The 57,671-nt window shown below is 44.9% G+C and carries 41 protein-coding genes and 1 pseudogene (1 of these 42 running past the window's edge); 8 read left to right on the forward strand and 34 right to left on the reverse strand.

Annotation, left to right across the window (positions count from 1 at the left end; genetic code table 11):
* The first annotated feature begins 541 nt into the window (after window positions 1-541).
* Entirely contained in the window at window positions 542-1,501 is a 960-nt protein-coding gene (locus L2755_RS03625) for a LysR family transcriptional regulator (protein WP_248979393.1), read from the forward strand.
* A gap of 82 nt (window positions 1,502-1,583) precedes the next feature.
* Here the strand turns inward: L2755_RS03625 and L2755_RS03630 are convergent, their stop codons facing one another.
* From L2755_RS03630 to nfsA, 8 genes and pseudogenes are all read right to left on the reverse strand, one after another.
* A complete protein-coding gene (locus L2755_RS03630; RefSeq protein WP_248979394.1) occupies window positions 1,584-3,956 on the reverse strand; it encodes an OmcA/MtrC family decaheme c-type cytochrome in 2,373 nt (790 codons plus the stop codon).
* Window positions 3,957-4,516: 560 nt separating this feature from the next.
* Window positions 4,517-4,660: pseudogene (locus tag L2755_RS03635) on the reverse strand (transposase); the annotation flags it as partial.
* Between the two features lie 78 nt (window positions 4,661-4,738).
* Entirely contained in the window at window positions 4,739-4,882 is a 144-nt protein-coding gene (locus L2755_RS03640) for a hypothetical protein (RefSeq protein ID WP_248979395.1), read from the reverse strand.
* A gap of 509 nt (window positions 4,883-5,391) precedes the next feature.
* The gene (locus L2755_RS03645; protein ID WP_248979396.1) at window positions 5,392-6,420 is read right to left on the reverse strand and encodes a rhomboid family intramembrane serine protease; all 1,029 of its coding nucleotides are present in this window, start codon (window positions 6,418-6,420) and stop codon (window positions 5,392-5,394) included.
* 722 nt (window positions 6,421-7,142) lie between these two features.
* Window positions 7,143-9,302 (reverse strand): peptidase domain-containing ABC transporter, encoded by a 2,160-nt coding sequence (locus L2755_RS03650; protein ID WP_248979397.1) that lies wholly within the window; start codon window positions 9,300-9,302, stop codon window positions 7,143-7,145.
* The gene (locus tag L2755_RS03655; protein ID WP_248979398.1) at window positions 9,302-10,549 is read right to left on the reverse strand and encodes an HlyD family secretion protein; all 1,248 of its coding nucleotides are present in this window, start codon (window positions 10,547-10,549) and stop codon (window positions 9,302-9,304) included. Before L2755_RS03655 ends, L2755_RS03650 begins: the two co-directional genes overlap by 1 nt.
* Window positions 10,550-10,927: 378 nt before the next feature.
* Entirely contained in the window at window positions 10,928-11,269 is a 342-nt protein-coding gene (locus L2755_RS03660; protein WP_248979399.1) for a zinc ribbon domain-containing protein YjdM, read from the reverse strand.
* Between the two features lie 264 nt (window positions 11,270-11,533).
* Window positions 11,534-12,256 carry an oxygen-insensitive NADPH nitroreductase gene (gene nfsA, locus L2755_RS03665; protein ID WP_248979400.1) on the reverse strand — a complete coding sequence of 241 codons (723 nt, stop codon included), beginning with the start codon at window positions 12,254-12,256 and terminating at the stop codon, window positions 11,534-11,536.
* Window positions 12,257-12,450: 194 nt separating this feature from the next.
* Here nfsA and L2755_RS03670 point away from each other — a divergent pair, with 194 nt between their 5' ends.
* Complete coding sequence (locus L2755_RS03670; RefSeq protein ID WP_248979401.1) at window positions 12,451-13,449, forward strand: helix-turn-helix domain-containing protein; 999 nt, start codon at window positions 12,451-12,453, stop codon at window positions 13,447-13,449.
* A gap of 151 nt (window positions 13,450-13,600) precedes the next feature.
* Window positions 13,601-14,605: a lipid A deacylase LpxR family protein gene (locus tag L2755_RS03675; protein WP_248979402.1), complete on the forward strand. Its 1,005-nt coding sequence runs from the start codon at window positions 13,601-13,603 to the stop codon at window positions 14,603-14,605.
* A 76-nt stretch (window positions 14,606-14,681) separates the two neighbouring features.
* On the opposite strand, the gene L2755_RS03680 is transcribed toward L2755_RS03675, so the two are convergent.
* On the reverse strand, window positions 14,682-16,904 hold the full coding sequence (locus L2755_RS03680) for a cation:dicarboxylate symporter family transporter (RefSeq protein ID WP_248979403.1): 2,223 nt from the start codon (window positions 16,902-16,904) through the stop codon (window positions 14,682-14,684).
* Between the two features lie 16 nt (window positions 16,905-16,920).
* On the reverse strand, window positions 16,921-18,105 hold the full coding sequence (gene bshA / locus L2755_RS03685; RefSeq protein WP_248979404.1) for an N-acetyl-alpha-D-glucosaminyl L-malate synthase BshA: 1,185 nt from the start codon (window positions 18,103-18,105) through the stop codon (window positions 16,921-16,923).
* 310 nt (window positions 18,106-18,415) lie between these two features.
* On the opposite strand from bshA, the gene L2755_RS03690 reads away from it, so the two are divergent.
* Together L2755_RS03690 and L2755_RS03695 are read left to right on the forward strand one after the other, a co-directional pair.
* Window positions 18,416-20,575 carry an LruC domain-containing protein gene (locus L2755_RS03690; protein WP_248979405.1) on the forward strand — a complete coding sequence of 720 codons (2,160 nt, stop codon included), beginning with the start codon at window positions 18,416-18,418 and terminating at the stop codon, window positions 20,573-20,575.
* A gap of 11 nt (window positions 20,576-20,586) precedes the next feature.
* Window positions 20,587-21,096 carry a hypothetical protein gene (locus L2755_RS03695; RefSeq protein WP_248979406.1) on the forward strand — a complete coding sequence of 170 codons (510 nt, stop codon included), beginning with the start codon at window positions 20,587-20,589 and terminating at the stop codon, window positions 21,094-21,096.
* 135 nt (window positions 21,097-21,231) lie between these two features.
* Here the strand turns inward: L2755_RS03695 and L2755_RS03700 are convergent, their stop codons facing one another.
* The 7 genes from L2755_RS03700 to purE all read right to left on the reverse strand — a co-directional run bounded on the left by L2755_RS03700 (window position 21,232) and on the right by purE (window position 30,175).
* A complete protein-coding gene (locus L2755_RS03700; RefSeq protein ID WP_248979407.1) occupies window positions 21,232-21,816 on the reverse strand; it encodes a lipid-binding SYLF domain-containing protein in 585 nt (194 codons plus the stop codon).
* Between the two features lie 532 nt (window positions 21,817-22,348).
* Window positions 22,349-23,413 carry a DUF2955 domain-containing protein gene (locus tag L2755_RS03705; RefSeq protein WP_248979408.1) on the reverse strand — a complete coding sequence of 355 codons (1,065 nt, stop codon included), beginning with the start codon at window positions 23,411-23,413 and terminating at the stop codon, window positions 22,349-22,351.
* Window positions 23,403-24,548 carry an HlyD family secretion protein gene (locus tag L2755_RS03710; RefSeq protein ID WP_248979409.1) on the reverse strand — a complete coding sequence of 382 codons (1,146 nt, stop codon included), beginning with the start codon at window positions 24,546-24,548 and terminating at the stop codon, window positions 23,403-23,405. The genes L2755_RS03705 and L2755_RS03710 overlap by 11 nt, the downstream gene beginning before the upstream one ends.
* A gap of 257 nt (window positions 24,549-24,805) precedes the next feature.
* Window positions 24,806-28,087: a S41 family peptidase gene (locus L2755_RS03715; protein ID WP_248979410.1), complete on the reverse strand. Its 3,282-nt coding sequence runs from the start codon at window positions 28,085-28,087 to the stop codon at window positions 24,806-24,808.
* A 207-nt stretch (window positions 28,088-28,294) separates the two neighbouring features.
* The gene (locus L2755_RS03720) at window positions 28,295-28,921 is read right to left on the reverse strand and encodes a hypothetical protein (protein ID WP_248979411.1); all 627 of its coding nucleotides are present in this window, start codon (window positions 28,919-28,921) and stop codon (window positions 28,295-28,297) included.
* Window positions 28,914-29,468 carry a sigma-70 family RNA polymerase sigma factor gene (locus L2755_RS03725; protein ID WP_248979484.1) on the reverse strand — a complete coding sequence of 185 codons (555 nt, stop codon included), beginning with the start codon at window positions 29,466-29,468 and terminating at the stop codon, window positions 28,914-28,916. The genes L2755_RS03720 and L2755_RS03725 overlap by 8 nt, the downstream gene beginning before the upstream one ends.
* 200 nt (window positions 29,469-29,668) lie before the next feature.
* Entirely contained in the window at window positions 29,669-30,175 is a 507-nt protein-coding gene (gene purE, locus L2755_RS03730; RefSeq protein WP_248979412.1) for a 5-(carboxyamino)imidazole ribonucleotide mutase, read from the reverse strand.
* Window positions 30,176-30,623: 448 nt separating this feature from the next.
* On the opposite strand from purE, the gene L2755_RS03735 reads away from it, so the two are divergent.
* On the forward strand, window positions 30,624-31,838 hold the full coding sequence (locus L2755_RS03735) for a diguanylate cyclase domain-containing protein (RefSeq protein ID WP_248979485.1): 1,215 nt from the start codon (window positions 30,624-30,626) through the stop codon (window positions 31,836-31,838).
* Here L2755_RS03735 and L2755_RS03740 read toward each other — a convergent pair.
* The 5 genes from L2755_RS03740 to L2755_RS03760 all read right to left on the reverse strand — a co-directional run bounded on the left by L2755_RS03740 (window position 31,835) and on the right by L2755_RS03760 (window position 37,889).
* Window positions 31,835-31,975, reverse strand: a complete 141-nt coding sequence (locus L2755_RS03740; RefSeq protein ID WP_248979413.1) for a hypothetical protein — start codon at window positions 31,973-31,975, stop codon at window positions 31,835-31,837. The genes L2755_RS03735 and L2755_RS03740 overlap by 4 nt on opposite strands.
* A gap of 160 nt (window positions 31,976-32,135) precedes the next feature.
* The gene (locus L2755_RS03745) at window positions 32,136-32,753 is read right to left on the reverse strand and encodes a transglycosylase SLT domain-containing protein (RefSeq protein ID WP_248979414.1); all 618 of its coding nucleotides are present in this window, start codon (window positions 32,751-32,753) and stop codon (window positions 32,136-32,138) included.
* A 123-nt stretch (window positions 32,754-32,876) separates the two neighbouring features.
* The gene (locus tag L2755_RS03750; protein ID WP_248979415.1) at window positions 32,877-33,305 is read right to left on the reverse strand and encodes a hypothetical protein; all 429 of its coding nucleotides are present in this window, start codon (window positions 33,303-33,305) and stop codon (window positions 32,877-32,879) included.
* A 3-nt stretch (window positions 33,306-33,308) separates the two neighbouring features.
* Window positions 33,309-34,874, reverse strand: a complete 1,566-nt coding sequence (gene gshA / locus L2755_RS03755) for a glutamate--cysteine ligase (RefSeq protein ID WP_248979416.1) — start codon at window positions 34,872-34,874, stop codon at window positions 33,309-33,311.
* A 177-nt stretch (window positions 34,875-35,051) separates the two neighbouring features.
* Window positions 35,052-37,889, reverse strand: a complete 2,838-nt coding sequence (locus L2755_RS03760; protein ID WP_248979417.1) for a M16 family metallopeptidase — start codon at window positions 37,887-37,889, stop codon at window positions 35,052-35,054.
* A gap of 479 nt (window positions 37,890-38,368) precedes the next feature.
* Here L2755_RS03760 and L2755_RS03765 point away from each other — a divergent pair, with 479 nt between their 5' ends.
* The gene (locus L2755_RS03765) at window positions 38,369-39,619 is read left to right on the forward strand and encodes a dicarboxylate/amino acid:cation symporter (protein WP_283102713.1); all 1,251 of its coding nucleotides are present in this window, start codon (window positions 38,369-38,371) and stop codon (window positions 39,617-39,619) included.
* A 95-nt stretch (window positions 39,620-39,714) separates the two neighbouring features.
* Window positions 39,715-39,903 carry a hypothetical protein gene (locus L2755_RS03770; RefSeq protein WP_248979418.1) on the forward strand — a complete coding sequence of 63 codons (189 nt, stop codon included), beginning with the start codon at window positions 39,715-39,717 and terminating at the stop codon, window positions 39,901-39,903.
* A 58-nt stretch (window positions 39,904-39,961) separates the two neighbouring features.
* On the opposite strand, the gene L2755_RS03775 is transcribed toward L2755_RS03770, so the two are convergent.
* From L2755_RS03775 to L2755_RS03830, 12 genes are all read right to left on the reverse strand, one after another.
* The gene (locus tag L2755_RS03775) at window positions 39,962-45,250 is read right to left on the reverse strand and encodes a hypothetical protein (protein ID WP_283102714.1); all 5,289 of its coding nucleotides are present in this window, start codon (window positions 45,248-45,250) and stop codon (window positions 39,962-39,964) included.
* 42 nt (window positions 45,251-45,292) lie between these two features.
* Complete coding sequence (locus tag L2755_RS03780; RefSeq protein ID WP_248979419.1) at window positions 45,293-46,606, reverse strand: HlyD family type I secretion periplasmic adaptor subunit; 1,314 nt, start codon at window positions 46,604-46,606, stop codon at window positions 45,293-45,295.
* Between the two features lie 10 nt (window positions 46,607-46,616).
* Window positions 46,617-48,329 carry a type I secretion system permease/ATPase gene (locus L2755_RS03785; protein WP_248979420.1) on the reverse strand — a complete coding sequence of 571 codons (1,713 nt, stop codon included), beginning with the start codon at window positions 48,327-48,329 and terminating at the stop codon, window positions 46,617-46,619.
* A gap of 173 nt (window positions 48,330-48,502) precedes the next feature.
* Window positions 48,503-49,633, reverse strand: a complete 1,131-nt coding sequence (locus L2755_RS03790) for a sodium ion-translocating decarboxylase subunit beta (RefSeq protein ID WP_248979421.1) — start codon at window positions 49,631-49,633, stop codon at window positions 48,503-48,505.
* An 8-nt stretch (window positions 49,634-49,641) separates the two neighbouring features.
* The gene (gene oadA / locus L2755_RS03795) at window positions 49,642-51,441 is read right to left on the reverse strand and encodes a sodium-extruding oxaloacetate decarboxylase subunit alpha (protein ID WP_248979422.1); all 1,800 of its coding nucleotides are present in this window, start codon (window positions 51,439-51,441) and stop codon (window positions 49,642-49,644) included.
* A 17-nt stretch (window positions 51,442-51,458) separates the two neighbouring features.
* On the reverse strand, window positions 51,459-51,704 hold the full coding sequence (locus L2755_RS03800; RefSeq protein WP_248979423.1) for an OadG family protein: 246 nt from the start codon (window positions 51,702-51,704) through the stop codon (window positions 51,459-51,461).
* A gap of 486 nt (window positions 51,705-52,190) precedes the next feature.
* The gene (locus L2755_RS03805; RefSeq protein ID WP_248979424.1) at window positions 52,191-53,444 is read right to left on the reverse strand and encodes a BatD family protein; all 1,254 of its coding nucleotides are present in this window, start codon (window positions 53,442-53,444) and stop codon (window positions 52,191-52,193) included.
* Complete coding sequence (locus tag L2755_RS03810) at window positions 53,437-55,023, reverse strand: vWA domain-containing protein (protein ID WP_248979425.1); 1,587 nt, start codon at window positions 55,021-55,023, stop codon at window positions 53,437-53,439. The genes L2755_RS03805 and L2755_RS03810 overlap by 8 nt, the downstream gene beginning before the upstream one ends.
* Entirely contained in the window at window positions 55,013-56,014 is a 1,002-nt protein-coding gene (locus tag L2755_RS03815; protein ID WP_248979426.1) for a VWA domain-containing protein, read from the reverse strand. Before L2755_RS03815 ends, L2755_RS03810 begins: the two co-directional genes overlap by 11 nt.
* Window positions 55,998-56,471, reverse strand: a complete 474-nt coding sequence (locus L2755_RS03820) for a DUF4381 domain-containing protein (protein ID WP_248979427.1) — start codon at window positions 56,469-56,471, stop codon at window positions 55,998-56,000. Before L2755_RS03820 ends, L2755_RS03815 begins: the two co-directional genes overlap by 17 nt.
* Entirely contained in the window at window positions 56,468-57,406 is a 939-nt protein-coding gene (locus L2755_RS03825; protein WP_248979428.1) for a DUF58 domain-containing protein, read from the reverse strand. Before L2755_RS03825 ends, L2755_RS03820 begins: the two co-directional genes overlap by 4 nt.
* Window positions 57,407-57,424: 18 nt before the next feature.
* Window positions 57,425-57,671, reverse strand: the end of a protein-coding gene (locus L2755_RS03830; protein ID WP_248979429.1) for an AAA family ATPase. Its footprint extends 731 nt past the window's final position; the window shows 247 of its 978 coding nt (coding positions 732-978); the start codon falls outside the window, past its right edge; the stop codon is at window positions 57,425-57,427.

Raw genomic sequence — 57,671 nt, forward strand, 5'->3', positions numbered from 1 at the left:
AGTGAACTACTGTTGCGCTGATCCCCTGCAATTTAATAAAGTCCAATTTTATGTACTTTATGGCTTCTAATTTCACTCTGCTAATAAAAGTCTAGAAATATGGACTTTATTAAATTGCAGGGGATCAGCGCAACAGTAGTTCACTCCCCACCAGCAAACAACTAGGACACAATTAGGAGTCAAATAAAATATTAAAAGACCTACTAGTACGACGCACCATACTTTTACGTACGAAAGAGCGTAAGCGTGAGGCTGCAATCACAATGGTTGTAGACCTACAGGATCACCCATTCTAACGTGTTCAAAGATACGGGAATCGACACAAGTGAGGGAATGCCTGAACTCGTTAAGAAGCGATACAGTGTGATACTGGCCGAGTTTCAGACTAGGCTATCGTTACGACCCAGACACTGATTTCTCTTCCATAAAAATAGGTTAACGATGTAGACAAGCACCCTTTCGGGGGCTAAAACCAACACGAATCACACTAAACTTTGCCTATACCTTGTACATTATCCAAGACCGATACAAGGATACAGTCATGGCGAACAATACCAGCGAAAAGCTATCAAACATTGATATAATTACTCTCATTATATTCACAAAAGTATACCAAGAACGGAGCATAACCAAAGCTGCTGTAGCCACGAAACTGCATGCATCCAAAGTAAGTCGACACATTACTTCACTGCGAACATACTTCAACGATGAACTGTTCTACAGGCGCAAAGCAGGACTAGTCCCGACCGACCTAGCCCACAGAATATATAAAGAAATCACCCCAGCCGTTAACACTATTACGAGTAGCCTATCCTCTGATAACAACGGGCTGTATAAAGCCAAACTGACAGTACACGTATGCCCGCGCTTGATGGGAGTCATCCCCACTGCAATCGTTAACAAGAGTGCGGAGCTGGGCATTGAGAGCGATTGGTTTATATTCCGCAGCAAGACAGCCAAATCGGAAGAGATGATGGAGAACGGGGAAGTCGACATCATGTTCTCGCTTGATGAAATATTCACAGATGGCATTGAGTCCGAACGAATTGGTGCAGAGAACTCACTTCACCTTGCAGCGGTTCCGTCACACCCCATATGGGACGAAGAAGTCGTCACTCTGGAAACCATCGCTAGCTTTGGTTTTATGTACATGGCCTCTGATGGGTTTAACGAGCGCATAGATCCATTACAGTCATACTGCCGCAAGCACTCTATAGAGATAAAAGAAACATTAGAGGTAAACAACCTCGATGAATGGGCGGCGAATATCAGCACAGGCCGATACCTTGGGTTTGTGGGAACTAAGAGCCTCATAAGTTATGTTTCAGGCCGCAGCAACATTAGGGTAGAGGCATTGCCAGAGGGAGCAATGGATGCATTACATAACTCGCTAATGCAGCCAGCGTACTACCTAAACTATATGGCTTCCGAATGGGATGAGAGCTACAACAAAGCAATAAAGGCACTAAGGATTATCTACGCCGAAGTCACTGCCGACTAGGCAAGAAAAAGCCCCTGTGATGATTCAGGGGCTAAAAGTTTGCACGGGGGTACTGTCAGGGACGAACCCGCACACTTTTTCTTTAGAACTTGTGGAACTTATCTACACCGAAAGATTTACCTTTGGCATGACACACACCACAGCTTTCAACTGACATGTCTTTCGTGCCACTAATAGACTCTGGCAACAAGTTACCCTCGCTATCGAACTCGGCCACATACGCGCCGTTGGTCTTGAAGTGTGCAATAGCCGCCTTGTCAGAGTGAGCGTGACAACTACGACATGCTTCAGCGACAGGCGAGATATAGCCTACTGCTGGCACATCATCTTCTAGCTTCTGGCCTACCAAGTGAGGAGCAATCCAGGTGTCGGTAACTTGAGTGGCAATCTTACCTGAGAACAGGCCGCCATCAGCACCGAACAATGGAGCCTCTTCTTTGTGACACACTGAGCAGTCTGTCTTAGAAGCTGAATAGCCCTTTAACTCGTCCTCAGATGTTAAGTAAACACCGCTAGGATCTTGCGAATCCCAGTGACCGCTGTGATAACGGTGAGTCACTGTTGATAAGTCACGACTGTACACTTCGTATTTAGTTGTCTCAGGCGTATCTTCTCCTGGTGCAAACTTAGTGACTCGGCCATGGTAAGTGCCGGTGTTGGTCTCATTGTGACAAGCTGAACAACTGCCGAAGTCATCAACGCCATGTACATGTGCCAACTTAGGAATGGTTAAGCTGCCGTGACAAGCATTACATTTAGCTTCAGAAACGTTCATACGACTTTCATCAGCGAAGCGGGGAAGGATTGGGTTGTCGCCGTTGTCAGTGGCCATGTTCCAATACTTAGGAGTCATTTTAGCCGCTACTGCGTAATCAAGGCCTGAATGCCCTGCATCCTTACACTCTGCTAATACCGCATTGCCTACAGTGTCTTTAGCAACACATACCGCAATGTCAGAACTAACCCACACAGTCTTGTTGCCAAGGTCTGCGAACTCAGCTTTAAAGTCTTCCATAACCATGTCTTCAGTGATGGTCATAGTGAAAGATGAGTCTGTAGCATCGAACTCTTGATCAAAGACGCGAACGTTATGATGAAACTCAGGGATGATACGATGAATAACACCTTTACCAATCACTACGCCGATAGGCATATGGTGTTCTTCGGGGATAGATTTCAGAACTTCAGCAAGAGTCTCAGTCGTTAGAGGTTCACCGTCAAGATTAACAACAACCTTAACCGCTAGCTCTACGCCGTCAAACTTAACGCTTGTTACGTCCAGAGATACAAGGTCTGTACCTTCATCACGCAATCCAACAGAGTGAGCACCTTCAGCGCCTAAGCTTCCACTGGTGTGACAACCTAAGCAAGCGTCATCACCACTTGGCACTATGCCTGCGTGGTTCTCCCCGGTAGCAAGGTTAACTGTAAGGTGGCAGCTAACACACGCTCCCTCATTTACGATCTCTTTCCACACATCGTTATCATGACAAGATGTACAGTCGTTTAGCTCATTAGGGAACCCAATAGCGCCAAACAATTCGTGAGCGTCACCCGTAAGCGGTGCGCCTAGGTATTGCTCTGCTTTGTGGCCAGCGTGTAATCTGTGGATCATCTGGTCGAAGTTGAGATTCCAGCCGTTCTCTGGATTGACTTCTTCGCCAGCTATAGACGGGTTGTGACAGGATACACAGGCTTCAACGGTTTGATAGTTGTGGTGCGCACTAAGCTCATCGATTTGAGCGTTACCCTCAGCATACCCATCAGCCGACCCATGACACTTGATGCAAGACTCTGTACTGATAAGAGCCTTAGTAGGAGTAGCCGCTTCACCCGTTGCAGGGATAAATTCTACTGACTTGGAGATCATCTTGTCAGCGATGTCTGCACCCGCTGCGGTTTTCATGTTGTAAGAGCGAACGATTACGCGGTTAACCGCGTTGACGTCGGCGCCCTCTACGATAATCGGAGCCACACCCTCATGCTCCCAAGTTCCGACGTATACGCCAGTCTCAGTTTCAACAAGAGTACAAGCCTGCTCTTCTTCACCACCACGGTTAATCACCATACCTGTGTCTGTACAGTACAGATAACCACCAGCATCGTTCAGCCAAGCGTGGTTCATCCATTCGCCGTTCGCATCTTCCGACGACGCAAGCAGTGATATTTTATCTAGCCCTGAGATAGCTAGGCCATCTTTGTTAACGGCTTTGAACTTTATTGCGAATGCACTGCCGGAAGTAATAGAGATATCTTGGGGAAGAAGTTCTATAAGTAGGTCAGAAGCCTGCTCAATTGTGGTTGTATAGTCGATAGGGGAAGTACCATCTTGCCCGTTCTGGCCGTTCTCGCCATCAGTGCCATTAGTGCCATCTTTGCCATCGCTACCACTACAGCCAGCTAGCACGAATGCCACAGCTCCAGCGACAAGACAGCGTTTAAAATTGTTCATCATTTTTATAGCTCCGAGTTTGTTTTTGTAAGTACTCGCCGCCAGTTATAAAAGTTTTTTTCGGTATCAACAAATTTAAAAGCTGGGTTCTTGAAGCCCACATCACTCCTCGAAATATAGAAACGCCGTTCCTATAAAATGCATTTTGTGACTAGAACGAGATCTCGAAACCAAGCTGCTCGATCCGCTGCTTTAGCCATAGGAAATCTTGCTTCTAATTCTTCGTGCTATACACCAGCGATATGCTTTGTTCGCCAACTAGGCCATACATATTACGGGCTTCAACAGCGGAGATCCTAACCCCATGCACGCCTTTAGTTTAAATAAATCAGGCCACCCACAATAAATCAACAACATAACGGTGCTAAGGCTAACTCTATACTCTTCAAATAGAAAACTTAGCCATTACTGAAGCAATGCCACCTTCAATCTACTTATAAATGTTAAACAGGGGGAATTCTAGCGTGAAACAGAATTTCTGGCTGGGGGTGTTAACTCAAGATTTTGAAGGGCTGCAGGATTCAATTAATTAGTGCAACCAACAGTAAGCTAGCTAAATCAAGCTATCTGCCATCTTCTAAATACCGACGACACTTAGCAAAATGACAGCGACATTTTTGTAGATGTTCGCAGTAATTTGTAAGCTCTTGAGTGGCGCCAACTGGCCAATGAAATATCGAACCAAACTCAGAGATGAGTTTTATCCACTAGCTATAGATAATCTGGTAACGTAAAGTTAACCCCTTTGGGCTGGCTAAACCGTTCACCTTCAATCTATCGCGACCTCACAACATTGATCCAAGAGTCACACCGATTGCAAAACCAATAAAAAGACCAGAAATAAATAGTTTCTTGTTCTTTAACTCCCCATTCCAGCTATTCTTCGAACTATCAGCGCTCCAACTGTTTTCTTTCTTTATTTTATTCATAACCCCTCCAAACTCAGCAATAACTAAAGTTTAGTCAGAAGATGCAATGCTCGCAATTAGCTGTGGATGGCTCTATTTAACTAGCTATTACATACAACCTACTTTTTTATAAAAAAGTAATAAACCCCGACGCCCCCTCCAACCACAATGGTAAGGTAAACATCAATCATGTATGGCGCATTAAAGTAAACTAGCCCTGTACCAAATAAAACAACAAATGCTGATAGCAAGAATTTGTAAATCACCGTCTCCCCCTTATGTAATAATAAAACAGCACGCCTACTCCCCCCCAATACCTATAAGATAAATCAGGACACCCACAACTCCGGTCAACCAGGCTTTACGCACACATCTTGAGACTGTGTGGTACTACGGCGTATCTTCAATGCTAATTTGAGTGTTTCTGGGACGCGGCATAACACCTCATACTTAGGTAAAACCTAAAGTTTAGTAAGAGGGATGCAATGTTCGCAATTAGCTGTGGATAGCTCTATTTTACCACTAGACGCTCACTTTACTGTGCTAATAACGCCACTATTATTGGTAGTCGTGTTATTTTGTTGAAATCTAAGATTGTCCCTGTTTTTGAATATGACAGCTAAAAAAGCTCCTGTAAAAAAACCTGATAAGTGAGCAAAACTACTTACAATGGGTAACAAAATAATCGACAATAGTATGTTGAGCATCGTAAAGTTTATGCCAGTGTATATCCAGACTGAAGGGATGTTTCTATTTTGAAGAAACAAAGCCACCGTAAAGTACCCCATTAATGAGTAGACACCTCCTGAAGCCCCTACATAACCATCTGCACCACTTAAAATAATGCTATTTGATAAGTAAGCCATTACGGCTCCTACAATTGCACCAATAATAAATATACTGACTCCATTGTTTGAAGATAAAACCCGAAAGCAAGGTGCAAACATCATAAGGAGCGCTGTATTCGTCATCCAATGCGCAACACTTGAATGAAACATAGAGGCTGATAGAAGTCTCCAATATTGCCCTTGATCAATTAAATCGTACACCCCACCAAAATGCACAATTACCTCTTGGAAACTATCATAATAAAGTGTTGCCAAATATTGCAACGCACCGAAAAAAAGCATTACTAAACAATAAAAGTATGCTCCTTTTTTTTCTAGATATACTCTTTGAATAAATTCATATTTATCGCGAAGTAAAGACAAATTTCGCATCGACGCTATATATTCAATCACATAGTATATAGTTACAACACTGCTGGCTATCGTCATGTCTATCAACCTATTACTAGGAAAATAAAAATATAAAACACTATGTATGCAAGTTGACAGAGAAAGATAAGCTATTAGAAAAACACTCTTGGATTTATTGGATTTAAATGCTAGACCTTTGTATTCTGAACTTTCTATTACGGGAATAAAAATATTGCTATTGTGTTCAGTTACTTCCAAACTCTGATGAACGTGCCACTTTAGTATTTTGGATCTAACAACCTCCTCTCCTTCAAACTCTTTATTATTATATTTACATTTAGTTATATTGTTATTTTTCATGATTTTCACACACCAGACAATTAAATATAAATCGCACACTATCAAGGCAATTGTAAATGCCAATACAAAATGCACATGGGTTCCTATAACGTAATTTACTCAATGAGAAATTTAGGTAATCCTTGTAACTGTTAGACATTTTACAACATCATCCTGCTCTGACATTTTCATTGTTAGTTTTTGCATGGTTTCTTTCTTTAAACTGATTATCATTATGCCTACCGAATTAACTTGAGTATATAAATCAGCCCTAAAATCGAGCGTTTTTAACGGGTATGCTAAATCAGCCACACCCTTCCATTAAACTGATGAAGTATTTTATTTTGTCAATAAAAACTCATCGAAAAAATCTTTTTACTCTTGAGACAAATAATACATTCCCATAGCAATTGGAAATCCAAACCCAAATGTAACAGGGCCTCCCATTGCTCCAATGGCTAATATTAGAGTCGCCCCCTCATTCCAAGAAAGACCCCCGCCATTAACTTTACTCAATTTCATTCTTTGTTAGTTCTTGCATAATATCTTCCTTAATTTAAACTGTTTAACGTTATGTTTGCCTAAGTGTTTAGTGACTCAATATGAGTACCCAAACCTTAAGCTGCTGAGCAAGGGCGCGGTTTCCCGCTAAAGTTGCCGTGCCCTTGCTTTTAACTGATGAAATACTTCGTTATTTTTGAACTACTTACTTCACCTATTAAAATTCTTTTTCCTTCGTGGCGCTACTGCGCCGTTCCAACTAATTTCTGCATCTCTTCCTGCGTGTACACCTTGCCCTGATGCATAACCAATACTCGCTGTGCTTGCTTAATCGTTTCGGGTCGATGAGCTATAATGACTCGCGTCATCGCAAGATGTTTTATTTGCTCACTGATTTTCGCTTCGTTATCTATGTCTAAATGACTTGTCGCTTCATCCATAAACAGCAAACTTGGCTGCTGATACAACGCCCTTGCAAGTAGAAGTCGTTGTATTTGCCCGCCTGAAAACTGACTACCCATGTCACCGACCAACGTGTTATACCCCATGGTCATCTTATTAATATCGGTTTCTATCGCAGCCATTTGCGCGCACTGCTGCATACGTAAATAGTTAGGCTCTGGCTCAAAGAAGGTTAAGTTGTCGGCGATTGAACCCGACAGTAACGTGTCATCTTGCATAACTGCTGCGATTTGCTGCCGATACTGGGTTAAGCCTATTTGGGTAATGTCTTGGCCATCTAATAAAATACGACCTTGAGTTGGCGTTAATAGCCCGAGCATCAGCTTGACTAAGGTGGTTTTACCACAGCCCGACTCACCCACTATTGCTACTGACTCATGTGCATTAATAGTCAGTGATACGTCGTCAATCACGTTTGGTTCATTATCGCCATAACAAAAACTGACGCTCTCTAGGGTGAGCTGGCCAGTCACTTTATTCAGCGGCATACTGCCGTCACGATTAGCTTCTTGCTCATGCAGTGCAATATCCGAAATACGGTCTAGGTGTAGGCGCAACATACGAAACAAAATAAGCTGCTCTATTAAACTGGCGAAACGCTCCGTTAGTTGATTCTTGTACGCGATAAATGCGAGCACCATACCAATGGTTAAATCCCCCGTCATAACGATAGTGGCCGCTAAATAAATAACAATGATGTTCTCAAGACCAAATAAAAGCTTATTAAACGCATCAAAGCTAATATTGAGTTTTCCTAAACGGATATCAGCGTTAATGACTTCGCTATAGCGGTTTTGCCACACACTTTGCCTTTGAGGCTCACAGGTAAACAGTTTGATGGTCTGAATGCCGCGAATATTTTCAAGGAAATTAGTCTGCTCTTTTGCGCTTGCTTGAATCGACTCTTCGGTTGCACGGTGCAGTGGACGATAAAGTGCCAAACGTAGCAACGCATAAATGAGTATTGCAGCAACAACGACTAATGTAAGCTTAACGCTGTACATCAGCATCATCACCAAAACAGCAATCGACATAACGCCATCAACCACCGTTTCAACAAGTCCGGTAGTGAGTCGCTCACGTACTTGCGCAAGAGAGCCAAAACGAGACACTAAATCGCCGATATGACGCTTTTCAAAATAACTCATGGGCAATCGGAGTAGGTGCCGCAGCAGGTTAACGCCCATCTGCATATTAAGTAGGCTCGACACCCTAAGTACCAACCAGCTACGCACTCCTGTAGTAATGACGTTAATCATCGCAAGCAGACCAAAGCCTAACGCTAGTACGATTAACAAGGGTTTATCCTGGCTAATCAGCACTTCATCAACCACCCATTGCATATAGTAGGGGGTAACAAGTGCAAAAACTTGAAGTAAAATGGACAGTACGAACAAAGAGGTTAAGGTCTTACCGAGCCCCGTCATTTTGCTCCACAGCTGGGATAGGCGCATTTGTTGGCGCTCGTCTTGTTTCTCAAACCCCTTTGTTGGAGTTAGCTCTAATGCTATCCCTGTAAAATGCTCGGTAAACTCTGTAAGTGTGAGCTTTCTTTTCCCCAATCCTGGGTCATTTATACTTACTCCTGATTTTGTAACGCCGGTGAGTACAACAAAGTGATTCATGTCCCAATGTAATACACAAGGCAAAGCCAGTTTACCAATCTCTTCAATAGGACATTTCAATGCTCGACTCGCAAGCCCCATACTGTCACTTAAGCCAATAATTTGCTGTAAGTTCATCCCCTTGAGATCAGCACTATAACGCTTCCTCAGTGCTGCCATATCCAGCTTATGACCATGATAGCTAGCAATCATAGCGACACTGGCAAGACCACACTCTGCCATTTCAGCCTGCAAGATAAGCGGCACACGTTTATTGCCTGAAAACTCCAATAGCTCAATCGGATTAGCCGGTTGGTTTAATCCTGCATTAACCATTAGCCCACTCTCCCTTGCAAGCTGTAGATAGGCTCAAGCAACCAATCAAGCAGACTACGTCTGTCGAGTACAATATCAGCTTCAAGTAACATGCCGCTTTTGAGTGGGAACTTATCGCCATAGGCCAACATATCTTGTTTTGATAACGTCGTCCTTATGCGATAAACGGGTTCTGATAGTGTTACTGGCACTCTTGCTTCGCCATCGAGTAGCAAGGCTTTATCCACCCGAGAAACATAACTTTCGAGGAAACCAAAGCGTTGATAAGGGAAGGCGTCAAAGCGCAGCCTAGCTTCATCTCCCGATTTAACAAATCCAGCACTGCGTGTTGGCAGTAATAGCTCTGCGACCAGTTGCGCCCCTTGTGGAATTAAACTCATTAATGGACGGCTATTGACAACAAACTCACCCTCTACAATTTGTATCGAGGCAACCGTACCCGCCTCACTCGCTCGAATAACATAGCGATAATTATTTTCAGTCTCATCGATTTGACGCTGAAGCTCTGAGCGCCTCCTTGCAAGGTCGCCCTCTTTAAGCACGTATTGGCTAGGTAAGACGTCAAGCTCTGCTGATGCCGAATTAAGTTGGCTTTGGATTTGTATTTGGTTGGAGGCTAAGTTTTCTATTTCTTGCCTAACTGAAATGAGCTTCTCTTGCTGGGAGTGGTAATCTAACGTAGATAAGAAACCGTCTTTATATAGCTTTTTATGCTGAACTTGTTGCGCCATCTGTAAGGCTAACTTTTCAATTAACAGCGCTTCGAGCTTAGTCAACACCGCGAGCGATGCACGACTATTCGTCATGGATATTTTTAAGCGAGAGATCTCTTTTAATTCCATGGCACTATTAACGCTCTGCTCAGTTTTAAGCAGGGTGAGTTGTTGTTTTAACTCATCAATGAGTGACTCACTTAACTCTTCACCAGAGAGCATGCTGCGTCTTAATACGATTGTCGCTAGAGGTGAGCCTTTAGCGACAATATCACCTTCAGTAACATGCAATATTTCGACGTTACCACTGCGGTTAGCATAAGTTTTAATTAAGCCCTTATCAGGCACTAAATAACCACGAACGGTTTCTTTACGAGCGTAATGAGAAGAAGAGAGAAAGAATATAATAGCGACAACAATAGCCAGTAAAACAGTGGCCGATACATTGATACTAATAGGTTGTGCCAGTGACACGTCACCATGTAACTTTTGCTTTTGCGCCTCAACGGCCTGTTGACGAAATAATGCTGACATAGAATTTCCATATTCTCAATATGCATACCGAATACTATCGGCAATGAGTGACTAACGACTACATGATACTAATGTTTTAAACTGCGACCTTTGTCACGTAAGCATAAACCATAACCACAACTATTGCGCAACACAAAGCCATAAAACGACTTACAGTCCCTCAAAAAATCATTGGCCATCACGCCACGCATTGTTAACGAATAGAGTCAGGCGTGTCTAAGCGATTCAGCTATATTATCTGGCTTGAGAACCTCTTTCTCTTTATGGAGAAGTGGCTATAGATGCCCACCCAACGGGTTTCTTTTGGGGCATAAAAAAACATCTGCTCTAGGCAGATGTTTTTATTGTTTGCAGTAACCAGTGCGACTTGAAAGTCGATTAGTTTTGCTTTTTTACAAACTTAGATTTAAGCATCATATAGCCGTGGCCATCGACCTTACAATCGATGTCGTGGTCGCCGTCTACGAAACGTTTGATAACCGCTTTGGTGCCAACTTTAAGCACTAGTGATGATCCTTTCACTTTAAGGTCTTTGATTAGCGTCACTTTATCTTCTTCTGCTAATAAATTGCCGACAGCATCTTTTAAGATAATCACATCTGGATCGACGATAACTTCGCTAGGATTCCATTCATGAGCACATTCAGGACAAACGAGCTGTGAACCGTCTTCGTATACGTATGTTGATTCACATTTTGGGCATGGTGGGATAGCGCTCATGGTATTTTCTCTTTAATAAATAATTTGTTGAGTCATGCTTGATCGAGCATTTCTTAAAATGATCATCGATACAACTCGCTTTTCAAAGACTCATTATAATCAAAAAATCAGATATCATCTAGATTGAGGATCTTGTCCTGTGAACAAGGCTAGATTGTTGATCAGCTTTTCATGAATTAGCATCCGTTTTCAGCACACTATTTTGTCTATTCACTACGCCTTATTTGCGCTAACGATCATGAGTCAGCGCTTTACGTTCACTGCTCACTTAAGGCTAAAGCCTTGGCCGTTAAGATACTCCTTCATAAAGGGGCGTGATTCTTTGCTTAGCGCGGCTTTAACATGCTCAGACCAAGAGGTTTGTTTGGTATTGCTGCTACGAGCAGCATAATACTCTCGAATATGTTGGTCATATTCAGCCAATGCGGATCTATCGAGTTGTTGATACTGGTCTTGATGCACCACAATACTCAGTGGCAGATGTGGTTTTGACTGCGGTTCTCTTGCTGGGTAGCCTATACATATACCAAATAGTGGTAGTACATGCTCTGGTAAACCTAACAACGCGGTAACTTGCTGTGGGTTATTGCGAATACCGCCAATAAATACCCCTCCTAAACCTAACGACTGCGCTGCGAGCAACGCATTTTGTCCCATCAATGCAGTATCAATTGCACCGATTAAGGTTTGCTCGGTAAAACCGAGTTGCGCTTCAGGATGGATCTGTTGATGGCGATTAAAGTCAGCGCAAAATACCAAGAACTCAGCAGCGGATGCAACATAGCCCTGGCCTCCGGCATATTCAGCCAGCTGTTGCCGCAGCGCTGGCTTTGATACTCGAATAATGCTGGTGCATTGAATAAAGCTCGAGGTAGAGGCTGCTAACGCGCAATTTAAAATCTGTTCAAGCTTGTCAGCTTCGATGGCCTGCTCGGTAAAATGACGCACTGAACGGTGGCGCATTATTGTTGCTATTGTCGAATTCATATCTACTTCACCTATTGCATTGAGTGCCACCAGCCTACCTTTCAAACCTAACTGTAACTCAGCATATTTCAGGGTGATTACGCAAAATTCAACGATAGTGCCTAAGCATTAAATGAGTCAATTTGCCTAAGCCAGATGATTGCGATAATAATAGCAGAGCTACCCAGCCAGCAACGCGATGGAGGATTGTAATCATGAGTAAAGTGACACCGCTGGTTCCTTTAATCAAATCTCAATATGCAATTGCTTTTATCGATATACTGAAACAGATCGACGATGATATCTATCCCACCATTGCAAAAGCACAGTTACCTGAAAATATCTTGGATATTGAGCATGACTATGTGCCGCAACTCCCGCTAATCAACCTGTTGAATATTATTGGAGAAAAAGCAGGGCCAGATAAATATAGCCAGTTAATATGGCAGGCTTGCCGACAAGTATTTATTCCAAGCTACATAGATAAAATAAAGCATGCAAAAACCTTAGAGCAAGCACTCGATGAGTTCTGTGTATTTTTCAATAGAGAATCAACTCACTCAACGGTAAAGCTACGGCACTTGTTTGGGCGCCACTGGTTGATACGAGAACATCGCTTTAGCAAAGAGCTTTTAGCGGATTTTAGAGAACATTTTATTCTCACTTTTATGATTGAACTGGTCCGTGGATTAACACAAAGACAATGGTCACCAAAAGAGATTGTATTGACTACCGATAGTATTGATAAACTAAAACAAAGCTTACTTATCGATGACTCTCAATTCTATGTCAACCGCAGTGTCACAGGCATATCGTTGTCGAGTGAAGAGCTTGCGCACCCTATCAAACTCAAACTGGGTTGGCATAAAACTCAAACTGAGCAACCGTTAAAGCCAACCCTATTTGCCGATTCATTAAAACAAGCCTTAAAGCCATATTTGGGTTTGGGGAGACTCCCCATTGAGTCTGCTGCAAGCATTTTGGGTATTGAGGTAAGAACCTTACAACGTCGTTTAAAAGTAGAAAACGCAAGCTACTCTAATATCGTAGAAAACATTCTCTTTAACCAAGCCTGTGAGATGATGACTGACAGAAATATTCCCATCAGCCGTATTGCCTCATCCTTAGGCTATTCAGACTTACCTCACTTTTCACGTGCATTTAAGCGTATAACAGGGCTTTCTCCTCGAGCTTATCGGCGTCAACACAGCTAAACATTTGGCTAAGCCGTTACCCTTTTGCCCGCGGCCACAGCATATTGATTCTGATATACAAGCTATGGCTTTATCTATATGCTGAAAGCGTTAGTTTTATGTATATTCTCGCCTGAAATCATGCATTGAACTTTACAACGAGGAGTCTCTTTTGACCTTCTTTCACGCTAAACACATTGCATTGAATAAAAGCTCTGTAGTGACTGTACTGATATGTGCCTCCCTCTCTATTCCCGCTCAGGCTGATCAATGGTATTTAGGCCTCGATAATGACGTAGTCATTGGTGATGACGGCGACTTCTCCAATGGCATTGTTATTGGATGGCAGACTGCCGACACCGATTTTTCTCAACCATTTTGGCCGTTAAGCTGGCAAAAAAATTTACTCTTGCCGCAACAAAGTGGACACAAGCAATGGGGTGCAAAAGTATACCAACGCATGTGGACGCCCACTGAAATTAAACATGATTATGCTCAACCTAACGAACGTCCCTATGCTGGCCTGTTAGAGCTTGAAAGTTTTACCGCTGTTTATAGCAGCCAGCTGGCGCAAAAAAACTGGTTTGCTGTGGGCGTCATGGGCCCAGCTTCTGGTGCACAAGCAACACAGGAAATAGTACACAAAATCACCTCATCCACGCCTCCGCAGGGCTGGCAATATCAAATGGAGAGTCAACTCACGCTGCAGTTGGCCTACGAAGCAGATTACCTATTAACGCGACAACCAGCCTTTAAAGACAGTCGCTGGGAGCTTAGTGGTCATAGCTATTCGCAGTTGGGTAATTTCCGCTCAGAAACCAATGTAGGGATGACATTGCGCTGGGGGGATGATTTAAGTCAGTCTTTTGGGCAGTTAAGCAGCCATCAAGGTCATTACGGGCAGTATAGTACTGCAGCAAAAGAGAGCGGCAGCTGGACTGTTTTTGCACGGGCTCAGGCGGGATACCGCTTTAATGACCTCAGCATAGAGGGTGATCTACCCTATGACTCATATGTGCAGCTAAAGCATCAGCAAGCACAAGCCAGTGCCGGCGTTATATGGGCATTTCCAAGCTGGTCTCTTAGTTGGCGCTTTGATTTTTATAGTAAAGAGTATGAGTCAGACTCTCAAGACTGGCATGGTTACGGGGTACTGAGTTACAGCTGGATTATGTAATTTTATAAAAAACGCCTTTTACCTGTTTGGCCTTACAGAGAAACGACGTCGCCTTTAAACAGATGACTTATCGGCTTCAATCAACCCAATGCAGCACATCTTTTATCACTGACCAGCGGGGGGTTTTAGGTTTAGCGTTTTCACCTAAGATCCAGTAACCGTATAGAGTGTCAACATAACCCGATGACTTTTGGATCGCTAACCAGCTATTGAGGAATGTTTGCAACGAGGCATTATCGATGGCAACCGCATAGGATGCTGGGAATGACTTTATCTCTTCTCGATTATAGAGCGTGGTGTATTCTGGATACAAGATAGTCCAGGTCTTACCCGCTTCAAGGCTGATCATTAACCCGTCCCATGTTTTACCATCATCTTCAAAGAACAAACGGTCAGATTGAATCGTTTCAAATTCAAAATTTGGAAACTTCTTTTCAAGGTGAGGCATTATCGAATAGGCACCTACAGAGGCTATTTTGATTGTGCCAGCTTCGTGCATCATTTTGTCAGTTTTGAATTCATCGGCGCGATGATCTTTCACCACAAATGAGTAGTGAAGATCGAGCACTGGGGTGGTAAACCCAACGTGCTCAATACGCTTGGTCGTCATTTGTAACCCTGAAATGGCAATATCAAACTGCCCTTTATTGATAGCGCCCAATACGTTTGCAAAAGTGTAGGGGACAAACGCAATTTTGACCTCCATCTCTGCTGCCAGCTTCTTCATTAGCTCAACATCAAAACCGACCAGTTGATTTTGCGCATTGTAAAAAGAGAACGGCACCTGAATAGGGTTATAACCGATCCTTAATATGCCACTTTCTCTTATCGCTTTTAAGTCTCTAGGCCCCGTCGCTTGCGCCAGTTCATCCCACTTAAAAGCGGTGACTTGATCGGGAACCTTCTCGGCAGCACTCATCTGCGCGACCACTTCATCCATGTTGTATTCAGTATTCACGATGCTACTGAGCAGCCAGCTAGACGCTAATAAGCTAACACCGACGACCACTGGCGTTAATGCGCTGTACATGATCAATCTTGTCATGCTGACTTTAGCGATCCCCACCAGCATAGCGGTGCCACCAACGGCGAGAATAAATATATTCATCGCCGCTAGTAAAGAGGTAAATCGGCTGGTAAACAAGCTAGAGACCATATAAAGCTGAAATAGATCCGATGATAACTCAAGTGAATCGAGTAACATTGGAATGGTGAGATACACGCTGCCAAATAGACTAATTAGGCCATTTATCGACATAGGAAGATAGGTTAGAAAATCAATCTCCTTACCTGAAAACCACGCCGCAAACAGCACGAAAACAATGGTTAATAACTTACCCAGATTAGGGAAGCTAAAGACCACCGGGATAATAATATTGGCGTAGTCATCGGTTTGTTGATTGCCAATATTGTATTTATGAAACAACTCTTTAGTACGCTGAATGAGCAGTGGGATAACGATAAATATATTACCGGCGGCGAAGGCGGTAATCATGGCATCTTTAGCTATGCCAGTAATGTCTCGATACGAGAACGGCGTAATAGTGGCAAGAATCGCCGGTAACACCCAGTAGGTCAAAATGATGGTCATCACTACGTGCGCTACAAAATACACCTGCAGCTTTTGAAACTCCTCAAAATCCATGGTGCCTGCCGTGGCTGCTGTCATGGCGAAAATACCTATCGGCATCAGCTTTACAATGCTTTGAGTCACCTTATTAAATGACTCACCAAGCAGTTGCATTGGCCGCATCAAGGATTCTTTATTGTCGATGGAGATCAGCGCTATACCGGTTGCAACACAGAACAATACAATCGCTGGGATATAGCTGTTTGATAGCGAGAAAAACGGATTTGACGGAATATATATATCTAACAGGTTAATCGAGTTTGGATCTTGTAGCGCGGTTAAACTAAAAAACTCACCCGCCTGCCAGTCAGGAAAGGTGTATTTAATCAGAAACATCGTCAGCAAACCGAACATCCAGATCACCAACATCAGCTTACCCACTTTAACGCCCAGCGACTTTGCTTGAACCATGGTTAAGCTGCCTAAACTGGAGATAAGCGAAACAATAATATAGGGAATAATGGTCATTTGAAGCAGTTTAATAAACGCATCACCAATAACGGACATCCACGCAAGCATCTCACCAAAGAACAGCCCTGCAGCAATACCAGCGGCAAAAGACAATAACACCAACGTCGACATGCTCATCTTTTTGTTCGGTTTTTCAATAAGCTCTTGTCCGAGTTCGCTATCGTCCTGACCGTCGGCAACCGTCGTTTTATCAACCATAATCAAACCTGTCCTTTTATTTGCTGTTTACTTGCAGATCTATTGCCAAATCCCTTGGATATACGATGTCATCTTCGGCGATGGCATCGTAATAGCAGTCCACGTATTGGGCTATTTTTTGTGCTGGGCTAAACAATGCTCTTGCTCGGCGACGACCCGCTTGCCCCATCTGTTGCTGCTTATCTTGATCGCTCAAGATACCTGCCATTGCTTTTGCCATCCCTAATGCATCATCAGGATCAAACATAAAACCGCATACCCCCTCCTCGACTACCTCTGGGACCCCATCAACATTACTGCTAACTGTCGGTACCTCACAGGCCATCGCTTCAAGCAATACCATACTAAATGACTCCGTGTAGCTTGGTTGGATCACGCAGTCAGCATTGGGGAGATATGTCTCTACATGCGTAACAGCTCCCATAAAAGTGACATGCTGCAAAATATCGAGTTTTTCACACTGCTGTTTAATCTTATCGATATAAGGCCCGCTTCCCAGTAACACTAAACGCGCATTGACCTTTCTAAGCAGCAAGTAAAACGCCCTTACGACGGTATCGGTATTTTTAAGCGCTCTAAAATTAGAGACATGCATCACCACTTTTTCGTCATCCATTGCCATTTGTCGGCGGATATTGATGTCAGCATTTGCTGGAGTAAAAACACTTAAATCGATGAAGTTATGGATCACTTCTATGGTTTTGTCTTTTTCAAAATGGCTATAGATATAGTTACGTTGATAGGCTGAAACCGTGGTCACTTTAGTGCTCTTTTGAATACTAAATTTATTTAACGGATAAAGCGGTTTATCTTGGCCAACAAGAGTGACATCGGTACCGTGAATAGTGGTGACGGTAGAAAATTTGTGGATGCTTATCTCACCGGCGAGATAGGCACATAACGAATGCGGTATGGAATAGTGAGCATGAACAACATCCAATTGATACTGCTCTGCAACTTCGACAATCTTTGCTGTTAAAGCAAAGGTATATAAAGGGTCTGAAAAAAGTGGATAGTTTATCGCCTCTACGGAATGGAAAAATAGCCGCTGTGAATCTTCAATCAGCTTGAAGGGTCTAACACTGGAAATGAAATGAACTTCATGGCCAAGCTTTGCTAAGCCGAGGCCCAACTCTGTTGCAACTAAACCCGAACCACCAATACTGGGGTGGCACACTATACCAATGCGCAGTTTCGACATAGATCCACTACCACCAGAGACAATAGTTAATAAAATGTTTTTACCGATAAAACTTAGCACTGATATAAGAGTTAAGCCAAGTCGTATGAAAAATATACAACCCATTACTCAGCCGTTAACCATCTTAACCAATAGAGATTGCTCCCACCCCTGCCGATTCAGCTAGTAATTTCGATTTGCAAAATGCTAATCATCACTCTATAAACACCACCTTAAACAGCCAACAAACTGATTTACAACCACTTAAAATATTGGCGCAGCTTATGCAATATTCAGTTTACTTTGATACCGTGACAGTGAGAGATGCATTATGGAAATATTCAAATCTATTTCATTTAGCTGCAGTTCACCTTTAATCCTGAGCCTGCTTATATCAGCAAATGTTAATGCGTCTGAACCTTTTAGCGCTTGTCCAACCGAAGCATTTGTCATTCAGAAGCAATCCAATACACCAAAGACCTTTGGCGTAAACCTAGCAACAGGTAGCTACGTTGTGTTGTCCAATGATATGGGCACAGGCAATGCTTTTAATGGTGTCGGCTTTAACTACCACGACAACTACATTTATGGCTGGGACTATTCAAACGCAACGCTTGGCCGGGCAGGCAACGACTATCAAATATCGGCTTTGACGGTAACAAAAGATGCATCTGCTGCAGCTGCAGGTAACTTTTATGTGGGTGATGTCGCTATTGCTGAAAACATTTGGTACGGCTACCGTAAGGGTAAGGGGTTATTTAAAATTCCACTCGATAACCCAGCAAGCTACAACATGACAATCGTTCCAGGCAGTAAAGAAAATGCCAATTACAACATAACAGATTTAGCCTTTCATCCCACCGATGGCCACATCTACTCTATCAGCAATGGCTCTGCCGGTAAGCTGCTCAGAATAGACGCTACAACCGGTGAAGCAACAGATTTAGGGACGGTTATCACCTCTAGCAGCAGTAATTTCATCTTTGGTGCACAGTTCTTTGATCCCGATGGCAACCTATATGTCAGTAACAACAGCAACGGTAATATCTATAAAGTTAATGTCAATGACGCTTCCCCAAGTGTTGTGCTATTTGCTTACGGACCGGCATCATCAAGTAATGACGGCGCAAGATGCGCTTTAGCTGAGGTCGTCGTTGGAGATTCAGTCGACTTTGGTGATGCACCGGATTCTTACGGCACCTTATTAGCATCAAACGGTGCTCGACATGCCATGAGCGACGACCTGTACCTTGGGGCGTCAGTTGATAATGAATCAGATGGCTATGTCTCGCCATTATCAGATGACGTCAATGATGGTTCAGATGATGAAGACGGTGTGGTAATGCCTACCGGCTTTGAGCTTGGTGAAACCGCGATTTTACTGGTGACCGCTACAGGCGGTGATGGCTACCTTAATGCATGGTTTGATTGGAACCAAAATGGCAGTTTTGACCTAGACGAACAGATCATTCTCGGTGAACCACTCGACAACGGGTTAAATAGCATCACTATTGAAGTCCCTAGCTGGGCAAAAGAGGGGCCAACTTGGTCACGCTTTCGTTTAAGTACTCAGCAAGATATTACTGCGACTGGGGGCGTTGGAGATGGCGAAGTTGAAGACTATGCCGTGACGTTGACTGAAACAGGCGTGACCATCAACTATTACCCTTCATCATCAACCTATACCACGCTTGCTTATGAGGATCTTTATCCTGACCAAGGTGACTTTGATATGAACGACGTGGTTGTGCAACTGCGTATTACCGAGTATGTCAAAAACAACAAGGTCAGACGTATTGGTTTTGATGCACAGTTAGCGGCAATGGGCGCAGCCTATCACAATGGTTTTGCTGTTCACCTCCCCGGTGTGAGTAGCAACAAAATCAAAGAATCTTCTATTAGTTGGACTATTGACGATATAGCCCAAGCAGAGTCACCGCTAGAGACAGGGCAAACTAACGCTGTATTTATCTTTACCCAAGATCTGTCCGATTTCGTGACACTTGAGCAAGGCTGCAAATATCTAAGAACCGAAACTGGTTGTGAAAGCGCCTTTAGAACAACATGGTCATTTGAGATCCCATTCGAAACCCCGGTATCAGAAAGCCTCATACCCGCTTTCCCCTATGACCCATTTATCTTTGCCACCCCGAACACCGATCATGGGTCAGCGGCAAAAAACGCCGTGGGCTCAAACCCAGGACGTCAATTGGAGATCCATCTGAAAAACCAAGCACCGACAGATAAGTTCTCCAGCAATTACTTTGGCTACAGAGAGGACGCTTCCAACCCAAGTGCCGGCCAGTACTTTCAAAATGAAAATGGTATGGCTTGGGCGATTGAAGTCCCGCTCGACTGGAAACATCCAAAAGAGAATGAACGCTTAGATAATGCCTATACCGAGTTTGTCGATTTTGCCGCCGACAGTAGCGGTGCCACCAACCCAACGTGGTATGAAAATGCTAACCAAGCACTTATCTTTAACGATTAAAGGAGAATGCCATGAAAACTCAAATTGAAAAATTCATCAATGTACCTTGTGGTCTTATCGCATTTTCATTATTGGCATTAACAGCCTGTGGTGGTGGAGGAGGAGACAGTGATGATACAAGCCCAACGCCAATACCAACGGTTACCGTGACACCTGATCCGGATCCAGAGCCAGATGCCGCGGCGGATCCAACCTCATTAGATGACCTCGTTGTCGATGCTGACAACGCTTTGCAATCATCTTACATGCTGAAAATCACTGTCGATATGAGCAGTCAAAGCAGAGGTTACTTCTCTCTATGTGACGACTACACAACGCAGGGTGGAGCGTACGCAGTGAACTTCGACTCCTGTTTATTCAGGGGGCCTTTAAATGAGGGGAAACTGAGTAAGGATTTAAAAATTGCCAATCATGAAAGCCAGTTAATCGCAGTCATCTGGTTTTATGAAGGTCAAAACCCACAGTATTTAGAGTGGAGCTTTATGACCGACAACGAAGAGCAAACATTAACAATGAACTAAACCCTACAGGCAACACTGGCCTTTTCAGCGAGGTGTTGGACAGCTTTATTTTGAATCTATTGACCTGGAATAATAGCAGCTTCATTAAAGCAAAAATGCCAGGTTATTAACCTGGCATCCTAATACTAAATTGGCTTATTTTTCATTCTCGATAAAGTCATCGGAAAAATCTGTTTCCCAATATTTATAACCCTGAACCGTCGCCTGGGCTGCAGCGCCCATTAAGTTAACTTGGTAAGTTTTTACACCTGAAACATCAACCGATTGGTTTGCCGATGCTTGCTCGCCACTATCTTCGTACTTTGCACTGGCCTCAGCCTGCGCTTGGCCTTCATAGCCAGACTCTTTGTAACGAGTCAAGGCATCTCTATCCATGAAAGCTTGAACAAAGGCCAGTTGCTTCCAACCAATGCCGGCACCAACGCCGCCGGTGGCAAATCGGTAATAAGAGTTTTTGCTTCCCTCATGCAGGACACAAATTCCACCACCCGTTGATAGTGCAAACAGATAGGTATTACTGCCGGTACAAACAACATAACCCACTGACTCAGCTACAGCTGACTTTGCTGCTGGATGCTCCTTATAGATCTCTTGCAATGCCGCTTGAGTCTCTTCCCGAGCATTCATCTTCTTCGAGTCGGGAGAATCACCCGTTGCGCAGCCTACCAGTAGCACTGGAACTAGCATTGCAGCAAACTTAAGCTTATTCAGTTGGAACATAGTTTTATCCTTTTGCTAAAACAACAGTGGGTACAGATCAGCACCCACTGATATAAAATGACATCCGCTAAAATCATTGGCTATATAAGCTATAGCACAAGAATCAAGCTATTGATTTGACTATATCCCCATCCTACTTGAAGGTGCTCGTTTCAGAGGCGTTGTGCTAGTTCAATTCTAGGCGCGTTAATGTAGAAATGGTTATTCCCTTTTAAGTTAGTGCAACAACGAAGTGGGCTTGCACAACGCCTTCGTTGATGGGTTTTAATGGGCTTTACTCTGTGTTACTGATTTTACCAAGGGAACGACCATTAGTGGCAATCAATGCCTTGATTAAAGCCCATTAAACTCCCACTGAATCCTGCACCTTCAGATAGGATGGGGATACATCATTATTTTGCTGAACCAATGTTGAATCACTTTTATCTAACATCGGTAATGTCACTACAGCAACAATGCTAAAACTCAATGAAAATATGGCTGGTAAAGCGATGTGAGGAAAGGAAAACCCTGTAGGCAGGGCTATTTGTGGTTAGAGCGAGTTTCTCTTCTTTAAAAACTTCCAATCTCTTGACTCTAAATAGAAAGAAGCAAATACCATATACACACCAACAAAGAAAAGCTGCAATATTCTAAGGTAAAAATTGACCGCTACATCTTTGTCTGTAGAAGATACTGTCGAGCCCACTACAACCAAGAGTGCAGATAAAATGCCCGCAAACAAAGGAGCCTTGGCGGGGTCGGCGTATATTTTTTGGCCGAAGATCAGCGCGGCAAGCATCGCCATACCTATGTAGAATGGCAGTTCCGGTACTATGGTTAAAAGGTTATAAAAAACAATCGCCAGCACGCCACCAATACCATTAGTGATCAGTAAAAACAGACTGACTTTAATGCTCTTTGCCCCTGCTGCCTGCAATGACAAAATCGCAATAAAGATCATGGTCAGTAACGCCCCAGAAATCTCCAAGAAGTAGAAAAAACAGATGACAGGAAATGCTAGGATCAGCGCTCGAAATGCTTCATGAGTTCGCTCATCATGACTTTGCTCGGCCCCAGCCAACAGCTCTCTCTCTGGAGAAAGGTCAGGCAGTAAAACGTGCAGTAACGCAAAGATGCTAACGGCAACCACCCCAGAAAAACTCAGTCCCACACCGACCATTAGTGATGCGCCTGGCTGCAATAGTCCCAAGTAAGGTAATAATAGCGTCGCAATGATAAGAATCGTCGCGAAGAAGTTCCATTTAGGGCTACTAAAGAGGTAATAGCCCCAAAGCATCATCATCGCCAATGAGGGCAGCAATACCAGAGGATATTGCGTTGGACCAAAACTCACCATCCAAGCAATGGCGATGGTACAAATCATCGAGATGAGTAGCTCGTAGACCGTTTGCACTGTCGGCTCTTGTCTATCAACTAAAAACTTGGCCACAAAAACTGGCACGATAAACGCGAGCGGCCAAGCCCAGAGAGAAGAGACTGCCACCGCAAGACCAATCCCTAAGGTAAACCTAAGGACTCTACGGGTATAAATCGCCTCATCAAGTACCTCCTTATTGGCAGCTATCAGCTCCTGCTCACGGATGCTATCTGACATATGAGAACCAACTGACGATTCGGATCCAAGCGCGGCCGAATAAGTTAATCAAAGCGCTGTCTTTAGCATAAACAATCACATCCGCTTGGCCACCAACGCGCCTGAGGCCAACCGCTTCCTCTTTTGATAATACGATGGTGACGGGGAATCGTTGTGATTGCCTCAGCCAACCCGTTTGACCTGAGATTTGTGCCAGCTTGCCTGTTTGCTCACTCTGTCCCCAATCAATACCGTAATCAATACTGCCAACAGTCGCTTTAAACACTTGCCCTGGCGCATAATCCAATGCGAATTCCACTTCATCACCAGCAGTAATATTACCCAAGCTATTTTCTCTAAAGTAGGCTTCAATCCAAACATCTTCCGAAGAGATGAAGGTCATTATTGGCTGCCCAGCATTAGCATATATTCCCTCTTTTAACCTAAAGTTAGAGGCGACCCCATCGGTGGGCGCTGTAATCGATGTACGTTGTAAATTGAGTTGTGCTTTTTCTAAGCCAAGCAGCGCCGATTGAATATTGGTATTATTTTCACCTTCTGAGCCTAAGCGCTCTTTCGCTTTCGCTAAGTCAGCCTTAGCACTAGCGACACCGGCCTCAGCTTTAGTTAATTCAGCGCGGGCATTATCGGCATCAGCTTGCGACATGACTTGCTTTTCCACCATGGAGAAAATTCGCTTTGACTGAACTTGCGCATTTTTATAATTCGCCACCGCGTTGGTGACCTTGGCTTGTGCCGCCGCAACGTTTGCCGTTTGCGCGCCGACATTTTGCCCCGCTTTTTTCAAAGATTGTTCAGCTTGTTTTAGTGCAATCTCATAATCGGTAGGGTCAATTTTTGCCAGTACATCGCCCGCCTGAATGAAAGTATTCGGTGTGGCTAAAATCTCTATAATTTCGCCTGAAACCTGAGGGCTAATGGGAACGACATAACCGCGGATACGGCCTAAATCCGTTGACGGAATAAAACGATCGGCAATCAAATGAAATACAAACAGAACGCTAACAATCATTAAGATGAGATTGGTGGCTTGGCGAATTTTATTGCTTTTTCTATCCGCTGCCGGACGACTTTCGGCCTGAGAGCTTTCGCTCGCTAATACTTGCTCTTCAGTCGTAGCCTTTGGTTCCGTCATATTCATCCCTATGCATAATCGGTATTAATGCGCCCAAAAAAGAGCAACTAACACGTGCTTATTTTTAACCAGTTTAGTGTTAAAAATGCATAAAACTCAAACTCTTTATTAAATAAACACACGATGACGCTTACAGGTTTGCAGGATGTACAGGCTAGGGGGAGTAGACTTGAAATAAAATGAGCGTTATCAACCTGGGAACTGCTTGGCCAATAACGCTCGAAACACTTAGAGATGATAGATATTTAGCACAATAATTATTGCGCCTTTTTTACGTCCTCAGCCATGCCTTTGGCTGGTAAAGCGCTTGGCTTAAAATCAACTACGGGCTGCTTTTTTAGCGCTTGCTGTAAGTAATCCATCGCCTTTTCAAGTTGGGCATCTTTGCCCATAAAGGTGGCATATGGCAGGTTGTCGACTTCGATATCAGGGCTCACGCCACGACCTTCGATGATCCAACTACCATCCATTGCATATTGCGGGTACTCGGCAACGCGCGCCATGCCTTTATCTGTTAACGAATTTCGCCCAGACAACCACACTCCAGCCCCTGTAGTCTGCTTGCCAATAAGTGGCGCAATACCTAGCGCTTTAACACCGGCAGAGAAAGTTTCACCATCTGAATATGTCAGTTGATCGGTTAACACGACTAACTGACCTTTAAAGGTTTGCTGCATGTTGCCTGAAGGGGTGCCGTGGGTTGGCGCCCAAAATGCCCATGTGCGTCTGAGTAGTTTTTCAATAATCCAGCTATCGATATTGCCACCTCGGTTACGGCGAACATCGATGATCAAGCCATCTTTGTCATAGTTGGCGTAGAACTCACGCGCAAAGCTAGCAATATCGCCACTGCCCATAGCGTAAAGATGTAAGTATCCAATTTTGCCGTCGCTAGCGTCATTGACGGTGCCACTGTTATGGGTCACCCAATCTTGATATCGCAATTTGGCGTTAGCGGATGCAGTAACGGGTTTAACTACTGTTTGGTGTGTTTTATTGCCACGCTTAAGCGATAACAGCACCTGCTTTGCGCTTTGATTACGAATAAGACGGGTAACATCGGCAATGTTGTTTAGTGTTTTACCATTGATAGCGAGGATAATATCGCCCACTTTGGCGTCTACACCCATCTGATTTAACGGCGCTGCGAGTGACGGTAACTCTGGATCGCCCTGGTAGATATGATCAATAACAACCCCCGCTTTAGTCTGTTCTAAACGGGCGCCTAAACTCGCCGATTTGGCCTTGTTAGGATCTTTGGAAAAATCACCACCGCGAACTTGAGAGTGCAGCGAGTTCAGCTCTCCCATCATCATCTTAAAGATATCGTTGAGCTCATGACGGTCCGTTAAACGGTCCACCAAAGGTTGGTACTTAAGTTTGGCTTGTTGCCAATCAACACCGCGCATTTTTTTGTCATAGAATGAGTCACGATGCATTAACCAGGCATCTTCAAATATTTGCTGCCACTCTGCTGTAGGCTGAATCGCCAGCTGCCAGTTTTGTGTCTGCACCTTGGCGTGAGCTAGCTCTTTTGGCAACTTGTCACCCGCATCAACAATCAACATCTCCTTACCTTGCTTTGATTGTTTACGCAGAAATAGCTTTTTACCGTCATCTGATAATGTGTATGAACCGATATCTTTAGCAAAGGTGTCGACCTTAGGGCTTAAGGCATCAAACTTAACCACTTTTAATGATGACTTTCGGCTAGCGACATCTCTGTTAAGCACATACAGCTTATCTTCAGCTAACTGCAGAGATGAGTAGTTTCCCGCAGGCACCGGCACTTGCCATAACCTTGCTGATAAACCCTCCCAATCAACCCGGGTTTCAACCTTGTCATCACTCTCTTTTTTAGGCGCGCTCAATAACTCATTGGGCTTTTGAAATGCAAAACGCGCCTCGTTATTAAGCGCAATAGCAAAAATCTGGGTGCGCTTATTAAACATCGGCCCTAAATTCCTATCCCCCCAAGGCGAACTCGGCGTAGACACAAATTTACGATTTGAAAGGAAGTAGAGCCAATCTCCGTCTTTACTAAAACTCGGTGAGAACGACTCATATTTATCGGTCGTGAGCGGCTGAGCCCTGTTCTTTTTCAGCGAATAAAGCACCACTTGGGTGCGGGCATGATCAATTTCGGCTTTGGTTAACGCGATAAACTTGCTGTCGCTAGACCAAACAATATCAGCATATGGACCTAAGCCTTCACCTTGGGTAATGACTTTTTTGTTGCTTGCCTTTTTTAAATCTAACAACCAAACATTGCCATCGTAATCATCATGGGCTAAATAACGCCCATCGGGTGATAAGTGCAGATCCATCCGCAGTGCTTTGCCGTTTTTAGTTAACTGTTTACGTTTATCGCGACCCGTCGCGTCAAACTGCCAGATCTCCTGCTCGCCGCTAATATCACTAATACCGTAAACCCACTTGCCGTCTTTACTCATCACCGCGTTACGTACTCGACTATCTCCTGGCAACGCTATTTCGACTAGCCTTTGACCATCGGTTGCCGCGACAGCAACATGGCTGCGAGCCGTGATAACCACTTTATCAGCTTGGGGCGTAAATCGAGTCGATGTGGCGTACTTCATTGGATCGGTAAGCCAATGTTCACGCTTATGGGCAAAATCAGAGGTGAGATCGATATCAACTGTAATCTCTTTATTGGCAGCGATATCAAATAGCTTAATATCGGCGCCCTGTTGGAATACGATGCGACCTTCATTGAGTTTCGCGCTTCTTACCTGCCACTCTTTATAATGCGAATGCTGCTGCAGATCTTTGCCATCGACAGTCATAGACCAGATATTGTCGTTACCATCGCTATCGCTGATGAAATACAAGCGAGACTGCCACAGCATAGGCTGCCTAAGCGAACCATCATGTGTTGTCGCCAGTTGCTCAGCTTCTTGTTTAGCCGCTAATTTGAAACGCCATAGCTCTCCTTTAGCGCCGCCACGATAAACTTTGGCATTGTCGCCTGTAGTTTGCAGGCCAAAACGGGTGAAGTACACATACTCATTTTGCTCGTCAATGACACCTTCTATCGCATCCGCGAGCGGTAAATCAGTGGTCACTAGGCTCGTTGGCTCAACGGTGCGCAATACCCAATAATTAGCGGGGCCAAACGCGTTATCAGTGGCATAGAGCACTTTTCCGTCGCTAGTCCAGCCTTGCACTCTGACTCGAGAATTTTCAAAACTCACTCGCTTTGCTTGTCCGCCATCAATATTAATTACGTAGACTTCAGATGAACCTTCGTAATTTGCAACATACGCAACAGACTTGCCATCGGGTGAAATTGTCGCGCCTAACTCTTCGGCAGGTAAACTGGTTAAGCGTCTCGCCTTTGACTCAGCAAGATCTTTAATCCACAGATCACCCTCTGCAGTAAACACTAAGGTTTGCTGATTTAATGCAGGCGAACGAAAGTACCCAGCTTTATCGGTAGAATCAGAGGCAAACGTAGGGGCGGTACTGATGATGCCAAGGGCTAACATGCAACAGGCAAGTGAGTGACGCAGTTTCATCGATGAGGCCATCCTATTGTTATTTTTGTTAAATGAAAACAGTGCAAGCCAATCAAAATAGCAAATTTTCAGCTACGCATCAGCAAAATAGCCGCAAAGAATTATTAGCAAATGTGTTTCACTGATATGTGGATACTATTGGGATTAGTTTAATGGCTGAGGACGGCTAAATGCCTACTTACAAAAGCAGGCATTTTATCCTTGGTATTAGTTAGCGCCGCGTTCTTTACGCAACGTTTCGAGTTGCGCCATTAATTCATTGAAACGTTGACGAAGCTGAGTATTGGTCGACAGAATCGGGCCATGATCATTTTTTATTTGCTGTAACTGACGCTCGGCCTGGGCATAATCATCGTGATTTATAAATGCTGAGACCTTATCTAGCTTAGTCAGCACCTGCTGCTCCACTGACATGACAACTTTATCATCACTAAAGCCATCCGTCTGTTGCTTTAGGACAGTGCTCATTGGCGTACCATCAGCAGGCATTTCATTATCTAGCCCTTTTTCCGGGGATGCCGACCTCATCATTGCAGGTGCAGGGCTATCTTGCGGGGTCATCATTAATGTTGGCATTGCTTCATCAATCAAATTCCCCGTCTCTATTGGTGGGTTAATGACAAATAGCGTGACTACCATTAGCACTGAAGCGGCGGATGATAAAGGCCAGCGATGCTTGCGCCAAAACGATTGGCTTTGCAATTTAGGCTTTGCGTTTGCAACGGCCAAATTTAAGATCCTTTGATCGAGTGCTTGAGGAGGCTGCTCTTGCTCTATATGTTGATAAAGGGCGTGCACCTCTTTACGAATACTCTCATCACTGTCTTTAATCATACTCCACCTCCTGCCACTTTAAATCGACACAGGCTTTCAGGCCTTTTTGCGCATAGCGGAGTCGACTCTTAGTGGCTTCAAGCGTGGCGCCAGCAATGTCGGCAATAGTAGCCGCAGTAAAACCCATCTCAATGTTGAGTAGAAATGCTTCTTTCTGTACCTGAGGCAATTCTTGCACGCAGTTTTTTAGCAGCAGAGCTTTCTTCTGTAGTTGCAGCTGTTGCTCTGGTGTTTCGCTTGCACTGGCCACCATTGCGTCAGGTTGTTGCTCAGGCTCATAGACTTCACTAAAACTACTCTCTGGCTTTTTGGCGCGGACATGATCAATGATGAGGTTATGCGCAATACGATATAACCAGGTGGTAAATTTAGCTTTAGCCTCATAGGCCGAGGCCGCCTTAATAACTCGACTCCAGGTTTCTTGGTAAAGATCTTCTGCCAGCTGGTTGTCATAAATCTGTCGCATAAAATAGCGATATAACGGCGCCTTGTGTTTGTTGTAGAGCAACTCAAAGGCACCGGTATTGCCGCCTGCATATTGCAACATTAGTGCTCGATCAGGGTCTGCATCTATAGGTTGTTCAATTGTGAGAGTGGGCTCTAACACACCAAGGTCCTTAGCGAAAATCTTATAGATTAAGTCTGCATCGGCGTTGGGGATTTGTCTATAGCACTAAGATGTAAATAGGCTTTAACAGGCATAAAAAACCGCAGTACTATGACTGCGGTTTTAATATTTAGATCACGTTACTGGGCAAGTTTTACTTGTAGCGCTGCATCTTTAGCTTGAACAGCTTCAGCTGACTTTGCACGCTCTTCTTTAACGGCGACAGCCATTGCATCATCAGCTACTGCTAACATTTGCGCGGCGAGGTAACCCGCATTTTTTGCGCCAGCACTGCCGATGGCTACTGTGGCAACGGGAACACCACCTGGCATCATTACTGTTGATAATAGTGCGTCATGGCCTTGTAATGGGCCACAATCAATTGGAACGCCAATCACTGGGCGAGTGGTGATACCAGCAACGGCGCCAGCCAAATGTGCTGCAAGACCTGCTGCACAAATAAATACTTTACAACCACGTGCTTCAGCGTCAGTCACATAAGCGTGAGTAGCTGCAGGAGTACGGTGGGCCGATGTGACTTTAGCTTCAAAGGTAATGTTGAAAGTCTTTAGTACATCTAGGGTAGATTGCATTGTAGGCAGGTCAGAATCAGACCCCATTAATACTGCAACAAATGGTTTGCTCATTTTAAGTCCTTCAGTAGGGCGGTACATTATTATATTTGCGCGCATTATAATGAAAATAAGCGCAAAGAGTAAACAGGCTTCCCCCAAAGCCAATACAGCAATTATCCCTAAGCTTTGATTTGACTGCAAATAACTTATTTGTATAACAAATTATTACCACAGTAAAAGCACCTTTGATTGAGCATTAGCAGCTAGCTAATGCTACAGGGTTATTGATTTTCCGCTCATAAAGCAAGCTTGAGTTGTATCTATCTGTAGAGGAGGCAAGCCTATTACGCAGCAAATAAGTCAATCAAACGCTTTATGCTTATATTTCCTTAATCGCTGCAAATATTACTACTATTCAATCGAGCTAATTTGTTAAACTTGGCCTATACGGTACTAACAAACATTTTGATTATGGATGCAGCAAACAAATGGTTTGAACAAATAGGATAGGATATTCATGTTGCCCATCAAAGATAGTTTGAAAAAGAAGAAAATTGACTCATTGGATTTTAAGACACATTTAGTTCTACTAGGCGTGCCTTTACTATTGCTTTTTATCTGCTGGGCGATTTTTTCTAGTATTACCACTAATCCAAACTCTGTCGCAAACCTTATCCTAATAGGCATTATTTATTTATTCGGTTACAGCCTAAATTACTATTTCCATCAAGGCAGGCTCACTCGGCTTTGGGAACACCTACAGCGAGTAGTTCATGTCAATGAGACCACCTTTGAGTTGGTTAATATTGCTAGCCAATATCGAGATGAAACGGCTTTTCTCAACGCCTTACTCAATAAGGCCGTCAGTAGTATTGATGGCGCCGAAATGGGCAGCATCATTCGGGTTGAACCTGATTCTGGCTGCTTATCATTTGAATCTGCTGTGGGCATTGATATCAACAAGCTCAAGCAGCTAAATATCAATTTGGAGCAATCTTTCGAATATCGGATAACAAAAGGTAAGTGTGACACCGTGGTGGTGATTGACGACATGGAAGCCATAAATGCCAACAGTTCATTAAGTTCTTCAGACCAAGAGATATTGCTTCAGGCACCATCAACAGCGATACGTTCAACGCTATCAAGCCCTATTCATATCGATGGTAAGCTTTACGCCATGCTCAATTTAGACAGCGGTAAGGTAAAGGCCTTCAGCCATTATGATAGGAATCTTGTCGCGATATTGACCCATGAGGCAGCTAATGCGATATCCCTTTATCAAAAAACACATGAAATTAGTACACTCGCAAACTTTGACAGCCTAACCGGTTTATATAATCGCCAGCGTTTTGAAGCACTTGTTAAGGAGTGGAGCTTAAAGCCACACTTAGGCAGTTATCTGGTATTGATTGATTTAGACAATCTAAAAACAATCAATGATCAACAGGGACATCAAGCTGGTGATGCTGCATTACAAAAGCTCAGCGCGTTACTAAAAGCACAATGGCACGATAAGCAGTTAGTCGCTCGTTACGGCGGCGATGAATTTATCGCCCTTTGTCATGGTCCTTTAGAGCGGATTAACGACGAGATAAGCACGATTGAAAAGGCGCTCGTTGTACAAGGTTTAGTCGCGTTTAGTTATGGTATTGAGCAATATAACGGCCAGTGGAATGAAACATTCAAAGCCGTAGATGCAGCAATGTATCGTAATAAACGTGGTAAATTTAATTAAACACAAACCCGTTTAAGTATTTTATCAAGCACATCCTTAAGCTCTTCGATAAATTCACTCACACTATTGGTGATCTGGGCTAGTTCATCTTTATTTCGATCAATTAACCGCTCCTTTGGTGCCTCTTCAGTACTCACCACTAATGCTAAATAGTGACCAAGTTTTGCTAGGCGCTCGATTAACAGTTTGTGATCAACATATAAAGCAACCCACTTGAGTTACTGCCGTACCAAGAAGTAGCGATACAAGGGTTACGGGTCTATTTTAAAAGAATCAATTTATGCAGGACTGATTAATCTAGCCAAAAAACAAGCGCCACAACCAAGACGAATCGAGATCCTCTTGACACTGTCTGTACTGCCCAGCATAGCGTTTCGAACGAGCATCCACTTTTTTAGCGACTTTAACTAACCAGGCTTTTCGGTTATAGGTTTTACGTTTATAACCACCCCAGCCTTCATGATAATTTAGGTATTGATTACGTGCGTCCCACTTAGATACGCCGTTAATTTTATGGGTTTTGTAAATAAACCACCCCATAAAATCCATAGCATCATCAAAATCACTACGGCTTGACCAAGAGTTACCTGTCTCTCTTACATAATCATCCCAAGTCATGGTTTTAGCCTGGGCATAACCATAGGCGTCACTGGCGCGACCCGTTGGAATAAACCCTAAAAAATACTGCATTGGTGGCGCGGCGTTATGCTTAAAAGAGCTTTCTTGATACATCATTGCCAACGGAACATGAACAGGTACGCCCCACTTTTCTCTAGTATTTTTAGCAGCGCTATACCATGAACGGTTCTCTTGAAATATCGAACATAGATTTTCGGGATCTTTTGGAGGAGGAGTTGCGCAACCCGTTAACAGTGTTGCCAAGATAACAGTCGCAAGTAGTGCAGGCCATTTCATAAAAATTGATACCAACGGACAATAATAGCAAAGCACTAGTGTCACATTGATAGCCACAATATGCAATTGTGGTTTGCTTAAAAGGTGTTGTAAATCAATCAGTGGTATAGGTTATTCTAACCACTACCTCGGTGCGGGAAACTCACATTCAAAGGGCTCTTGTTGCCATACTTCCGGTTGCCAAAAACCGCTATCTTTACCTCTATAGACTCTGCCCTCATTAAACTTGGCGGCTAAGTGGTAACGAGTATTGGCCTCTACCAGCACGACTAACTCCTTTGGAGTACGAGATGCCAGCGACACTTTTAAGTCAGGAGAGTCTATCAACTCTGCCAGCGTAAAGCGGTGTACGCCAATGCTAAGGCGATAATTGGGTTGAGAAATAACAGGTTTTCCATCGAGATGGGTAACCACGGCGCGATAGAACCCAAGCTCTGGCTCTGGAGCTAAAAAGCTTGAGACCGTGCCGCATTGATGACTGCTATCGAGCTGCGTTGCGCAGCCTGATAGCAGAGATAACAACAGCAATGAACAGGCGCTAAAGAGTTTCAAAGATTAATGCTCGAAGTAATCGCTAAGGAACTGATCAAAGTCCACTTCGTCGATAGCTTCACTCGTCGCCTGCTTTTCTAAGGACGTTTTAGCCTCTAGCTGATAGCGTGCAAGCACAGAGTCACTAATAGGGAAGTCTTTAAGCTCTTGAAGATATTGCTGTGCAAGTTGCTTCACCCATTGACTGTGATCCACTTGCTCCTCTTTAAGTTTACTCATGATCCGGCCCGACAAGGTCTCTCCAGGATTAACGACCGCTTTATGCCAGTGTGTCAACGCCTGTTGATATTCACCATCATCACCTTCATCAAGCAGTTCAGCGATTGCAGCTAGACTCTCAAACAGCGTATCAAGCCACTGTGAAAGGCCTATGTCTGCGCCATTTTGGCTCAATTGCAAACCAGGCTTACGTCCCTCAAGGACGACCGCTTGTAAGTTCGCCGCGATTTCGGCTTCTTCCCTTGAATCACTGCTGTTTGATGGCTGCAGTAAACAATTAAGCAGGAACATATCTAAGAAACGAATCTGTGACTTCTCGATACCAACCGCACTGTAAGGGTTAACATCAAGCGCTCTGACTTCGATATATTCAACCCCTGCCCGCGCTAATGATTCAGAAGGTTTCTCATTTCCCTTAGCGACGCGTTTCGCACGAATAGGGGAATAAAATTCATTTTCAATCTGCAGAACATTGGCGTTTAATTGCCGATACTCGCCATCAACTTTAACGCCAATGGTAGCAAAGTTCGCCGATGGCATATTGATAGCAGCATTCATGCCATCAAGATAAGAAGATAGACTGTTATAGCTAATATCAAGATTGTCTTGCTCTTGATTGGTATAGCCTAAGTCACTCATCCGCAGTGACGTGGCGTAGGGTAAGTAAAGCGTGCCCTTGCCCATTTTTTCAAAGGGTAGCGTCGTCTTTTGATCTTTAATAAACGAGCCGCATAATGCCGGTGAAGCACCAAATAGATAGGGTAATACCCATACCAAGCGTCGATAATTACGAATAAGACCAAAGTAAGATTCTGAGATAAACGATTCTTTAGTTAGCGCTTTATCCGATAATTCGTAAAGCCGCGACCAAAGGTCATCTGACACTGAAAAGTTAAAGTGCACACCGGAGATAATCTGCATTTGTGCGCCATATCGATAGGTTAATCCTTTACGATATAAGCGTTTCATTTTGCCATTATTTGAACTGCCATACTCGGCAATTGGGATGTCGGCAACATCACCCACATAACAAGGCATACTGACCGGCCACAATTGTTGGCCGTTTAAATTTCGCACGCTATAGGCATGCGTGTAGGTTAAATCTTCAACCAATTCATCAATGTTTTCAAAAACAGGGGTAATAAACTCAAGCAGGGATTCACTATAATCGGTGGTGATCCGCGAATGCATTAAGGCGGAGCCTAATGCTTCGGGGTGACTATCCATTGCTAAGTGACCTGTTTTTTCAATTCTCAGCGCTTCACGCTCAATGCCTCGCTGCATTGATCTTAGCGCTTGACGACTTGTCGGATCCGACAGGTCCCCTACTAATTCATTGAATGATTTCAATATATTATTCTCTAGTACGTGACTTTAACCCAAAGCTCATGACAGTCAGACCTGCTTTAGCTGACTAAACTTTCAAGTCATAGCAAAAATAGCCTTTATGTCACTGTCATGACAATTATAGATGAGGTGATCCCATCACTGGGACTACCTCACCTATATAGGGTCTCCCCGCTTACTTTACAACTGCAAAACCTCAATTGGATAACCAAGTGTTGATAATTCAGACTCTATCTTGGCACGGTCACCGACAACAAGGATTAACATATCGTCGATTTTCAACTGGCTTTTAGCCAATGAATTCAACTCATCCAGTGTGACATTATTAGTGATTTCAGTTTGCTGCTCGTTGTAATTATCATCCAAATTATAACGTTGAATATTACGCATCAAACCCGCTTTTTGGTAAGGTGTTTCGTATTTTAGTGCTTTAGACTGTGAGATAGAGTTTTGCATAAAGGCAAGCTCATCCTCCGTCATCCCCGTCGCTTGGAATCCATTAATCTCTTTAATAAATTCCACTAACGCTGCAGTTGTCACATCGCTACGCACGCTGGCTGTTGCCTGATAGAACCCCTGCTCAGGGCCTCCAGAGAAGAAGCTTCTGGCGCCGTACGTATATCCCTTGTCTTCGCGAAGATTGAGGTTAATACGGCTATTAAATGCGCCGCCCAACGGGTAGTTCATCAAGTATGATTTGAAAAACGTTCCCGTTGCATCGTAAGGCAGTGCGCGTTTACCAATCTTTATGACTGACTGTGCCGCTTCTGGCTTATCGACAATGTAGATTTTCCCCCCTGAAAACTCAGGAAGTGCTGCCAGTTGAGGAAATGCTGTTTTAGCCCCAGTCCAACGGTTTAACCCAGAAAGTTTGGACAGCATTTGCGCTTCGTTTAGATTACCGACCGCCACTATTTGTGCATTACCCGCGGTATATTGACGCTTATAGAAGGCTTTAACATCATCTAAGGTTATTGCGGTTACTGATGCGATTGAACCACCACTACTAACACCAAACGGGCTTTGTTCGCCATATAACAATGTACCAAACGCTCGCGAAGCCAAATAGTTTGGCTCAGTCAACTGTCGCTGCAAATTCTGTAACACCTGCTGCTTGACGCGGTCGAAATCAGTTTGTTTGAAAGCAGGTTCGAACAGTTTCTCTTGGACAATTTTCATTGTCGCATCGAAATTTTCTGTTAACGATGAAACCTTCAATCGACTTTGATAGCCACTAGCACCAAAGCTGATACTACTGCCAAGCATCTCTAACGCCTGGGTTAGCTCCTCTGAACTACGCTTGAGGCTTGACTCATTCATCATTGAGGCTGTTATAGACGCTAGACCAGCTTGCTCAACATCAAGTACACGATGACCACCATTGAGATAGACAACCACTTCAACGGTAGGTGTCTCGTTGGTTTCAGTCCCTATGACTTCAATACTATTAGCCAATTTACCCTGCCATAGCGTAGGAACCTTCAATTCTGGCGCAGCACCTACTGGTGGCACTATATTGCGATCAAACGCTGAGCTGATTTGCGGTTTTAGCTGCAGTTCTTGAACAGCTACGGCGGCTATTATTTCTGTTGGTGCGACGAAGTTATCGGCCTTAGCAATCAGCTGTTTTTGCCCCTGAGGTACAACACTCATCACCACCATAGGCTTATCTTTAATGTATTTATTAAAGACTCGCATAACATCTTCTTTGGTGACATTGGCATAACGCGCTAAGTCAGACCCTATCATATTAGGGTTGCCAGAAAACGTTTCGTTAAATGCAAGGCTAGAGACTTTGACTTGTACGCTTTGCAAGCCAAAAATGGTTCCAGCTTCAAAGTTTACTTTCACTTTTTCTAGATCGTCATCGGTTACACCGCGTTGCTCAAACTCGGTTACCGAGTCACGCATGATCTTTTCTAGATCAGCGAGCGTGCCGCCTTGGGCCGGATTTGCTAATGCGTACATTGAAAACTGACAAGCCAACTCTTGGCATGGATGACTCACACCCGCTTGAACGGCATAGCCGTCTTTAACTAGGTTTTTATAAAAGATGGAGGTTTTGCCACCGCCTAAGATATTAGACAATAGATCCAACGCTGGCTCATCTTCGTGGCGAGCATAAACCGTTGGCATGGCCATTTTAATCAAGGGCAGATGCACTCGGTCTTCCATAGACAGATAACGAGTCTCATCCAGAGTCACTAACTCTTTTAGCGGTGCTTTAACTTCAGGGCCCGTAGGAATTTCGCCAAAATACTTGTTAACCCAAGCTAACGTCTGGATCTCGTCAAAGTCGCCGCCGATCGTTAATGTGGCGTTATTTGGCCCATACCAACGCTGGAAAAAGTGCTTCACGTCTTCAACATTGGCACGGTCTAAGTCTTCTGGCCAACCGATAACAGGCCATGAGTAGGGGTGATCTTTAGGATAAAATGCTTGATCGAAGCGCTCTCCCATTCGACCATAAGGACGGTTATCGATACGTTGTGCACGCTCGTTTTTAACCGTCTCACGTTGCACTTCAAATTTTTCTGCTGTTAAGGCAGGTAGGAAAAAGCCCATGCGATCTGATTCTAACCACAGCATTTTTTCTAACTGATTATTGGGGACTGTTTCAAAATAATTGGTTCTATCGGTATTGGTTGTACCATTAAGGTTACCACCAGCTTCAGTGACCATTTTGAAATGTTGTTCGTCAGCAACATGCTGCGAACCTTGGAACATCATGTGCTCAAACAAGTGCGCAAAGCCTGAACGCCCGACGAGTTCGCGCCCTGAACCCACATGATAAGTCACATCAACATGGACTAACGGATCAGAGTGGTCTTCATGCAAGATAACCGTTAAGCCGTTGGCTAATTGATATTTACGATAGGGAATACCAACATCCTGTCCTGAAAAACTTACCGACTCGAGTAAGGTCACTCCTGCGGGTAACGTTGTTTCAGCCTGTTGTTGACCGGCACATCCAAATAACGCTGCACTAACTGCAGCGGCTAACATCCATTTTTTCAATTGTTATCTCCTTCGCCTGAATGCGATATAGTTTTACATCTAATCCGTAAGCTATGCTTGGCACTAGTATTACCTACTCAGCTCGAAACAACCAGTAAGTCATAATCTGTTAAACACACCAACCATGTAAAAACAATTAACGACTTTTACTAACAAAATAATGCCAACATCTAGTCACAACCGAGCACCTACACTGGCTCTAACTTTGAATCTATTATGTTTTTTAGATTTTGCTTAGCCGAATACGGCTATGTTATTCAAACGTTAACTGTTAATATAATTAAAACAAACTTTCATATGACAATAAGTTATAACTAAATCGGTTTGTGATGCAAGGCGCTCTATCTATAGAATGTCGATGATTGGGTAACCTTCACAGCATTGAAGTGTTAGTTTCCGAGCAGACTACTGCAAAAAATAAGTGACACCCTGTCGCTTATTACGAATGAAATAACAATAATATATTTGGAATATTGATAATGTGGCAAGTAATTAAGAACATCCCTTTTTGGCAGAAGGTATTAGCCGCCTTTATACTTGGTGCCACGGTTGGTGTCATTTTTGGTGAATCGGCGACGGTATTAAAACCTTTAGGCGACCTCTTTATCAGCGCCATTAAAATGCTGGTCGCACCGCTTATTTTCTGCGCCATCGTTGTGAGCATTACCTCCTTAGGCTCAGAAGCAAACTTGAAGCGATTGAGTTTTAAGACGTTAGGCATGTTTATGTTTACCGGCACTATAGCTTCGCTTATCGGCTTAACCGTCGGCTCGCTGATTGATATGGGCGGCTCGATGGAACTTGTTGCCACCGAAGTTAACGAGCGTCATGTGCCGGGTTTTGCCCAGGTACTACTAGACATGGTTCCTGTTAACCCATTTGCCTCATTGGCCGAAGGTAAAGTACTGCAGATAATTGTATTTGCAGCATTAATTGGCATCGCCATCAATAAGGTAGGCGAAAAAGCAGCCCCGTTAAAAAGAACCATTGAAGCGGGCGCCGAAGTGATGTTCCAACTGACGCGTATGGTTTTACAACTAACGCCTATTGGCGTCTTTGGCCTAATGGCATGGGTTGTTGGCGAGTACGGTTTATCAATGCTATTGCCTTTAGGTAAGTTCATTGGTGCTATCTACCTTGCCGCATTAATCCACATTATCTTCGTCTATGGCGGTTTAGTTAAATTTGCCGCAAAACTTAGCCCACTGCAATTTTTCCGCAAGGCGATGCCTGCACAGCTTGTTGCATTTACGACAGCATCGAGTTTTGGCACCTTGCCAGCGAGCACCCGCAGCGCGGAGTCAATGGGTGTATCAAAACGCTATAGCTCTTTTGTACTGCCTTTAGGTGCGACGATGAACATGGATGGTTGTGGTGGAATATACCCCGCAATTGCCGCTATTTTCATCGCGCAAATTTATGGTATTCCCCTCGATATGACTGATTACATGTTGATTGCCGTTACCGCAACAGTGGCATCCGTTGGCACCGCAGGAGTACCCGGCAGTGCAATGGTCATGCTGACTGTGACTTTAGGTGTTGTAGGCCTGCCACTAGAAGGTATTGCATTTATTGCCGCGATTGACCGTATCATCGATATGATCCGTACTGCGACCAATGTTACCGGTGATATGATGACCGCCGTTGTTATTGGCAAATCTGAAGGCCAGCTGGATCAACAGCAGTTTTATGCTGAAGACAGCGCTAAAACCGCTGCCGTTGCTAATTAGTAAGATTTGCATTAATGAAAAGGCCGCAATTGCGGCCTTTTTCATTTATACTTTAAAATCATATCGCTAAGTGATTAATATCAAGGGTGTTAAGTATGGCTAAGCTGTTTATTTTTCCACTGCTATTGTCTCTCGCATGGGCACTATTTCTTAACTTCAACGGTGTGCCGCTAAAGCAGGGGAAGAAAGGGTTTATCTATATAATCGGCATTAGTTTAACCATCATTTTGGCTTTAGGTTTTATGCTTTGGCTTACCGCAGGTCAAAATATTCGTAGTTGGTAAATCTGCCAGCAACACAAGTTCATTTATACGCCTGATTCGAAAATCAGGCGCTGTGGTATCAGACTAACGCTTCATCATTTAACGAAATACCCCCAATATCAGTATCACTCCAGATCACCACATCGCCTTCATCACTGGAGAAGATGTAGCCTTGTAGTTCATCAATATCAACGCCCTCAGCCTCATATTTATCACGAAGCTCAACGTCCATATCTTGGCTACTTAAAGTGTTATCTGATTGGGTCCAATTGCCATCCCCTGTAAGGTCAATATTTTCACTGCCGACCACCAAGAAGTTATTCTCAAAGGGATCATCGTTATCATTACCGATAATGCCATCACCATCACTTTGCTGATAAATTTGATCCAGTGACAGCAGTAACTGAATATCACTGACGCCGTCTTCGACAATAAAGGCTTCCATGTTTTGGATGCCAGCGCCTGTCATATCAATAATTTCGTCATTCACACTAGAGACTTGCAGTACATCAAACCCATCGCCACCGTCGTAACTAAAACTATCGCTATTCATGCTGCCGTCGGCATGACTAGCAAAATCATCTTTATCAAAAACAATCGTATCATCACCTGCACCGCCAAACAGTTGATCTGAGCCACTACCGCCGTCTAATGTATCGCTGCCACTATCACCAAATAAAATATCGTCACCGCTACCACCAGCAAGTACGTCGTCACCACTGCCGCCATACAGCTCATCATTTGCGCTACCACCCTCTAGCTTGTCATCACCCTCACCGCCAAAGAGCAGATCGGTACCGCTACCACCACTAAGTTGATCATTACCGACATCGCCAAAGAGCTGATCGTTACCGCTACCACCACTGAGTTGATCATTACCGACATCGCCAAAGAGCTGATCGTCACCGCTACCGCCACTGAGTTGATCATTACCGACATCGCCAAAGAGCAGATCGTCACCGCTACCACCACTGAGTTGATCATTACCATCATCGCCATGGAGTTGGTCACTACCACCACTGCCAACGAGCTTATCATCACCCTCGCCGCCAAACAGTTGGTCATTACCGCCACCGCCAAAGAGCTTATCGTTACCCGCTTCGCCATAGAGCATGTCGTCGCCAGAGCCACCGCTTAACGTATCGTTGCCGTCACCGCCAAAGAGTTGGTCGTTACCACTGCCGGAGCTGAGCGAATCATTGCCAGCTCCGCCCTCGAGTAAATCAGACCCCGATCCAGAAGTGAGCCTATCGTTGCCCTCGCCGCCTGAAAGCTGGTTATTACCGTTGCCTGCATTTAGGTTATCGGAGCCGTCACCACCACTGAGATTATCATCTCCTCCACCAGCGATGAGCACGTCATCTCCTTCGCCACCAGAAAGAGTATTATTACCCGAACCAGCCTCAAGCCTGTCATTACCGTCACCACCCGATAGGTTGTCATGCCCGGAACCTGCAATGATATAATCATCCCCATCGCCGCCAGTCACTGTATTGTCGCCATCACCTGCGCTTATGGTATCGCTGCCTGCGCCACCAGAGATAGCATCGCTGCCAGCACCTGCAACTATAGTGTCATTACCGTCATCACCACTGATTTGGTTATCGCCATCTCCAGCATCAATACTGTCATCACCCGCACCGCCACTGACAATGTTATCACCCGCACCCGCATCAATACTGTCATTACCGTCACCACCAGAAAGGATATCACTGCCACTGCCGGTAATAATGGTATCTTCGCCGACGCCAGCTTCGACAGTGTTATTGCCAAGAGTGGACTCTAAATGATCATTGCCTTCGCCACCGATTAAGCTGTCATTACCACTACCGCCATAGATAACATCATCACCCATGCCACCGTCTAGCGTGTTATCACCTAATTCGCCATGCAGTTCATCAGCGCCTTCACCGCCTAACAGGTGGTCGTTTCCAGCTCCGGCAAAGAGCTTGTCCTGTCCTGCGCCACCTTCAATAGTATCGTTACCGTCGCCACCAAGGAGCACATCATCACCTTCACCACCCGCAATGGCATCATGTCCGCTGCCGCCATCAACAAAATCACTGCCTACCCCCCCGATGACATTATCATCGCCATCACCAGCAAAAAGTTGGTCATCGCTATCACCACCATCTAATGTGTCATCGCCTGCACCACCAAAGAGCAGGTCAGCTCCAGCTCCACCTGATAAGGTATCATTGCCGCCTTCACCGAAGAGTTGATCGCTACCTTCACCGCCCGCTATATTATCGTTGCCTTCACCGCCAAAAAGCAGATCCTCTCCCTCATCACCCGATAAGGTATCGTTGCCGTCGCCACCGAACATGACATCGGCGCCTAAGCCGCCTGATGCAATATCATTACCAGTGCCGCCATCAATGAAGTCATCTCCCTCTTCACCATGTAAAATGTCGTGACCATCGCCGCCATAAATGACGTCATCACCGGCTCCCGCATAAACGGTATCGGCGCCAACACCACCGTAGATCTCGTCTTTACCATCACCGGTACTAATTGTATTTTCGCCGTCTTCGCCAAAAACTTTATCATCGCCATCACCCGTAGAAATGGTGTCAGTTCCACTTCCGGCAAACACCATGTCATCACCGGAGCCAGTGTCAACGGTGTCATCACCTGCGCCGGCAAACACCAGGTCGTCACCTTCTGCCGCTAAAATAGTGTCGTTACCACCATCACCATAAAGTTGATCATCGGCAGTGCCACCAATTAGGGTGTCATTGCCTTCACCCCCGGCAAGCAAACCGGCTTCATTTTCAGCGTATAAAGTATCATTGCCCGCACCGCCATACAGCTCATCGTAACCTTCACCGCCGACAAGCTCATCATCACCATCACCACCAAATAGTTTGTCGTTACCAGCGCCGCCCATCAGGACATCGCTACCAGCACCAGCATAAATAGTGTCATCTCCGGCTTCACCTAAGAGGGTGTCATTGCCTGCATCACCTACCAGAATGTCTGCGCCAACTCCGCCTGACAGTTGATCTGCACCGCCGCCGCCAATGAGGGTATCGTCGCCTTCACCACCAGTAATGACATCATCACCTTCACCGCCGTCAAGTAGGTCATTACCGACATCACCAATAAGCGTATCTGCACCGCCGCCGCCAATTAGGATATCGTCGCCTTCACCACCGTCTAGATGATCAATGCCTTGACCCCCGTGCAGCAAGTCATTACCTAATCCACCTTCAATGGTATCGTTACCATCTTGTGCATATACCGTATCGTGACCATCTCCTGCGTTGATGGTGTCATCTCCAACTCCTCCATCAACAATGTCATCACCGGCACCTGCGATGATGGTGTCGCTGCCCGCACCGCCAATAAGCACGTCATTACCCTCTTCTGCGGTAATAGTGTCATCGCCGCTACCCCCATCAAGGAAGTTATCACCACTGCCTGACAACAACTCATCATCTCCTTCGCCGCCACTGAGAGTGTCGTTACCCGCGCCGCCTGCTAACCTGTCCGCACCTGCGCCACCATAGAGGGTGTCATTGCCAGTGCCACCGGTAACAAGGTCATCACCATCTTCTGCATAGATGATGTCATCGCCTTCGCCACCGGTTATGCTGTCATCACCTGCGCCCGCATAAATTTGATCATTACCCGCCCCAGCAATAACCGTGTCATCACCTGCATCGGAGAAGATAACGTCATCACCGCTGCCGCCATCAATGGTGTCTGCGCCAACACCGGCATAAACAAAATCATTGCCGTCACCAGCATCAATGGTATTGGTACCCGAGCCTGAATAGATCTTGTCATCACCACTTCCGCCCGTCAGCGTGTCGTCACCATCACCGGCATAGAGTGAGTCGTGACCACTACCGCCATCGATGGTATTGTTACCATCACCCCCAAACAGGGCATCATTGCCCTCACCACCATCGATAATGTCATCACCGGATTCGGCATAAACTAGATCATCCCCCTCAGCCGCAATAATGGTGTCGCTATCACTGCCGCCATAAATCGTGTCGTTACCACTGCCACCATCTAATATATTCGCGCCAGAATAACCAAACAGAACATCATCACCTTCACCGCCAGTCAGTACATCATCACCGTCACCGGCATGGAGCTCATCATTACCAGTACCGCCGCTTAACGTATCACTGCCCTCTTCGCCAAAAAGCTTGTCGTCGCCTTCACCACCAACGAGTTGATCATCACCACTGCCAGCAAGCAATACATCGGCGCCAGTGCCACCGTCTAGTTGGTCATTTCCTGACCCTGCTATCAGCGTATCCGCACCGTCTCCTCCCGATAAAATGTCATCGCCTTCGTCACCTTGAAGGGAGTCATTGCCATCCCCGCCACTTAACTCATCAGCGCCTTTGCCGCCTAACAGTGAATCGTGTCCCCCACCGCCAATCAGTGTGTCAGTGCCGTCATCACCAATGAGCAGATCATCACCTTCTCCACCATCAAGTGTGTCATCACCCAGCTCGCCCATTAAGGTATCGTTGCCAGCACCGCCTTGGAGAGTATCACTGTCATCGCCGCCCATAAGAGTATCTTCCCCCTCACCACCAGTGAGTAAGTCATCTCCTTGCCCGCCCATTAACAGGTCATCACCGGCTTCACCGTGCAGTTCATCATTGTTAATGCCACCATCAAGCTGATCGTTGCCGTCACCACCAAATAGCTGGTCCTCGCCTTGCTGCCCCATCAGGTGATCATCACCAACACCACCGTCGAGCACATCATCATAGGTATTGAGTGCCACCAGCTCGACCGAATCAATATTCACTTCAGTGTCGCTTTCAATTCCTGAGGCAACAAATTGCAGTTCAATTGTGCCTGTGGCATCCAACTGTTCGCTGGTCAGTTCAAAATTTATCTGTATGGTGCCGTCTGCAAGTTGGGTGGCAGTTCCTGATGCGGCAACCACCATGTTGCCATTTTCATCGGGGAGCAGAATGTTGATGGTAAGCTCCGCGCCATCTTCTAAAATGGGACTGTTATCTGCAACGGAGACATTTAGAGTAAAATTATTGCCGCCACTGCCCACATAACCCCCTATATCTATAATCTGGCTTGTAGGCGTATCGACGGTCACAGGTTGAAGTGTATCTCCCGCACTGAAAACATCTTGCTCGACGCCCCACGCTGTCGTTTCGGCATTCTCAACAACCGGAGTTTCAGAATGCTCCTCTAGCCCTTGGTCGCCAAGGATAAAGTCCTTGCCCTCCTGACCTGAAATACTGTCATTGCCCTCGCCACCGACTAAGTAATCATCACCAGCGCGACCATCAATGATGTCATCACCTGTGAGTCCCTCAATATGATCATCAAAATCGGTGCCGACCAATACATCATTTTGGTTAGTATCATCCATGACAGAATTCCTTCTTTAAGTAGGTAGTAGTTTTAAAACCAATTAACTTTCTCTGAAGGCAAGCTCGAATGAGCTGCCTAACGGCGACAACAAGTACTCCAATAACGTTCTTGGCTGTAATACGATAAACACATCGGCTGACATACCTGGGTATAACTTAATATTAGATTGCTTGCTATCAACTGGGTTGAGCTTAACTTTGACAAGATAACCCTCTGGCTGTCCTGCAGCAGAAGCAAAAAAACGGTCCGCTGAAACATGTATAATTTCACCCGCCATAGGCGCTGCATCTCGGCTGTCATAGGCGGTGAGTCGTACTTGAGTTAATAGCCCAGGATGAACGACATCAATATCTTCAGGTCGAACATAGGCCTCTACAATCATCTCATCCGTTTCAGGTACCAACTCCATCAATATTTGCCCCGGAGATATGACAGCACCAATAGAGTGAATAGTCATGGCGACTACCGTGCCACTGTGCTGGGCAGTGATGGTGACATGCTGTTTCTTATCCGCTTGAGCAGAGAGTCTATGTCGGCCTTCATCTCTTAGCTGACGCTGCTCTTGCAGCTGTTGTGCCCAATGCAGTTGTCGATTTGAACTGTCAGCTGCGTGACCTTGATTAAGCTCCCCCAGCCTTGCTGTAGTAACATCAACTTCTGCGCGTAACTGCGCTAACAGTCCTTCAACTCCTGACTCACTGCGCTGAATAGCCAAGTGACGGGATTTAGAGACAAAGCCGTCATCTAACAAACGGGCATTCATCTGCACCTCTTCTTGTACTAAACTCAATTGTTTCTGGGTCGCTTTAAGCCTTAACTTAACGCCTTTGAGGTTGTGCTCTAGCTGATTTTTTTGGAAGCCATATTGTTGATTGAACATGCGAAAATCTGATGTTTGTCGTTCAAACATTAGCTGTTGGATTATCATTATCTGTGCAACTTCATCCCTTTGCTGATGCTCTAAAACCAGAGCTGAAAAAACTAAGCCCAATTGACTGGATAGCCCTTTACCCGCGAGTAATCGCGTAAGCCTGTCTATTTGAGCTTGTGCTCGTACCGTCTTTAATAGTATTCGTTGATAATCGGCTTCAACTTGCACATCACTTAACTCGATGAGTGTTTGTCCTTTCTCTACATGCTGACCTTCAAAAGTGAAAATTTGCTTCACTTGTCCGCCATGAAGGTGCTGCACTTTTTTGACTTGGGACTCCGCCACAAGCTTGCCTGGTGCAATTGCTGCGGCATCGATCTCGATTAAGCTGGCCCAAATAACAAAACCACCCATCGCAATAGCGATAATCGATAAACCAAAGACAATCACCTTGCGGGTATTAAATTCAATAACATCATCCATGATCTTTTCCTTACTGGTTTGCTGCAGGTTTATCGATTGATTGCACGGCATTTTCGGTGCGCTCACTTATTTCATGTATATCTGAGATGAATTTTTCTTTCGGTCCTGCCTTTTCAATATAACCATCACGCAAACAAACGACCCAGTCCATCTGCCTTAAAAAACCGGCTCTGTGACTTATCATAATGACGGTGATCCCCTGTTCCTTACAGTGTTGCAGCACTATCGCTAGCGCCACTTCGCCTTCTGGATCAAGGTTGGAGTTGGGCTCATCAAGAATTAACACTTTAGGTTTACTAAACAAAGCCCTAGCAAGGGCAAGTCGTTGCTTTTGCCCACCACTTATTTGGCTAGCGGCTTCTCCAAGCTGGGTCTCATAACCTTGAGGAAATGCGATAATGAGTTCATGTACACAGGCAAGACGCGCGGCTGCAACGATATCTTTAGGCTCCGCATCGCTGAAGCGACAGATATTTTGCGCAACGGTGCCTGAAAGTAGCTCTACATCTTGCGATACAAAACCAATATAGCGACCAAGTTCGTCACCATTCCACTGGTTTAGACATGCCCCATCAAGCTTTACCATGCCGCTGGTTGGCGCTATAATTCCCATTAGAAGTTTGGCTAAGGTCGATTTACCTGAGCCACTTGGCCCGATAATGGCCAATGACAACCCTGCTTGTAATCTAAAATTAATGTTGGTCAATACCGGTTTGTTATGACGGTCTATCGCAAAGCTTACCCGCTCTAGCAAATACTCCCCCTTGGGTGCAGGTAGAGAGGTCTTTTTCTCCTCTGGCGCTCTCTTTAACGCCACTTTTAAGCGTTGGTATGCTTGCCAGCTAGACTCCCAGTTTTTCCAGCAGCCGACGGCCTGCTCTATGGGTGCCATTGCGCGGCCGAGAATAATCGATGCGGCAATAATCTCACCAGTACCCAGTTGTTGTGTCAGAACAAGCCCAACACCTATTCCAATAATGGCGACCTGCAGCAGGGTCCGTGTTAATCGAGTCAGTACCAACATCACGCTAACTTTGTCTGCCACACTCCACTGCAAACCCAGTAACTGTTGATGCCCTTTTTGCCAGTGTTTAGCGACGTCACCCGCCATTCCCATCGCTTGTAATGAGCTTGCATGCCTTAAAATATCGTTGATCTGCATACTGCTTTTAATAACGGCTTTAGTCGCCGCATCTTGTGGCGGCTTAGCGGCGGCTTTAACTCCGAAGGCTAATAACGACAGCACAATAGCACCCAATGTTGCGGTAATGCCCAGTAGTGGATGCAAACCAAATAGCACAATAAGAAAGATAATCACCCATGGGGCATCAAATATTGCCGTGGTTGAAGGGGTAAGCAGTACGCTTCTTACTTCACGAACATCGAGCAAACTTTGCTTGCTGATACTCCCTTGCCGCGCTGATTCTTTAATCGCTTCATGCACTAAGAGTGAGCTCAGCTTCATTTCAAGTTTGAGACCACTTTGCTGCATTAATTTATTGCGTACAAAGTCCAAGGAGGCCTGAACAATAAGGAGAAATACAACGATGAGGGTAAGATTGAACAGGGTATGGTAACTGGAGCTTGCGATGACACGACCAAACAGTTGCAAACTATAAATGGGTAATGCCAACATCAACAAATTGACAAAGAGACTAAATATCGCCACATACTTTAATTCCATTTGTAGTGAGCGAATAATACTATTGAAGTGATTATTCATATATTCGCACTCCATTGCGAAAGATACTGCAGGGGCTTAGGTGATTCTTGATTAAGTTATTCTTAGTATAGCCAACCGCAAAATTTAATTTGCTTAAGACAAAAAAAATCCCCTACTCAAAAAGTACGGGATTGATTTAATTAATAAAATTATTCATTATTTTACAATTGTCGTTAGCCAAGTACGGCGAGTAACACTCCTGCGGCAACCGCACTGCCTAACACGCCGGCCACATTCGGCCCCATTGCATGCATCAACAGGAAGTTTTGATTGTTAGCTTCAAGACCTACTTTATTAACCACTCGCGCCGCCATTGGCACCGCTGATACACCCGCTGCCCCTAGCAGTGGATTGATCTTACCCCCTGACAGCTTGCTCATTAGCTTAGCCATTAACACGCCCGTCGCCGTACCAATACCAAAAGCAACCGCACCGAGCACCAAAATGCCTAAGGTTTCAATTTGCAGAAACTGATCGGCAGATAATTTAGAGCCCACTGCAAGTCCGAGGAAGATGGTGACGATATTAATCAGCTCATTTTGCGCAGTGTTAGATAATCTATCCACTACACCCGACTCGCGCATTAAGTTACCTAAACAAAACATGCCGACTAATGGTGTTGCTGCTGGAAGAAACAAAATCGTTAACCCTAGAACCATAAGTGGGAAGATTATTTTTTCCATCTTACTCACTTCACGCAGCTGCTCCATCTTGATCTTACGCTCAGATTCTGTTGTTAGTAGTCTCATAATCGGTGGCTGAATAAGCGGCACTAATGCCATATATGAGTATGCAGCAACCGCAATGGCACCAAGCAGATCAGGCGCCAGTTTGGAGGCCAAGAAGATAGCTGTTGGCCCGTCCGCCCCTCCAATAATCGCAATTGCGGCGGCGTCTTGCATGGAAAATTCAAATCCTGGCACCAGGTTTAAGCCTATTGCCCCGAGCAAGGTGGCAAAAATACCAAACTGCGCTGCCGCGCCAAGCAATAACATTTTAGGGTTAGCAATCAATGCTCCAAAATCAGTTAATGCGCCCACCCCCATAAAGATCAGCAGTGGGAAAATCCCCGTTTCAATACCCACATGATAGGCAAAGTAGAGCAAACCGCCTTCATCGGTAAATCCAGCATTAGGAATATTGGCTAAAATAGCGCCAAACCCTATGGGTAATAGTAATAACGGCTCAAAGCCTTTTCCGATAGCGAGAAACAGTAATAGGCAACCAATACCCATCATTAACACTTGGCCTGGCGTAAAATTGGCAATGCCGGACTCAGACCAAAAGGCAATTAATCCTTCCATGACGACTCCTAAGCTAAGGCTAACAGCTGACTACCAACTGATACCGAATCGCCCTCTTTAACCCAAACCTGAGAGATCACTCCATCAGCCTCGGCCCTGACTTCGGTTTCCATCTTCATCGCTTCCAAAATAATAACCACATCGCCCTCTTTTACCGTGTCACCCGCAGAAACATGCACTTTAAAAATATTACCTGAGAGTGGTGCATTCTGCTCTAGCTTAACGACCGAGGTATCAACCGCGGCAGGTACAGCAAAAGGAACCACGTTTTCGGCAGGCGTAATCTCACAGATGTCACCACCTTCGGCCACTTCAACAACAAAGCGCTGGCCTTGCACTGTGACAGTATAGGTTTCCGGCCCTTGCTTACTTGCCGCTGCAGCCTGCGCTTTTTTAGCTTGCTCAAGCGCTTTTGCAGCCACTTCTGGCTTAGGTTCAAATGCATCTGGGTTATTGCGGTTTTTAAGAAATTTCAACCCGATTTGTGGGAATAATGCGTAAGTTAATACGTCATCGTCCACCTCTGTTGATAGGATGATTGCCTCAGCGTTGGCCTTTTCAGCTAACTCAAGACGTAATCGGTCCAGCTCTGCTTCAAGCAGGTCTGCAGGACGACAAGTAATTGCCTCAGCTCCCGCTAACACCCGTAGCTGCAACTCGCGATTCACCGGGGCTGGCGTTGTACCATATTCGCCCTTTAGCACGCCTTCAGTCTCTTTGGTGAGCGATTTATAACGCTCACCAGTTAACACGTTAATCACCGACTGAGTACCGACAATTTGCGAGGTTGGCGTTACTAAAGGTAGGAAACCCAAGTCTTCGCGAACACGGGGGATCTCTTCTAACACTAGATCTAATTTGTCAGCGGCACCCTGCTCTTTAAGCTGGCTTTCCATGTTGGTCAGCATACCACCGGGGACTTGGGCACGAAGAATGCGCGGATCAATCCCCTTAAGCTCACCTTCGAATGCCGCATATTTTTTGCGTACAACTCTAAAGTAAGCGGCTATCTCTTCCAATAACGCCATGTCATAACCGGTTGCTCTGTCGGTATCTTCGACCATTGCCACAAGCGTTTCCGTTGCGCTGTGGCCGTATGTCTGACTCATCGATGAAATGGCGGTATCAAGGACATCAATACCCGCTTCAATCGCTTTTTGATATGTGGCGGTGCTCAGGCCTGTTGTTGCATGGCAATGCAGCGAAACAGTCAAATCCGTTTGAGATTTGATTTGGCTAATCATGTCAAAGGCATCGAATGGCTTTAGTAATCCAGCCATATCTTTAATACATAAGGAGTGGCAGCCCATGTCTTCAAGACGCTTAGCCATGTCAATCCAAGTAGCCGTGGTATGTACTGGGCTAGTGGTGTAAGAGATGGTCCCTTGGGCATGAGCGCCAACGTCAACGACAGACTTAACGGCAGTTTCAAGGTTACGCACATCATTCATGGCATCGAAAATACGGAATACATCTACACCGTTAGTGTGAGCACGTTCAACAAAACGGTTAACTAAATCATCAGCATAGTGGCGGTAGCCTAAAAGGTTTTGTCCCCTAAGCAGCATTTGTTGCGGCGTATTAGGCATGGCCTTTTTAAGCTCTCTAATACGTTCCCATGGATCTTCACCAAGATAACGAATGCAAGAATCAAACGTTGCACCGCCCCATGATTCAAGCGACCAAAAGCCAACTTTATCGAGCAATGGTGCGATGGGTAACATATCTTCGGTACGTAACCGAGTAGCGAGAATGGATTGGTGAGCATCTCTTAAGACGACATCGGTTAAAGCCAGTGGCTTGCTCATGGTAAACTCCCTACTTATTATGCTTTTTGACGGTGTTGATGAATTGCAGAGGCGATAACGGCTGCCATTAAGGGGCTCACTGCGGGTTTACTTACTGCCGGTTGGCGAGGTTTATCGGCTGCTTTCTCTTGGGGTACAGGCGCATATTTTTTCGCAACAAGCTTCATTGCCAAAATCAATATACCTAAAAATACAAACACCAAAGACATGCCGAGTATCATGATCCCTAGCGCATCGGTTAACTGCTCTGATATTGTTTCCATCTCTTCCTCTCACCAGCCCTAAATTTACTTAGAAAAAATCGCTGCAACCAAGTTGCCCGCATTCTAGCTGCCCACTTTACAACTGCGCAACCAAAGTAACGTAAAATGGATATTTATGCACTGCCAGATCGCAAATTATGCATTTTTTGCGACTACGATCGAATAGTGAATAGCTCAAGGACGCGTTTAGCAATCAAAAACAATAACCAATCTATAACAAAATAGCGAGCGCTTTGTAAATTGGTCATACCAAAAATAATGTAAATATCACACCACTGATGATAATTCTTCAATTTACAAGCACAATAAATGATGATTCATTAGCTTTGTCGCGGATCAGGCTAGATATTTATAATCTGAATGTTGAATTGAAGGATAATGATTTCAGCTATGAGAACAGAGATGCAATAAAATGGTGCAGATGAAATTTTATGCAGTCATCGACTAAGCTAACAGTGTCATTTAAATGAGTTATCGACAAGCACATTATTTTATTAGATATCTAAGCGCTTCTTTGACGGAAAACTTCTCCCCCTCTTTGGGTTTGAATGGATTGCTATTGTTTTCAGCTGCAGAGCTAAAGCATGCGCTAAATAATTCCGATATAAGCTGGTGTTTTTTAAGCTGCTCTGCTGAAGCTGGCAGCGGTAACGAAGGTTTGATTATTGCAGGTGCAGATAGCTTGTCACCACGTCGATACAATAGATTGATAAACTCTCGCCAATTTCCGCCTAACAGTGCTGTGGTTAATTTAACGCGTAGTGGCAGTATTCGATTTTTTAATCCAAGCAAAATCAATAAAATGGTTGTAGATACGACCAGCGCAAACAACACCACATCACGACCGGTACTGCTGCCGGCTACATTGAGCTCCTTTTCAGCGAAGTTTAATCGATGTAAACCAAAGTCAGGCTCCCACCACATAACCTCTTCTCCTCCAACAATAAATTTACCGCCGTCTTCGACAATATAATGAAGCTCTTGACTCAGTATTGCGCTGTTTTCTCCACGGTTATTGTTGTCAGTCAGTTTGGCTTCAAGCGCAATCACATTAACGCCATCGGGTGAGGTCATTAAAATTCGGGGGATATTCATTGCAGGGAGATTAGCAACAGAGATTTTGATTTTGCGCTTAATCACATCACCAACATTATAACTAGGCTGCGATAGCGACCACAGGTCCTCAATCAATACCGATTCAGAGACGATATATTGTTCTGCATTTTTAAGACTGCTAGGGATATGCGCGTAAAGAGCTACCGCGTCCGACATCAAGGTTACAGTCTTAGACTCTCCACTGCTGCTATCCATGTATTTGATTTTAAATCTAACGCTCGGCACTTCAATAACGCCTTTATGTTCAGGGTAAAGATACAGATCCCAGATCTGAGAAGAGAGCGTTTGCCCTAGGATTGTTCTGCTGCCATTAATCGCAAATGAAGAGGTTTGAGACAATCGAGCACTGGACATCGAAGGTAAGTCAAACTCAGTGCCGCCGTTAAAAAAGCCGTTAACCAGCAGCTCAAATCGCAACACAATTTGCTCACCGACAACAGGATGAACGTTAGACACTTGAGTCAATATTTGGCTCGATGGCGTTACTGTGTTTACAGTATTAGTCGCTGCAATATTAGTGGCTATCGCACTACTGCTGATCCAAACCATAGCAAAGAGAAACAGTGCCACACGCTTACACTGCAGCGCTAAACGAAGAGTAAAATGGCCAGCCTTGCTAATCATTTCTCTCCTCCTTAGTGTTAGTGTTGCTGTCCGCCTTGGGCGCTAATGAGCTAGATTCTTGTTGAGACATGTTGTACTGAGCTTGGAACTTTGCAGCTAAAAACTGCTGTGGATCTTTACTGATATCCCTTAACCACTGCTCTTTTTTGGTGTCGCTATTTAATAACTCCTCAACTGATAACTGCTGTAGCTCAACTTGTATTTTGCCCACTTGCGGTTTATCAGCGCCAAGGTTCATGTCGGTCATATCGTCGGGGTTAATCGACTCTGGTGGGTTTTCCTCTTGTTGGCTCTCCCCTAGCTGCTTTATGTCTTCTATGAGCTGAGTCACTATTTGTAAGTTCTTTCTAGCACCAGGGAAATCAGGGTCTATCTCAAGCAATAATTGATATAGCCTCTTTGCTTTACTGTAGTTACGCCCACGAGTGTAGGTCATTGCTAGATTAAAAAGGCTCTGTAAATCGCCCTGCTGTCGATATAACCTAGCCGCTTTGCTGTACTCTTTTGCTTGATAATAAGCACGAGCCTTCCAGCTAGGATCTTCAAAGCGTAATGCCGCTGCTTGATAATCTCCCCTGTCGTAATAGTACTGACCCTGTTGATCGGCACTAAAGAACCAGTCAAGCCATTGTGCGTGCGCTGGCGCTGGTATCAAACTGACACAGAGCACGATAGCAGTCGTCCAATACAGACTAAAACCTCGGCGAAAAAACACCAGTAACAGCAGTGCTGCCGGATAAAGTAACCAATATCCTTGATTAACCAGCTGACTTGATTGGCCAATTGCGGCCTGTTCAAGCTTTGATACTTGCTTAAGCCAACGATCACCGCCAGACAACAGGCTATCAGCTTTGATAACCGTAAAGCCAAGCTGTGTTGCAACAGGCTCGGCTGATGCCGTCAATGAGGCAAATAGCACTCGTGCATCTTGTGCAGCAGTGAACTTTGCCAATGCTTGTCCTTGGCCTTGTCCTTCAAAACCATCCGATAAAATGAGTAAGTCAAAACCAAACTCCTTTGCATCGGGTATCGCTGCAATAACACCAATCAAACTATCAATATCATCACCTTCAACCGGCATGATTTGCGGCGACATATAGCCCAAATATAGGGCTAACAACTCGAACTGATCTGATGGTGGTAATACTTGGTGACTGCTGCCTGCAAATGCTAGTAACGAAATAGGCCTTGAACTGCCGCGCATTAACAGTTGCGACGTCAGTAACTTTGCGCGCTCTAGGTGGCTTATGCTTCCTGCACTCTTTAACATCGATGGCGACAGATCTACCGCAATAATCAACGGCGCTTTAATATCATCGTCACTGGGTTTTAGCCAGCTTGGTCCCGCCAATGCAATGATGATCAAGCTTGCCGTGAGCAACGTTAGCCCGATAGGCGCTTTAGTGGCGCTTTGACTATTCTGCATTGAGAATACTTTTGCTAGGTGAGTTGCTATTACCCCTTCTCCAGCTTGTTGTTGCGCCATTTTTCGATTGCGCCAAAGGCCATACATGAGTAAACCTATAGGCACGAATAGCCACAACCAAAGTGGCTCTACAAATGCAAAACTACTTAACATCAGCCCGCCCCTTACTTGCCATCGCCGTTGATATGCTGAGTGCTAACCACACAAAGATATAGATAACCAGCATAGGTCCCATCAGCCAAGGGTAAAGGTCTAGCTTAGGTAAGTAACTTTGTTGCTGATACTGTGCCGGTGCAATTTGATTCACCTGTAGTAAAACCTGCTCAATAGCGCCAGTGCTATTACCTTCGAATGCGTGGCCAGCGGTGATATTGGCAATTTTATTGAGGGTATTAAAATCGACTTTGTCATCTCCCTCGGTATCAACTGAGCCCATGCCTAAGGTAAAAATTTCTATCCCATCGGCTGCTGCCATTCGGGCGGCATCCACCGGATCTAACCTAGAGCTTGTATCGCTACCATCGGTGACTAATAACAGTATTCGCTCAGTGCTTTTGGAGCCATCAAAGGCACGAATACTCAAGCCTATCGCATCACCAATTGCGGTAGCAGGGCCTGCCATCTGCGTATCCATTTGATCTAATAATGTCTGCCAAAGCACAGTGTCTTCAGTAAAGGGCACTTGCAAATATGCCCCGGAACCAAAAACAATCAGCCCTAGCCTATCGCCGCTACGCTGCTCTGAAAAAGTGTTAAGTAACGATTTTAGAGCCACTAAACGAGAAACTGTCCCCTGCTCATTTAACTGGTAATCCTCTTGCTCCATCGATTGAGACAGATCGACCGCTACCATCAAGTCTCGCCCCGTCTTTTGCGTGACGACCGGCTCACCTAACAATACTGGTCGTGCTAAACAGATGATGATCGCTATCCAACTCAGCAGTAATGCCATTGCTTGAATACGTTTTCGCTGTTTAACTTGGCTACCTGACGTGGGAGCTTGCCCTGTCGCTGCCACTAATCGAGCAAAAAAGGGCACATAGATAGAGGCTGCAGGCTGCAGGTAGGCGGGAAATATTCGGAACACAAAGGCCGGTAACACAATAAGTGCAAGCATCCATGGATATTCAAGACTGATGTTCAAAGCGATGCTCCTTTACCCAACGCTGACATAAATGATTCAGCTGAGAAAAGTCTCTCTCTGACAATAGCTGCGAAATGTGTTTAGCCGATTGATAGTTTAACCCTTCAAGTTGTTGTACCTGCATTTCGGTAAAAATATCTCTTGGGCTACTATTAACTAAGACGCGATACCAAAGCGCCCCAGTCTGGCTTAATTTATCGTCACTCAGTTTCGCTAACATTGCCGTGCGACGCATGACTTGGTTCATGACTGCCGCATCTTGCACTGTCATAGATTGCAATTGCCTCAATGCAGCTCGTCTATAGGCATTGGCTATCCAGCGCCGCCTTTTTCGAACAATTACCACGACCAAAAATAGTAATACAACAAACATTATCCCATACCAACCTGGTTCTAAAGGCCACCAGAGGATTGATTCTGGCAGCGGTATATCCACCAGTTGAGTCACCAAGTTCATCGCGGTTCACCCATTAATAAACGACTTAACTGAGTAATCACAGGTTCATAGGTATTAACCAGCCCCACAGGCAATGCGCTGGTTAGGGTCGCCTTTTTCAAACTCGCTAAGCGTTGCTGATAAAGCTCATCGTATTTCAGTTGATTGTGGGCATTGGCTTGAATATTAATTTGCAGCTCCCCGTAAGAAACACTCAAACCATGGGCTGCCGTTAAATCATCTTCAAGCGGATCTTGGATAACAAAAAGCAGTACATTGGATTTTTGGGATAGCACTTCCAACTCTGCTAACTCCTCAATTTCAACCCCCTCTATATCAGTGATTAATATCATTACACTTTGGCTGTTTAACGTAGCGATTAGCGGTCTAACTTGAGAGAGTAAAGAGCGGGTTGTTGTCGATTGTTTACTGTTTTTAAGTGATGCTAAATCCAACTGATTATTGGCAGTCACTATCGCTTCGAGTAGCTGAATAACATTATTGCTGGAACGTTTAGGTGGCATTTGTACCATATCGCGACAACCGATAACTGCGCCACCGACGCGATCTCCACCATCAAAGACTTGCCATGCTAACAACGCCGCCAAGTGAGCGGCAGTCACCGACTTAGTATTCACTTGGCTGCCAAAAAACATCGGTAAGCGTTGATCTACAATAATGTGTACGGGTCTGTCAGTTTCTTCAGAGTAGACTCTCACATAGGGTTTACCTAGTCGCGCTGACACTCTAGAGTCGATTTGGCGTATGTTGTCTCCCGCTTGATACTGCCGCAGCTCTTCAAAATTCAACCCACGACCTTTTATACGCGATGCATGTCTACCCGAGAGCATTCCTGCGGGTCGATAACGCGGCGACAATGACAAATGACGGCTATCTTGTCGTAGCTCCAATAGCGCACTTAAATTGGTATAAATTCGTGGGTCTTGTTTGCTCATAACTTGCTCACAGTTAATTCATAAGACCGGAGTCACGCTGACAAGCTCTCTAACCACATCTTGAGCATTTTTACCGTCAGCGATAGCGGCATAGGAAAGCATGATCCGGTGACTCATTACGGCCATTACGACCGCCCTCACGTCATCAGGGTCAACATAGTCTCTTCCCTCAAGCACCGCATGAGCACGTGATGCCTTATCAAGCGCAATAGAGGCTCTTGGGCTGGCGCCAATTTTTATGTATTTTTGTAACTCACTCTGAGGG

Origin of the sequence: Shewanella abyssi, assembly GCF_023284025.1 — a bacterium.
Classification (GTDB): Bacteria; Pseudomonadota; Gammaproteobacteria; order Enterobacterales; family Shewanellaceae; genus Shewanella; species Shewanella abyssi.

Bases quoted from the DNA above. Each gene is read 5' to 3' on its own strand.
- L2755_RS03625 (WP_248979393.1), top strand. From the start codon at position 542: ATGGCGAACAATACCAGCGAAAAGCTATCAAACATTGATATAATTACT.
- L2755_RS03630 (WP_248979394.1), bottom strand. From the start codon at position 3,956: ATGATGAACAATTTTAAACGCTGTCTTGTCGCTGGAGCTGTGGCATTC.
- L2755_RS03640 (WP_248979395.1), bottom strand. From the start codon at position 4,882: ATGAATAAAATAAAGAAAGAAAACAGTTGGAGCGCTGATAGTTCGAAG.
- L2755_RS03645 (WP_248979396.1), bottom strand. From the start codon at position 6,420: ATGAAAAATAACAATATAACTAAATGTAAATATAATAATAAAGAGTTT.
- L2755_RS03650 (WP_248979397.1), bottom strand. From the start codon at position 9,302: ATGGTTAATGCAGGATTAAACCAACCGGCTAATCCGATTGAGCTATTG.
- L2755_RS03655 (WP_248979398.1), bottom strand. From the start codon at position 10,549: ATGTCAGCATTATTTCGTCAACAGGCCGTTGAGGCGCAAAAGCAAAAG.
- L2755_RS03660 (WP_248979399.1), bottom strand. From the start codon at position 11,269: ATGAGCGCTATCCCACCATGCCCAAAATGTGAATCAACATACGTATAC.
- nfsA (WP_248979400.1), bottom strand. From the start codon at position 12,256: ATGAATTCGACAATAGCAACAATAATGCGCCACCGTTCAGTGCGTCAT.
- L2755_RS03670 (WP_248979401.1), top strand. From the start codon at position 12,451: ATGAGTAAAGTGACACCGCTGGTTCCTTTAATCAAATCTCAATATGCA.
- L2755_RS03680 (WP_248979403.1), bottom strand. From the start codon at position 16,904: ATGGTTGATAAAACGACGGTTGCCGACGGTCAGGACGATAGCGAACTC.
- bshA (WP_248979404.1), bottom strand. From the start codon at position 18,105: ATGTCGAAACTGCGCATTGGTATAGTGTGCCACCCCAGTATTGGTGGT.
- L2755_RS03690 (WP_248979405.1), top strand. From the start codon at position 18,416: ATGGAAATATTCAAATCTATTTCATTTAGCTGCAGTTCACCTTTAATC.
- L2755_RS03695 (WP_248979406.1), top strand. From the start codon at position 20,587: ATGAAAACTCAAATTGAAAAATTCATCAATGTACCTTGTGGTCTTATC.
- L2755_RS03700 (WP_248979407.1), bottom strand. From the start codon at position 21,816: ATGTTCCAACTGAATAAGCTTAAGTTTGCTGCAATGCTAGTTCCAGTG.
- L2755_RS03705 (WP_248979408.1), bottom strand. From the start codon at position 23,413: ATGTCAGATAGCATCCGTGAGCAGGAGCTGATAGCTGCCAATAAGGAG.
- L2755_RS03710 (WP_248979409.1), bottom strand. From the start codon at position 24,548: ATGACGGAACCAAAGGCTACGACTGAAGAGCAAGTATTAGCGAGCGAA.
- L2755_RS03715 (WP_248979410.1), bottom strand. From the start codon at position 28,087: ATGAAACTGCGTCACTCACTTGCCTGTTGCATGTTAGCCCTTGGCATC.
- L2755_RS03720 (WP_248979411.1), bottom strand. From the start codon at position 28,921: ATGATTAAAGACAGTGATGAGAGTATTCGTAAAGAGGTGCACGCCCTT.
- L2755_RS03725 (WP_248979484.1), bottom strand. From the start codon at position 29,468: ATGTTGCAATATGCAGGCGGCAATACCGGTGCCTTTGAGTTGCTCTAC.
- purE (WP_248979412.1), bottom strand. From the start codon at position 30,175: ATGAGCAAACCATTTGTTGCAGTATTAATGGGGTCTGATTCTGACCTG.
- L2755_RS03745 (WP_248979414.1), bottom strand. From the start codon at position 32,753: ATGAAATGGCCTGCACTACTTGCGACTGTTATCTTGGCAACACTGTTA.
- L2755_RS03765 (WP_283102713.1), top strand. From the start codon at position 38,369: ATGTGGCAAGTAATTAAGAACATCCCTTTTTGGCAGAAGGTATTAGCC.
- L2755_RS03770 (WP_248979418.1), top strand. From the start codon at position 39,715: ATGGCTAAGCTGTTTATTTTTCCACTGCTATTGTCTCTCGCATGGGCA.
- L2755_RS03775 (WP_283102714.1), bottom strand. From the start codon at position 45,250: ATGGATGATACTAACCAAAATGATGTATTGGTCGGCACCGATTTTGAT.
- L2755_RS03780 (WP_248979419.1), bottom strand. From the start codon at position 46,606: ATGGATGATGTTATTGAATTTAATACCCGCAAGGTGATTGTCTTTGGT.
- L2755_RS03785 (WP_248979420.1), bottom strand. From the start codon at position 48,329: ATGAATAATCACTTCAATAGTATTATTCGCTCACTACAAATGGAATTA.
- L2755_RS03790 (WP_248979421.1), bottom strand. From the start codon at position 49,633: ATGGAAGGATTAATTGCCTTTTGGTCTGAGTCCGGCATTGCCAATTTT.
- oadA (WP_248979422.1), bottom strand. From the start codon at position 51,441: ATGAGCAAGCCACTGGCTTTAACCGATGTCGTCTTAAGAGATGCTCAC.
- L2755_RS03800 (WP_248979423.1), bottom strand. From the start codon at position 51,704: ATGGAAACAATATCAGAGCAGTTAACCGATGCGCTAGGGATCATGATA.
- L2755_RS03805 (WP_248979424.1), bottom strand. From the start codon at position 53,444: ATGATTAGCAAGGCTGGCCATTTTACTCTTCGTTTAGCGCTGCAGTGT.
- L2755_RS03810 (WP_248979425.1), bottom strand. From the start codon at position 55,023: ATGTTAAGTAGTTTTGCATTTGTAGAGCCACTTTGGTTGTGGCTATTC.
- L2755_RS03820 (WP_248979427.1), bottom strand. From the start codon at position 56,471: ATGAACTTGGTGACTCAACTGGTGGATATACCGCTGCCAGAATCAATC.
- L2755_RS03825 (WP_248979428.1), bottom strand. From the start codon at position 57,406: ATGAGCAAACAAGACCCACGAATTTATACCAATTTAAGTGCGCTATTG.